General features: G+C 38.8%; 41 protein-coding genes, 3 pseudogenes and 1 CRISPR repeat array. Of the genes and pseudogenes, 9 read left to right on the top strand and 35 right to left on the bottom strand.

The annotated features are described in order from the left end of the window. Window positions 1-275: 275 nt before the first annotated feature. The 4 genes from JOD18_RS08015 to JOD18_RS08000 form a co-directional block, all read right to left on the bottom strand. Window positions 276-1,259 (bottom strand): ring-cleaving dioxygenase, encoded by a 984-nt coding sequence (locus JOD18_RS08015; RefSeq protein ID WP_204668434.1) that lies wholly within the window; start codon window positions 1,257-1,259, stop codon window positions 276-278. A gap of 259 nt (window positions 1,260-1,518) precedes the next feature. Then, window positions 1,519-2,346: an ammonia-dependent NAD(+) synthetase gene (nadE, locus tag JOD18_RS08010; RefSeq protein ID WP_204668433.1), complete on the bottom strand. Its 828-nt coding sequence runs from the start codon at window positions 2,344-2,346 to the stop codon at window positions 1,519-1,521. 18 nt (window positions 2,347-2,364) lie between these two features. Beyond that, complete coding sequence (locus tag JOD18_RS08005; RefSeq protein WP_204668432.1) at window positions 2,365-3,822, bottom strand: nicotinate phosphoribosyltransferase; 1,458 nt, start codon at window positions 3,820-3,822, stop codon at window positions 2,365-2,367. Next, on the bottom strand, window positions 3,819-4,388 hold the full coding sequence (locus JOD18_RS08000) for a cysteine hydrolase family protein (RefSeq protein ID WP_204668431.1): 570 nt from the start codon (window positions 4,386-4,388) through the stop codon (window positions 3,819-3,821). The genes JOD18_RS08005 and JOD18_RS08000 overlap by 4 nt, the downstream gene beginning before the upstream one ends. Before the next feature lie 230 nt (window positions 4,389-4,618). Between JOD18_RS08000 and JOD18_RS07995 the strand changes: the two genes are divergently transcribed. Then, entirely contained in the window at window positions 4,619-5,503 is an 885-nt protein-coding gene (locus JOD18_RS07995; protein ID WP_204668430.1) for a TIGR01777 family oxidoreductase, read from the top strand. 358 nt (window positions 5,504-5,861) lie between these two features. On the opposite strand, the gene JOD18_RS07990 is transcribed toward JOD18_RS07995, so the two are convergent. After that, window positions 5,862-7,028, bottom strand: coding sequence for a TraB/GumN family protein (locus JOD18_RS07990; RefSeq protein ID WP_204668429.1), 1,167 nt, complete (start codon window positions 7,026-7,028; stop codon window positions 5,862-5,864). A 443-nt stretch (window positions 7,029-7,471) separates the two neighbouring features. On the opposite strand from JOD18_RS07990, the gene JOD18_RS07985 reads away from it, so the two are divergent. The 4 genes from JOD18_RS07985 to JOD18_RS07970 all read left to right on the top strand — a co-directional run bounded on the left by JOD18_RS07985 (window position 7,472) and on the right by JOD18_RS07970 (window position 11,206). Then, window positions 7,472-8,191, top strand: a complete 720-nt coding sequence (locus tag JOD18_RS07985) for a CAP domain-containing protein (RefSeq protein WP_204668428.1) — start codon at window positions 7,472-7,474, stop codon at window positions 8,189-8,191. Window positions 8,192-8,532: 341 nt separating this feature from the next. Beyond that, entirely contained in the window at window positions 8,533-9,267 is a 735-nt protein-coding gene (locus JOD18_RS07980) for a helix-turn-helix domain-containing protein (RefSeq protein ID WP_204668427.1), read from the top strand. A gap of 69 nt (window positions 9,268-9,336) precedes the next feature. Continuing rightward, window positions 9,337-9,729 (top strand): VOC family protein, encoded by a 393-nt coding sequence (locus JOD18_RS07975; RefSeq protein WP_204668426.1) that lies wholly within the window; start codon window positions 9,337-9,339, stop codon window positions 9,727-9,729. Between the two features lie 1,096 nt (window positions 9,730-10,825). Continuing rightward, the gene (locus JOD18_RS07970) at window positions 10,826-11,206 is read left to right on the top strand and encodes an ACT domain-containing protein (RefSeq protein ID WP_204668425.1); all 381 of its coding nucleotides are present in this window, start codon (window positions 10,826-10,828) and stop codon (window positions 11,204-11,206) included. 48 nt (window positions 11,207-11,254) lie between these two features. On the opposite strand, the gene JOD18_RS07965 is transcribed toward JOD18_RS07970, so the two are convergent. Together JOD18_RS07965 and JOD18_RS07960 are read right to left on the bottom strand one after the other, a co-directional pair. After that, the gene (locus tag JOD18_RS07965; RefSeq protein WP_204668424.1) at window positions 11,255-12,019 is read right to left on the bottom strand and encodes a tyrosine-protein phosphatase; all 765 of its coding nucleotides are present in this window, start codon (window positions 12,017-12,019) and stop codon (window positions 11,255-11,257) included. A gap of 207 nt (window positions 12,020-12,226) precedes the next feature. After that, window positions 12,227-13,669 carry a glycoside hydrolase family 1 protein gene (locus JOD18_RS07960; protein ID WP_204668423.1) on the bottom strand — a complete coding sequence of 481 codons (1,443 nt, stop codon included), beginning with the start codon at window positions 13,667-13,669 and terminating at the stop codon, window positions 12,227-12,229. 181 nt (window positions 13,670-13,850) lie between these two features. On the opposite strand from JOD18_RS07960, the gene JOD18_RS07955 reads away from it, so the two are divergent. Further along, window positions 13,851-14,591, top strand: coding sequence for a MurR/RpiR family transcriptional regulator (locus JOD18_RS07955; RefSeq protein ID WP_204668422.1), 741 nt, complete (start codon window positions 13,851-13,853; stop codon window positions 14,589-14,591). A gap of 72 nt (window positions 14,592-14,663) precedes the next feature. On the opposite strand, the gene JOD18_RS07950 is transcribed toward JOD18_RS07955, so the two are convergent. The 3 genes and pseudogenes from JOD18_RS07950 to JOD18_RS07940 form a co-directional block, all read right to left on the bottom strand. Next, the gene (locus JOD18_RS07950) at window positions 14,664-15,143 is read right to left on the bottom strand and encodes a metal-dependent hydrolase (protein ID WP_204668421.1); all 480 of its coding nucleotides are present in this window, start codon (window positions 15,141-15,143) and stop codon (window positions 14,664-14,666) included. A gap of 104 nt (window positions 15,144-15,247) precedes the next feature. Next, entirely contained in the window at window positions 15,248-16,297 is a 1,050-nt protein-coding gene (locus JOD18_RS07945) for a saccharopine dehydrogenase NADP-binding domain-containing protein (protein ID WP_204668420.1), read from the bottom strand. A gap of 219 nt (window positions 16,298-16,516) precedes the next feature. Next, window positions 16,517-16,900: pseudogene (locus JOD18_RS07940) on the bottom strand (carbohydrate ABC transporter permease); the annotation flags it as partial. Here JOD18_RS07940 and JOD18_RS24965 point away from each other — a divergent pair. After that, a pseudogene (locus JOD18_RS24965) lies at window positions 16,879-17,091 on the top strand (alpha-amylase family glycosyl hydrolase); the annotation flags it as partial. The pseudogenes JOD18_RS07940 and JOD18_RS24965 overlap by 22 nt on opposite strands. Before the next feature lie 76 nt (window positions 17,092-17,167). Next, a pseudogene (locus JOD18_RS24205) lies at window positions 17,168-17,605 on the top strand (alpha-amylase family glycosyl hydrolase); the annotation flags it as partial. 267 nt (window positions 17,606-17,872) lie between these two features. Here JOD18_RS24205 and JOD18_RS07930 read toward each other — a convergent pair. The 8 genes from JOD18_RS07930 to hsdR all read right to left on the bottom strand — a co-directional run bounded on the left by JOD18_RS07930 (window position 17,873) and on the right by hsdR (window position 30,772). Then, complete coding sequence (locus JOD18_RS07930; protein WP_204668418.1) at window positions 17,873-18,694, bottom strand: carbohydrate ABC transporter permease; 822 nt, start codon at window positions 18,692-18,694, stop codon at window positions 17,873-17,875. Between the two features lie 14 nt (window positions 18,695-18,708). Next, entirely contained in the window at window positions 18,709-20,022 is a 1,314-nt protein-coding gene (locus JOD18_RS07925; protein WP_204668417.1) for an ABC transporter permease subunit, read from the bottom strand. A gap of 104 nt (window positions 20,023-20,126) precedes the next feature. After that, window positions 20,127-21,455 (bottom strand): ABC transporter substrate-binding protein, encoded by a 1,329-nt coding sequence (locus tag JOD18_RS07920; RefSeq protein WP_204668416.1) that lies wholly within the window; start codon window positions 21,453-21,455, stop codon window positions 20,127-20,129. Between the two features lie 547 nt (window positions 21,456-22,002). Continuing rightward, a complete protein-coding gene (locus JOD18_RS07915; RefSeq protein WP_204668415.1) occupies window positions 22,003-23,304 on the bottom strand; it encodes an ABC transporter substrate-binding protein in 1,302 nt (433 codons plus the stop codon). A gap of 135 nt (window positions 23,305-23,439) precedes the next feature. Then, the gene (locus JOD18_RS07910; RefSeq protein WP_204668414.1) at window positions 23,440-24,423 is read right to left on the bottom strand and encodes a substrate-binding domain-containing protein; all 984 of its coding nucleotides are present in this window, start codon (window positions 24,421-24,423) and stop codon (window positions 23,440-23,442) included. A gap of 244 nt (window positions 24,424-24,667) precedes the next feature. Beyond that, window positions 24,668-26,056: a restriction endonuclease subunit S gene (locus tag JOD18_RS07905; RefSeq protein WP_204668413.1), complete on the bottom strand. Its 1,389-nt coding sequence runs from the start codon at window positions 26,054-26,056 to the stop codon at window positions 24,668-24,670. Further along, entirely contained in the window at window positions 26,049-27,533 is a 1,485-nt protein-coding gene (locus JOD18_RS07900; RefSeq protein WP_204668412.1) for a class I SAM-dependent DNA methyltransferase, read from the bottom strand. The genes JOD18_RS07905 and JOD18_RS07900 overlap by 8 nt, the downstream gene beginning before the upstream one ends. 14 nt (window positions 27,534-27,547) lie before the next feature. Next, a complete protein-coding gene (gene hsdR / locus JOD18_RS07895) occupies window positions 27,548-30,772 on the bottom strand; it encodes a type I restriction-modification system endonuclease (protein WP_204668411.1) in 3,225 nt (1,074 codons plus the stop codon). 316 nt (window positions 30,773-31,088) lie between these two features. Between hsdR and JOD18_RS07890 the strand changes: the two genes are divergently transcribed. Then, window positions 31,089-31,379: a helix-turn-helix domain-containing protein gene (locus tag JOD18_RS07890; RefSeq protein ID WP_204668410.1), complete on the top strand. Its 291-nt coding sequence runs from the start codon at window positions 31,089-31,091 to the stop codon at window positions 31,377-31,379. 146 nt (window positions 31,380-31,525) lie between these two features. Continuing rightward, window positions 31,526-34,462: a CRISPR direct-repeat array (repeat unit 36 nt; unit sequence GCCATAGTTCCCCTATAAACCTTGGTATGATATGCT). Between the two features lie 152 nt (window positions 34,463-34,614). Here JOD18_RS07890 and cas2 read toward each other — a convergent pair. The 17 genes from cas2 to JOD18_RS07805 form a co-directional block, all read right to left on the bottom strand. After that, the gene (gene cas2 / locus JOD18_RS07885; RefSeq protein ID WP_204668409.1) at window positions 34,615-34,923 is read right to left on the bottom strand and encodes a CRISPR-associated endonuclease Cas2; all 309 of its coding nucleotides are present in this window, start codon (window positions 34,921-34,923) and stop codon (window positions 34,615-34,617) included. 4 nt (window positions 34,924-34,927) lie between these two features. Beyond that, entirely contained in the window at window positions 34,928-35,830 is a 903-nt protein-coding gene (cas1, locus tag JOD18_RS07880; RefSeq protein ID WP_204668408.1) for a type II CRISPR-associated endonuclease Cas1, read from the bottom strand. Then, a complete protein-coding gene (cas9, locus tag JOD18_RS07875) occupies window positions 35,820-39,038 on the bottom strand; it encodes a type II CRISPR RNA-guided endonuclease Cas9 (protein ID WP_204668407.1) in 3,219 nt (1,072 codons plus the stop codon). Before cas9 ends, cas1 begins: the two co-directional genes overlap by 11 nt. 277 nt (window positions 39,039-39,315) lie before the next feature. Further along, window positions 39,316-40,683: a type VII secretion protein EssB/YukC gene (locus tag JOD18_RS07870; protein ID WP_204668406.1), complete on the bottom strand. Its 1,368-nt coding sequence runs from the start codon at window positions 40,681-40,683 to the stop codon at window positions 39,316-39,318. 21 nt (window positions 40,684-40,704) lie between these two features. After that, window positions 40,705-41,505: a serine/threonine protein kinase gene (locus JOD18_RS07865; RefSeq protein ID WP_204668405.1), complete on the bottom strand. Its 801-nt coding sequence runs from the start codon at window positions 41,503-41,505 to the stop codon at window positions 40,705-40,707. Window positions 41,506-41,681: 176 nt separating this feature from the next. After that, window positions 41,682-42,551, bottom strand: a complete 870-nt coding sequence (locus tag JOD18_RS07860; protein ID WP_204668404.1) for a PP2C family protein-serine/threonine phosphatase — start codon at window positions 42,549-42,551, stop codon at window positions 41,682-41,684. Beyond that, window positions 42,548-43,990, bottom strand: a complete 1,443-nt coding sequence (locus JOD18_RS07855) for a DUF6382 domain-containing protein (protein ID WP_204668403.1) — start codon at window positions 43,988-43,990, stop codon at window positions 42,548-42,550. The genes JOD18_RS07860 and JOD18_RS07855 overlap by 4 nt, the downstream gene beginning before the upstream one ends. A 51-nt stretch (window positions 43,991-44,041) precedes the next feature. Next, window positions 44,042-44,560 (bottom strand): A24 family peptidase, encoded by a 519-nt coding sequence (locus JOD18_RS07850; RefSeq protein ID WP_204668402.1) that lies wholly within the window; start codon window positions 44,558-44,560, stop codon window positions 44,042-44,044. Window positions 44,561-44,577: 17 nt separating this feature from the next. Further along, the gene (locus JOD18_RS07845) at window positions 44,578-45,171 is read right to left on the bottom strand and encodes a TadE/TadG family type IV pilus assembly protein (protein ID WP_204668401.1); all 594 of its coding nucleotides are present in this window, start codon (window positions 45,169-45,171) and stop codon (window positions 44,578-44,580) included. A gap of 297 nt (window positions 45,172-45,468) precedes the next feature. Continuing rightward, window positions 45,469-46,059: a DUF4352 domain-containing protein gene (locus JOD18_RS07840; RefSeq protein WP_204668400.1), complete on the bottom strand. Its 591-nt coding sequence runs from the start codon at window positions 46,057-46,059 to the stop codon at window positions 45,469-45,471. Window positions 46,060-46,075: 16 nt separating this feature from the next. Then, window positions 46,076-48,283, bottom strand: a complete 2,208-nt coding sequence (locus JOD18_RS07835; RefSeq protein WP_204668399.1) for a hypothetical protein — start codon at window positions 48,281-48,283, stop codon at window positions 46,076-46,078. Beyond that, complete coding sequence (locus JOD18_RS07830) at window positions 48,240-48,863, bottom strand: TadE/TadG family type IV pilus assembly protein (RefSeq protein ID WP_204668398.1); 624 nt, start codon at window positions 48,861-48,863, stop codon at window positions 48,240-48,242. Before JOD18_RS07830 ends, JOD18_RS07835 begins: the two co-directional genes overlap by 44 nt. A 51-nt stretch (window positions 48,864-48,914) precedes the next feature. Further along, the gene (locus JOD18_RS07825; protein WP_204668397.1) at window positions 48,915-49,568 is read right to left on the bottom strand and encodes a DUF4352 domain-containing protein; all 654 of its coding nucleotides are present in this window, start codon (window positions 49,566-49,568) and stop codon (window positions 48,915-48,917) included. A 118-nt stretch (window positions 49,569-49,686) separates the two neighbouring features. Beyond that, window positions 49,687-49,863 (bottom strand): Flp1 family type IVb pilin, encoded by a 177-nt coding sequence (locus tag JOD18_RS07820; RefSeq protein ID WP_204668396.1) that lies wholly within the window; start codon window positions 49,861-49,863, stop codon window positions 49,687-49,689. Between the two features lie 25 nt (window positions 49,864-49,888). After that, on the bottom strand, window positions 49,889-50,755 hold the full coding sequence (locus tag JOD18_RS07815; protein WP_204668395.1) for a type II secretion system F family protein: 867 nt from the start codon (window positions 50,753-50,755) through the stop codon (window positions 49,889-49,891). 22 nt (window positions 50,756-50,777) lie between these two features. Continuing rightward, entirely contained in the window at window positions 50,778-51,707 is a 930-nt protein-coding gene (locus JOD18_RS07810) for a type II secretion system F family protein (RefSeq protein WP_204668394.1), read from the bottom strand. Between the two features lie 18 nt (window positions 51,708-51,725). Then, the gene (locus JOD18_RS07805) at window positions 51,726-52,913 is read right to left on the bottom strand and encodes a TadA family conjugal transfer-associated ATPase (protein WP_204668436.1); all 1,188 of its coding nucleotides are present in this window, start codon (window positions 52,911-52,913) and stop codon (window positions 51,726-51,728) included. Window positions 52,914-52,999: the final 86 nt, after the last annotated feature.

Genomic DNA, 52,999 nt, shown 5'->3' with positions numbered 1-52,999 from the left:
ACTTGGTTAAATGCTACTTGTAAAAAAATTTATTTATGGTAGGTGTATTAGAGTTATCCAAAAACTTAAAAAAAGTATTTGACATTGTACGCTGATCTTACAAGTAAAAGACACTTTCAGAGTGTTTTCTATGCGCCTGGCATGACTGCCACTCAGAAAAAGAAACGGCCAGCCGCAGCGAGTGCCTTACTCCATACCTTCTTCGGAGGATATTGCTGAAATAGCTGGCTTTGGATATACTTTCTTTCAAAAAAATGATCAGACATTATGCCTGATCATTCATATTCCTTCTCAAACTGCTGTGTGCTGCGAGTTGTATCAATATGGCGTACCATACCCTCTATCTGATCTCTTTTTCCTTCTAAAAATGGAGGCAGTGACAATTTTTCTCCAAGTGTTTCGTATGGTTCATCGCCCATAAACCCTGGGCCATCTGTTGCCAGTTCAAAGAGAATCTGCGGTGCCACACGGGTATATAGTGATTTAAAGAAGAAACGATCTACATACCCTGAGGTTTGGAAACCGAATTTCCGATAATGCTCATCCCATTGATGTAAGGTTTCTTTATCTTCAATCCGGAAAGCGGCATGATGGACGGTACCATAACCTTGCACTGCCATTGGTAAATCCCTATTTTCCTCGACAATAACCTGTGCTCCATTTCCGCCTTCCCCTACTTCAAATAAATGAAGTTCCGCTTCTTGATCGATTTCGTTAAAAAGCAATACCTTCTCCATTACTTGTTTAAAGTACTTGAAATCTTGAATGCGAACAAAGATGGGACCTAGACCTGTAATGGCATATTCCAATGGAATAGGGCCGTCTTGCCAAGGCACACCAGTCTCTACGCCTTGATTATGCTCATCAGAAACCAATTGATATTGTTGATCATCAAAGTCAACAAAAGAAAGCACCTTTTTACCAAACTGTTCCTGAACTCCTTCATGCTTAACCCCTAAACGGTCAAAACGTTTGACCCAATAATCAATCGCTGCATCGGAAGGGACACGAAAACCTGTCCGATAAATCTCATTTGTGCCATGCTGCCCCTTTGGAATACCTGGGAAATCGAAGAAAGTCATATCTGTTCCTGGACTACCTTTGTCATCCGCAAAAAATAAATGATAGGTTTGAATATCATCTTGATTGACCGTCTTTTTTACTAAACGCATGCCTAAAACATAGGTGAAAAATTTATAGTTCTCTTCCGCACTGCTAGTTATCGCAGTAACATGGTGAATACCTTTTAAACCGTTCATATTATCAACTCCATTGTTTAGAATCTAAATGGATCATGACATTATCACAATCCAATTCACATTTTATTTCGAATTCGAGATAAATATATCAAATATATATACGTAATGCAATCAAAACAACTCAACGAGATTTGTTTCATATTTCTGTTGCCTTTGTTGGCTTTAAGCTGATTAGAAAAACAAAGACTGCCACCCAGCTTATGGTGACAGCCTTTTGATGCTTAACTCTTATATCTGTTCTTCTTGAAAGACGGTTGTATTATTTCCACCAGTCATCAAACACCGTAACCGGTAGCTCACGTTTATGACGTGTTCTTACATACCAGCCTTCAATTGTTTCCGCATCTTGTTCTGAAACAGCTTTACCTTCTAAATAATCATCAATCGCTTCATACGTTACACCTAATGCCTCTTCATCCGGAAGCTGAGGACGGTCACTTTCTAAATCAGCGGTAGGCGTTTTCTTATATAAATGTTCCGGACAGTCCAACATCTCTAAAATAGCCCGGCCTTGACGCTTGGTAAGACCATAGATTGGCAAGATATCGGCCGCTCCATCACCGAACTTGGTGTAGAAGCCTGTCACCGCCTCGGCTGCATGATCGGTACCGACCACTACTCCCTTGCTCATTGCTGCTATATCAAACTGTAACTTCATTCTCTCTCTAGCCTTGGTGTTCCCTTTAACAAATTCACTTATTTCTCCAAAATCAGCTTTAAGAGATTGTTCACTTGCATCCACGGCTGCCTTGATATTGACTCGCACAACACGGCTTGGTTGAATAAACTCCAGTGCATCCATACAATCAGACTCATCTGCTTGGGCCCCATAAGGCAATCGAACCGCAATAAAACGATATTTATCCTGTTCTATTTCCTCATTAAGCTCATTAACAGCTGTTTGACAGATATAACCTGCTAAGGTGGAGTCCTGTCCGCCTGAAATACCTAAAACCACACTTTCTAAGAAAGGGAATTTCGTTAAATAGGCTTTAACAAAATTAACACTGCGACGAAAGGCATCCTTTGGTTTCATTGTAGAATCTACCTTTAAGTTCTTGATAATCTCTTGTTGAAGCGGGCGCATTTTAACTGCTCCTTTCCATTATTCCTTGATATTCTTTACCCTGTTTTTCACATTTCTAATTAGGTTCATTTTATTTTCCCAACAGGCTTCACTTAAGTCTACTGGGTATTCGGCCGGTTTCATGGTTCGTTTATATTCATCCCACAGCAATTCCATATTCCCCATGGCATATTGTTGTATCTCTTCTAAGGAAGGCTGCTGATAATGAATGTTCCCTTTAACTACCACATCTTGGTGTAAGTCTACCGCTGTGAAATCACTGACAAATTTGCTCATGTAGGTGTGAACAGGATGAAACATTTTTAATGATGCTTCTGCTTGCGGATCTTCATTGTCAAGCGCAATATAATCTCCTTCAGAGCGGCCGTCTTTATTATTAATAATACGATAGACTTTTTTACTGCCTGGTGTTGTCACTTTCTCCGGATTCGCGGAGATCTTAATCGTATCTTTCATTTCGCCATCTTCCTCAATAGCCACTAGCTTATACACCCCGCCCAAGGCTGCTTGATCAAATGCAGTAATCAGCTTAGTGCCGATTCCATAGGTATCAATTTCAGCACCTTGTGCTTGTAAGTTTAAGATCGTATATTCATCTAAATCATTAGAGGCAATAATCTTGGCTTCAGGAAAACCCGCATCATCTAACATTTTGCGCGCCTTCTTCGATAAATAGGCCATATCCCCGCTATCCAATCGGATACCTTCAAAGTGAATACGTCCTTCAAATTCCTGTGCCACCCGAATCGCATTTGGTACACCTGAAAGCAGTGTATCATAGGTATCCACAAGGAACACACAATTCTTATGTGTACTGGCATATTTCTTGAAGGCGGTATAATCATCGCGGTAGGCTTGCACCATTGAGTGGGCATGTGTACCTGCAATCGGAATACCAAAAATCTTCCCTGCCCGTACATTACTAGTGGCAGAGAAACCGCCAATATATGCTGCCCGCGTTCCCCACACAGCTGCGTCCATTTCATGTGCACGTCTTGTTCCAAATTCCATGACAGCATGAGAACCAACAACATACTTAATACGGGCTGCTTTGGTAGCAATTAATGTTTGATAATTCACAATATTTAAAAGCGGTGTTTCTATCAACTGTGCCTCTGCCAATGGTGCTTCGATTCGCATTAACGGCTCATTCGCAAACACAACTTCGCCTTCTCTCATCGAACGAATAGACCCACTAAAGCGGAGATTCCGCAAATAATCTAAAAAGTCATCCTTATAGCCGCCAATTTCTTTAAGATACGCAAGGTCACTTTCTGTAAAACCGAAATTTTCGATAAAATCAAGGACACGCTCTAACCCGGCAAATACGGCATAGCCATTATCAAATGGCAGCTTACGAAAATATAGTTCAAATACCGCTTTTTTATCAGCCATGCCGTCACGCCAATACGTTTCGGCCATATTTACTTGATATAAATCGGTGTGTAACATTAAGCTATCGTCTGCATATGTCATGGTTGGTCTCCTCCAAATTCTTTTACCGTCGCTCCTAATGTCTGTTCAAAATGCCCAAGTGCCCATTCATGCCCTGCTTGGCTAAAAGAGGCAACAGCATCTCGATATACAACAATCTGAAAGCCTTTATTATAAGCATCTATAGCTGTATGCAGAATACAGATATCTGTACAGACACCTACTAAATGAACTTCTTGAATATGGCGTTCCCTTAGTTTAATCTCTAAATCTGTACCAGCAAAGGCAGAATATCTCGTCTTATCCATATAATATACATTTTCTTGATCTTGATTCTTCTGATACGTTTCCATTAACCGGCCATAGAGATCTCTGCCCTTCGTTCCACGAATGTTATGTGGCGGAAACAGCTTCGTTTCTGGATGAAAGGAATCATCATGATCATGTACATCGACAGCAAAAACGGTATATGCTCCCTCTTTCACAAACTTCTCCGTAACAGCTACAATATTTGCTTCTAACGCCTGCCCCGGCTTCCCACACGTCAATGCCCCGTCATCAGCGACAAAATCGTATGTATAATCAATATTCAACAATGCTTTTGTCATACGTTATCCCTCTTTTCTTTAGGGTACTATTATTTAATTGTTTATTATAGCAAATGTCACCGCAATTGTCAGAAATATTTCACATATATTTGAATTTTGTTATGCTAGATTTAAGAAGAAAAAATGCAGCAGTTAGTAAAGGGAGATTTTCATCCGTATTGTTTTGTCTCTCAAGTGGGGTAACTATACCTAATAATTAGTATATTGATAAAAGAAAGGAAAGGATACGCATGACAAAAATCGTACTAGCAGGCGGAACAGGTTTTATTGGAAACTATTTCAGAAATCATTTTCAACAAATGGGTTATCAAGTTGAGATGATTGCCAGAAAAGCACCAGCCATTACTTGGAATGATTTTCAGGCGATGGTCGAAGCATTGGAAGGGGCGGAAATGGTGATTAACCTTGCTGGTAAATCGGTTAATTGCCGATACCATTCTCGGAACAGGAGAGAAATTTTACAGTCTCGAATCGGGACGACCAAACTGCTCGGAGATGCCATACAGGCCTGTTCACAGCCTCCTGCATTATGGATTAATGCAAGCACTGCAACCATTTATCGCCATGCAGAAGATCGCCCGATGACAGAAGTCGACGGAGAAATTGGAACTGGCTTTTCTGTGGATGTCGCTGCCAAATGGGAGCAGACCTTTTTTCAATTCCAATTACCACAAACAAGACAGATCGCGCTTAGGATCGCTATCGTATTAGGACCAAACGGCGGTGTTGCAACCCCTTATAAAAACCTTGTCACTTATGGATTGGGCGGACCCCAAGGCAATGGAAAACAGATGTTCAGCTGGATTCATGTTGATGATCTCCTTCATATTGTACTTTTTTTGCGAGACCATCCCCAGCTAAAAGGCGTGTTTAATTGCTCTTCTCCACATCCGTTAACAAACGATCGATTAATGAAGGCATTAAGAAGCAAATTACACCGACCTATTGGTCTGCCAACCCCTAAAGTCTTATTAGAGCTGGGTGCTGTCTTTTTACAAACAGAAACAGAACTTATCCTAAAAAGTCGTTGGGTCTTACCTAAACGTCTGCTGGATGCCGGCTACACCTTTCGCTATCCAACAATTGGACAGACATTACAAGATATATATCGATAAGCACTAGATCATCGTATGAAATTATTTACAACATACACATACTTCTTGTATAATAGAAATAGAATATGGAGTGAGTGTGAGGAACCTCCCCACACTCCTGTGGATTTACTTGGATCGTCGCTTGGCAGAGCGGCGATCCTTCTTTTTCTGTTTTCGATGGTTTATTATAGCCGTTGTTAGATTGATGCAGGCTACGAGTAATCCGATAATCAATACTGCATTGCTTAACACCACATCCATATTCTCACCTCACCCCCTTTCAAGAGAGGGTTGTCCATATTATAACACAAAAGCGAACTTGTGTTCTAGTATAAAATATAAAAAAGGACTTTTCTACTAAAGAAAGCCCTTTTTTCACTTATAGATTATTCAGAAAAACACGGATAATATCTGCACCACCCACAATTGTTCCTAATGAACTGCCTAGGTTAGCTAATACAATCACTAACAGAATTCTTGTTACTTTATTATCCCAAAAGCCTTTAACACTATGGACATCATCTGATAGTGTCTCAAAATCCGATACATGTGGTTTCTTAACCCATGCCTGCACAAATCCTGCAAACCAGCCGGCTGCCAAAAATGGATTCAGCGAAGTAAACGGAGCGGCTACCAAGGCCGTCAATACAGCCAAAGGATGCCCAAAGGCAATAATAACACCGATAGCAGATATCCCGCCATTCCACAACAGCCAGCTGAGAATCTGCTGCCATCCTGCAGTTGGATTCGTCAGGAACGTGTAAAGAATTAAACCAATGACAATCACCGGAATTGACCAGCCGATAATTTTAGGTGCCTTTGATTTCGGCGGCAGCTTAGTTAATTTATCTAAATCATGTTCTCGTTGAATCTCCTTCGTTATCCCTGGCACATGTGCCGCACCTAACACGGCTACAACCTTCTCACCTGGTGCCGTTTTAATCTTTTGTGCCAGATACTGATCCCGCTCATCAATCAGCGGACGTTTTAAAGAAGGAAAGGTTTCTGAAAATTCATTTAAGACACTATCGATAGCATCTTGAGATTTCATTTTTTCTAATTCTTCTTCTGTAATGGTTTCACGGGAGAAAACACCGGCAAATACTTGTGTCAGGAGCATCATTTTTCCTTTCATGCCCATACTTCCCCAAATTCGCGAAAACGTAATCTGGATATTACGATCGGCAAGCACCAGTTCAGCCCCCACCTCTTCAGCAGATTCAATTCCTTGAATCATTTCTTGACCAGGCTTAACGCCAAACTGCTTAGCCATTCGCTTTTGAAACGAGGAGATCGCCAGATTCATTAAAAGAAGGGTTGCCTTCTTTTGTTTAATCACTTGAAAGATGTCCATATCACGCCAGTTACTGCCATTCATTACAGAGTCATATCGCTGCTTATCCAACTCCACACAAACTGAGTCAGGCTGTTCCTGTTCAATTACTTCTTTCACTTGCTCGGCACTCTGTTTGGAGACATGTGCCGTACCAATTAAAATATATTCCTTATCTTCTATCATCAATCTCGTTATATTCTCTTCCGTCATCTTCATTCCTACCTTTTATTTCACATACTTTAAACTTAGATGCAATAAATACTACCTTATTTATTATACGGGATTGTTTCCAAAAAGCATATTATTATTATTTATCCCATCATTTTATATAAAGAAAATGGTTTCGAATAACCATTCATTAAAGCTGTTGAAACCCTTTTCCATGAACATCCACCAATATTTCTTTTTTCGTTACATTCGCAATCTTTCTGATACAAATCGTTACATTTCTCTTTGCTTTCAAAATTGTCAATACCTTATTTTCATATTGTTTTTGCTAACACAACCATGATATTCCATTCTATCATTTCTAGAGGCTTTGCTAGATAAGGAGTTTAAGTAATTCTATTTTTTTATGAAAAATTAACCACAAATATTACAAAAATCATGTGCTATGATATTCACGAATCAAAAACAAAGGAGTGTGTAAGAACATGAACAAGAAAGTAGTTACAGGAATTATCCTCACAGGTGCCGTAACCATTGCCGCTGGTTTCTCAGCTGACAATGTTGCCGCACAATCCTATGAGGTAAAAGACGTCCAGTCCAATGTCTCCGTAGAGCAACACTCTGAATCTAATATTCAGGATGTAATTAATAGATGTGCCATTTCATTCCCAACTGGGCAATGGCAGCAAGAACAAGCAGAACAAGGAAATGCTCCTCAGGCTGAGCAAGAAGAGGGACAAGCTTCTGCCCCAGAACAACCGCAGGCAGAAGAAACAACCTCTGAAGCACCAGAAAAATCAGCTGACGAAAATCAACAAGCTGGTGAGTTAAGTCAATTCGAAGAGCAAGTAGTTGATTTAACTAATCAAGAGCGTGAAAAACAAGGGTTAGCTCCATTAGAAGCAGATGCTGAGCTTAGTAAAGTAGCAAAAGCAAAATCAGAAGATATGGCTAAAAATGGTTATTTCGACCATAACAGCCCAACTTACGGTTCTCCATTCGATATGATGAAACAATTTGGTATCAGCTACCAAACAGCTGGTGAAAACATTGCCAAAGGACAACGTTCACCAGAAGAAGTAGTGGACGCATGGATGAATAGTGAGGGACATAGAGCCAATATTCTTAGCAGTGACTTTACACATATTGGTGTAGGTTATGTAGAGAATGGAAATGTCTGGACACAACAATTCATTGGTAAATAAATAGATGAAAAAACCGCTGGAGATCCAGCGGTTTTTTCTGTTTTATGCGAATTGCGGCCCCCTACCAAAACACCATATTTTCATGTGCCTTGACAGGATTTCATGGCTATTTTACTACTGCAGATGAACTTTGATACGGTAAAAAAAAACTTATAAACCAGGGAATATCCGATACTATGCAAGAAAGTCATGAATAGCAACTTTTTTTCAGTAAAATCAAGCCTGAATACATCACTTTATTTGATATAATGAAGTTGTTAATACAATTAAAAATGAACAATTTATTTTATCAATAATAACCTTCGGCGGTATTGAAACAAATGGCAAGGAGGAAAAGACATATGTACAATCCCAAAGGCAATGGAAAACAAAAAACTATATCACAAGTACAATTTATTGAGGTAGAACCGCCCAGCCATTTGTCTGGCTTGGTGCATCGCTTTTTGGAACTAAAGACTGATACTCCGCTGGCTGATGATTACCTTTTCCATGCCTTGCCCGACTCATGCACCTACCTCATTTTTGATCAGCTAAATCCAGAGATAACAGGTATCACAAAACTCCATGCTACTTCAGAGGAACTAAACCTTGGCAAAGAGTTCCATTATGTCAATATTCGGTTCTTGCCTGGCGTGTGGAAAGGTTCAGCGATCTATGGCATAGTAGACTCGCCTTATACAGGCCTCTTGCCACTTGATGAAACTAACCGCAGACTTGCTGGGCTAGACTTTACTGCCAAACAGTCCGTATTATCTGATCTAGTGGAGCAGCTAATCGAAGAAAAACTGGTAGCGGCAAACCCTGTAACTGAAAAAATATTTGCCCAGATTGATGATATTCACATGGTAGCTGATATGGCAGGTATTGCAGGTGTGTCGACTCGTCAGCTCCAGCGAACTCTGAGACAGACAACGGGATTTGCTCCGCATGATTTTCTTAAGGTACTACGTCTGCAACAGTCACTCGACAGTGACAGTTATTTGTCATATTATGCCGATCAATCGCACTTTATACGCTCGTTTCGCAAAGCCACAGGCTACACACCTGCGAATTATACTAAGAAGTTTGATGTCTGATTTGTACAATACATGTCATCTGCTACTTACTATACTAGACATATATTACTAGTAAAGGAGAGTAAAGATATGTCAAAACAAGCAAACAAAGTAGCATTTTTTGAACTGCCAGCCGATGATATGGCACGGGCAAGTAAGTTTTATGCTGAAGTCTTTGGCTGGGCTACGCCAGAACAAGGCGGCGGCAATTTGTGGGCATATACCACACCAGCCGACGAGCAAGGCAACCCAACAGAGGCAGGAGCTATCAATGGCGATTTTCGTCCGCGCAGCGAAGGATTTGACCGTCCACTTATCATGATTTTGGTTGAAGATGTCGAGGCACAACTGAAAGAAGTAGAGAATGCAGGTGGCAAAGTGGTACACCCCGCACAAGATGAAAGTCAGTTTGGAGGTCCAGTATGGGCTGTTTTTAGCGACACCGAGGGTAACCATGTAGGTATGTATTCGTTTGGGGCATAACGACCATCAACCTGTCCCATCCTTTTATTATGGTAACTGAGGCTGATACCGCAAATAGAATCTGAATAGTATACTGCCAGATAACGTATTTATCATCTGGCGGTATTTTTGTTGTATGGCACTCATAATAAGTACTGTATAACCATATAACTCACTTTTCTAATATGTTTTGTTTCTTTTCTGTCTTACGTTTAAAAGTAATACCTAATAGCACCAGTATGCTTACTAAACCAATCCAAAATAGAACAGAAACTTCAAAGTTCTCGAAATTAATCTGTTTCCTCTCTCCCAGCTGGAAGTTAGTTGAGTTGAACCAATCAGGCCGTTACTGGCTGTTGGATCTCCCACTTAGACATGACGGGTTCCCTTACTTCTTGAAGTGGGAGGCTTACAGCCAGTTACACTGCGATAAGTTTGCGCAAATACATTTATGGTATAATAATATTTTACAATTCTTCTAAAAGAGGGTGCGACACTTGGGCACGCTTCAATTCATGTTCGTTATCCTGAAGATCCTTATAAAGCACACATATCCGGAACTAAATTCAGTGATTTTATAGGTTCAAGCTTTATTATTTACAGCTGCATTATCATCGTTACAGTTTTATTAATATAAGCCGTTATTTTGATGCGAAGAAAGAAGAAAACTGGAGCATATTTCCCTAAAAAAGGCGAATAACTATCAAAACACTGCATTTCCATGTGTCCTGACAAGATTTCAAGGCTATTTCACTATTGTGGAATGAACTTTGCTACGGTAAAAAAATCCTATGAATCAAGGAATATCAGGTACTATGCAAAGAAGCGACATACTTAATAGATATTAACGTTAATCGAGGACGTTCAAAAATTATTATCTCCATCTGCAGTTCCTTACCAAAACTCAAAAAAATCTAGGTCACCAAAGAAGTGACAGCACATATTTATAGAAACACACAACAAAACTGCCGGCCATTTTTCATTCAACTAACTCTTATCTTGTCTTTGTTGCCAATATCGAGATATCGGACATGGCTGTCAAATACTGCCTTTGCTCACTTTCTCGATGTTTTCAGTTTCCCTTACTTTCATCAAAAAAAAAAAGAAGGAGCAAATTATGAAAATAGTGATTTTAAAAGATAACTTATCTGTCATTAAATTAGACCCTCGTGCAAACCCTCCAATAGACACAGTGGGGGAATTATTTTCGATTACTTACACCAAGGAGGAATGCTCTATTGTATGTGCTAGTCAACATCAATTTGAGGCTTATTCCCTGCTGGATAGAGAAGATGACTGGCGCTGCCTCAAAATCGACGGTATTCTAGATTTCTCACTGACAGGTATTTTAGCCAAACTGAGCACCATCCTAGCTGATCATCATATCAGTATTTTTGCCTTATCAACCTTTAATACCGATTATATGTTGGTGAAAGAAAATTCTTTAGAAGAAGCAGTCCGTGTTCTAAAGGAAGCTGGATATACTATTAATGAATAAAAAAACACAAGCCTCTACACCTATAGCGGTAGGGGCTTGTTTAGTCTTTTATTCTAAATAAAAATCTTTCAGTTTGTTTCTCTGTTCAGCTGAAATACCAAGACCTTGTTCTAAAAAGATATCAAAGGCACCGTACTTCTTATCGATCCCGTCTAAGAAAGCACCAATATACTCCACTTTTGCCCCCATCATGCCCTCTAAAAAATCGTCCATTCCCTCATCTTTCGCAGGATGCGGGTTCAAACGCATTAATTGATGTGCATTTTGATTGGTTTTCAAATAATCTTCAATCACAAGCTCCTTCGATACACCCAATGTCATCAAAATCAAGGCGCCGCCGATTCCCGTTCTATCCTTGCCTGCCGTACAATGAAAAACTAATGGCGTTTGTGCTGTATCTAATACCAGATCGATAAACTGACGTAACAAAGACTCTTGATCTACCATCATTCGATTGATTTCTATTAATAGCTGCTCCGGATTAATGTTCTCTGCTAATTCTTGTACATGTTTCTGCTGCTGACGTGGGTCAACTATTTGTTCTTCTTGGATAAGCGATAAAGCTACATGATCAACATCTGCCAACACCGGATCTGGATGGTTATGCCTCTCCATTTCCCCGCGGAAATCACAGATACGCCGAATACCTAACTCCTTTAAATGCTGTTTCCCTTGTTCCGTTACCTGTGATAGATCACCAGATCGATAGAGCAGTCCATACTTGACTCTCCGCCCGTCTGCCGTCAAATAGCCACCTAAATCACGAAAATTAATAGCTCCTTCAATTTGAATAGTTGATTGACTTTGTGACATATGTAACACCCCTTATTCCTATTTCATACTTACTCTCTATTCTACACGAAATGGGAAAGTTGAAGTATTATTTGGTATAAAGAAGGAGACTTAGCTTGATATCATCATATGAGCAAACAAACCTCCTAATTATCACTTTTTTTGATAAAACAGCTCCCATTTCATACAGAAAAAAGCCCGGATTTTACTCTGGGCTTTTCGTTCATCTTATAATTCTTTGCCATTTGTCTTAATTACTTGCTGATACCAATAGAAGGATTTCTTCCGGCTTCTGTCTAAGGTACCGTTGCCTTCATCATCTTTATCCACATAGATAAACCCATAACGTTTCGACATTTCACCAGTGGAAGCACTGACAAGGTCAATACAGCCCCATGGTGTATATCCCATTAGATCCACACCATCTTCAATAGCTTCTCCCATTGCAGCAATGTGGTCTCTTAGGTAATCAATACGATAATCATCATTAACAGAACCGTCTTCCTCTATCGTATCTTTCGCTCCTAGCCCATTCTCCACGATAAAAAGCGGTTTACGGTAACGATCATACAACTCATTTAATGAAATACGCAAGCCAGTCGGATCGATTTCCCAGCCCCAATCGCTGGCTTTTAAGAATGGATTACTTACGCCGCCCATAATATTGCCTTGGGTTTGTTCTTCTGGTAACTTCGCTTCTTTTTCCGTACGGCTCATATAGTAACTAAATGCAATGTAATCTACGGTATGCTCTTTAATGAGCTCAAGGTCGCCTGCTTTGATATCTAACTCAATATTGTGTTCTTTAAAGTAGCGGTTTATAAAAGCTGGATATTCCCCGCGTACTTGTACATCTGCACAGAAGTTATTGAATAAACGCTCTTCTTGCAAGGCATGCATCACATTCTCTGGATTAGAATCATAGGCATACACTGGCGCATAAATAATCATACAGCCGATCAGTGCTTCTGGAATAATTTCATGACAAGCTTTTACTGCTAAACTGCTTGCTACAAACTGATGGTGATAAGCTTGGAAAGTAGGCTGATACTTATCTTCCTCTTTTTGAATCGAGAAGCCTAATCCCATAATTGGCATCACTAAACCACTGTTAATTTCATTAAATGTCATCCAATATTTCACTTTATTTTTATAACGATTCAAGATCACCTGTGCATAACGCTCAAAAAAAGTAACGACTTCCCTGCTTCTCCAGCCGCCATAATTCTTGACCAGGTTGACAGGCATTTCGTAGTGAGAAATCGTCACAACTGGTTCAATATTATGTTGAAGCAACTCATCTAAGACACGATCATAGAAGGCTAGTCCATCCTCATTTGGCTCTGTCTCATCACCATTAGGGAAAATTCTTGTCCAAGCAATAGATAGACGAAATACTTTAAAACCCATTTCCGCAAATAAAGCAATATCTTCTTTATAACGATGATAGAAATCGATTGCCTCATGGTTAGGATAATCATACTTATCATGATCAACCTCGAAGTTAAATCCAGGTTCCTTAAGAATATTTAGACGTCCCTTCCCGCCTGGTAAGACATCTGCAATGTTTAACCCTTTGTTCCCTTCGTTAAAACCACCTTCAATTTGATTAGCTGCTGTTGCGCCTCCCCATAAGAATCCTTCTGGAAAGGTATAGGATTTGTCTGCCATTATATAACCTCCTATTTTTCTTGTTATTACCATTATAGAAATTCAAACAGATGAAAGTAAACACCTGCTAGGCTTTCTGTCGAATGTAACACACTTTGAGATTTGTTTCATCCTTGTTACATATTGTTACAAAAAGATGCTATAATATACTTACTCTGTGTGGAACGGGATGTGAATAAACATGTTTACGCATGAAATGATTGCTTCATTTAATGAACTAGAATTATCACTATATAATTATATTGCACAAAATAGTGAAAAAGTTGCCTATATGAGGATTAGAGAATTAGCAGACGCTACACATGTATCTACTGCTACTATTTTACGTTTTTGCCGAAAGATTAATTGTGAAGGATTTTCTGAATTTAAAGTGAAGTTAAAAATGAATTTAGACCGTCAAGAAAAGACGATTATAAAAAGCCCGCAACATTCGATCACCGAGTTTTTTGAACGGACACTTACAGGGGATTTGGAGAAGCGGATTGAGGAAGCCGCCTCCCTGATTGCGAAGGCGGATAGTGTCATGTTCTCAGGTATGGGCAGTTCAGGGATTCTGGCCGAATATGGTGCACGGTATTTCTCAAGTATTGGTAAATTTTCGGTCTATATTAAAGACCCTCATTACCCGATTCATTCTAAGTTCCGTCATAATAATATCGCGATTGTGCTTTCTGTATCTGGTGAGAACCCCTTTACTATCACCCAAATCAACCAATTAAAACAAGATGGCAGCAAAATCATCAGTATTACCAATAATAAGTTATCAACGATTGCCAAATTGTCTGATATTAATCTGGCTTACTATGTAACAGAGGAGTGGTTTCAAACTTCTAATATTACTACGCAAGTTCCCGTTGTCTATATTCTTGAATCAATCGCTCGCAAACTTTCCAGCCAGCCGTCTGATGAAATAATCCGCTAGCTTCTTACCTTGCATGGTCAGGGAACCAACGCACAGTGTATGTAATTTCAGAGCTTCAGCAAAAGTTACTTTCTAAAACAAGCCGACGATATCATTAGCAAAGTAGAGCGTAATCCCGGTCATTATCAATAAAAGAATATTCTCTGCTTTACCGCCAGTCTTGGTTGTTACGGGAAAACGGACGGTAATTTTAGACGGGTATAACAGTTTAATCCCTTGCTTGGTAGCCGCATCCAATAATAAATGTGTGGCCATACCAATCAAAATCCCCATGGTTATCGATGGATTACTTACCGCTTTCGATAAAATTAAGGCCATCAATGCTAAAAATAATAAACTATGGGTAAAAGTCCGGTGGCCAAATATCGTATTGACCAATTTAGAAACGAGTGGAAATCTCCGGCCGATTTTGCTTCCACTATGACAAATATCCGGAATTAATCCGCCAACTGCCCCTGCCGCAATCAGCCATTCTGCCTCATACTCTCCCGATATAGCTGCTACAACCGTTGTTGCTGTTATACCGGCCATTATATGTGTTTTTCCTGTCATACCTCTTTTTCTCCTTTTGTTAGACTATCTACGTATATGGCGCTCTCTTATCATAGCATGCCACAGAGAAAAAGAACATATGTTTTCATAAAAAAATGATATCTTTATAGATAATGATCCTCTAATGGAATATCTGCAATATTCATCACCTGCAAAACTTCCGGTAAACTGGTTATTTCAAATGGAGCAACCACTCCTTCTATGTTTTGGTTCATGATAATCTTAGCTAAGGCAGCTGTCATCGCCGCGGTAATATGGTAATCCGAAAAAGCCAGTAGAGAGAGTTGTCTTGTCTTTTCTTCGCCGTCGATCACTCCTTGTACCTCAATAGTGAGTACGGCATGTTCATCCTTGTCAGGGTTATGTTTCACCAATTTAGTTAAAAATCTAGGGTCGCTTTGGTGAAGTAAAGAAATTCCTCCCATTCGTTTAATCAAAGAAACAAGTCGATTAAAACCCACGGAATTCCAAGCTGTCCAATAATGCAGCGACAGTCCTGGCCAGTATTGATCCAACAGTTTTTGCTCGGCATGATCAATCTGTCTGACTTCTTTTTCTTGTGTAAACGTCTGAAAATACATGCTTCTTTTTTTGGTAAATCCTGCTTGCTGATCAACGGGAGCACTGATAATCTGCAACATATCGAGGATTCCGGATATGCCGACATTAGCATTGGTATTCTGCAGCAGGCCTACATCCACCCTTTTCGTTTGATCAAAACTTGCCTTTGCCGCTTTTACCATTAGACCAGAAAGGCCCGGAAAAAAGCCTGCCATCATCACCGCACCAGTATGGTGTGATTTAGCAAGCTGATCCAATTGTTTGGCTTGACTAACAAACTGATAAAAAGGAGTAACATCGATAGATAAGATTTGCTGCTTAATGCAGACCGCCTGAATTTCCGGCCTATCTTGTTTTAACATTACAATTACCAAGTCAACATCGCTCACAGTCTGTTCGATACTTTCCTTGTCTCGCACATCCAGATATCGGAATTGGACAGGCGGATCGAAAGAAGCTGCAAATTGTTTGCCGCGCTCGCTCTTATAGTCTGTTACTATTAATGTAGTTTGCGTTTCAAATAATCTGATGATCTCATGACAGACCAACTTACCAAGAACCCCTGTCGCACCTGCAATCATAATTTTTTTCATAGTATGCCGCTCCCTTTTTTGTGGGAATTATTTTATACCCTATTATAACCTATCTTCCCATTCATCACATACTACGGATTATTTGCGGGTAACTCTTTTCCCATCAGTGGGGATTTTCTTTATCTCACTAATGGGTAACAAGAGTTATCGGGATATTAGTTTGTTAAAACCTGCCGGGCTTAATTACGATTGAATCGAGATCAACAGGAAGTTAGCAAATTAACCTTTTACCGCACCCTCCGCAATCCCTGCCAAAATATACTTTTGAAAAAAGGCGTAGAAGATGACAATGGGGACGGTAGTCATAATTAAAGAGGCTAGAATTTTCGGCCAATCGTTATTATATTCTCCAAACAACATATTAACAGACAGGATTAATGTATAATTTCTTACATCTGTTAACATGAGTAATGGCAATAAGAAATCATTCCATAACCATAAGATATTCAAAATCGCAATTGTGACTAATATTGGCAGCAGCAGCGGGAATATGATCTTAATAAATGTCTTTATTTCCCCTGCACCATCAATTTTAGCTGATTCTTCCAGTTCTTTAGGAATCGTTTTTACAAAGCCATGACATAAGAAGATGGCGATGGAAAGAAGCGGTAGTTTATCAAATATACCCAAAAAGCTTTAAAGATAGTAATAATGATGGTATTGGTGGTTTACGAGGAATTATAGAAAAATTAGATTATCTCGAAGACCTCGGTATCGATGTGATTTGGATTAGTCCTTTCTTCCAATCGCCAATGGTAGATAATGGATATGATATCTCCAATTATTATCAAGTCGATCCAATAAATTTCTGCCATCCGATCACATTTCTGACCTAAGCACCAAAATGCTGGCAACCATTTTTTTCTATTACGGAGTACACCATTCCTTTATCAAGGACAAGAACTAGGGATGACCAATGTGAATTATGACTCTATTGATGATTATGATGATTTATCTACTCATGATCAATATCAAAGAGCTCTTGATGCAGGCATGGATGGAGAAAAAGCATTGCGTTCCATTTCACCTAGAAGCCGTGACAATGCCCGGTCGCCTATGCAATGGTCAAGTGACAAATATGCAGGTTTCTCGGAGACCACTCCTTGGTTACAGCCAAATACAAATTATCACGAAGTAAACGTAGAGCAGCAGCGCACCAACCCTGCATCCATCTTGAATTATTATAAAAAAATGATTCAGTTACGCAAACAAAAAGAATACCGCTCTGTTTTGGTCAATGGGGAATTTTCGCCATTGTACGAAACAGTTGAAAATGTGGTTGCTTATCAACGTACAGGAAATGGTTAAACAATCTATGTCATTAATAACTTTCAAGCGCAAGAATGTATCATTGAATTACCTTTGGCTTTCCATGTTTTACTGAATAACTACAGTGATTTAACTATGAAATCTAACCATCATATTCAGTTGCAGCCATTTCAGAGCCTGGTATTAGAGATTCTAAATCGTTAGTTTCAACCATGTATAAAATAGTGGAAGGGCCGCTCCCTGAATGGGGCGGCCCTTCCATTTGTTTTCTTAGCAGCTTGTCAGGTGAATCTCTGCTGTTGTGGACTATTCTTTTACCGAACCAGATGTTAAACCAGATACAATCCGTCGCTGGAAGATCAAGACTAGGACAACAATCGGGATGGTTACAATAACCGTTGCCGCTGAGATATCTCCCCATGGAACAGAATATTCACTCTGATACATGGAAATCCCTACCGGCACCGTGCGCCAAATATCATCACTATTAATCGTTAAGGCAAACAGATACTCATTCCATGCCGCAATAAATACCAGAATAGCAGTGGTAAAAATACCAGGTGTCGCCAGCGGAAAAATGATCTTGCGGAACGTTTGAAAAGGACTTGCCCCATCTAATTTCGCCGACTCTTCCAACTCGAACGGGATCTTCTGGAAGAAGGTGGATAGAATCCAAATCGATAATGGTAAACTGATCGTTAGATAAGGAATCACTAACCCAATATAACTATTACGCAAGCCTAAGTCTGTGACTAGATTAAAGATAGGTGAAATAATTGCCACTTGCGGAAACATCGATGCCGCTAAGATCACACCTAAGAAAATCCCTTTCCCTTTAATAGGAAGCCTGGTGACGGCATATGCGGCAAACGCTGCACACCCTACCGCCAAAATAGTTGTCAGACTGGATACCACAAAGCTATTTAACATATAACGCATCAGCGGTCGATTCGTTAAGGCCGCTTCATAAGAAGCTAACGTAGGATTGGCGGTAAACCATCTAAATGACGTAAAAATCTCACCAACCGGCTTAATTGACGTTAAGAATACCCAAATAAATGGGAACATCACTAAAAAGACAAAGATGACTAGGAATAGATAAAACCCTATACCTGCACGTTTATTCATATCGTTTCTCCCCCCTATTTCGTACGTCCTGCGAATAGATCTGAACCAATTAAGCGCACATAGATAAAGCTAATCAATGCAACACTCAAGAATACAATCACTGATAATACGGAACCTTCTCCAAAGTTCTGCTGAGAGAATAAGGTAATGTAAGCATAGATCGAGATCGATTCTGTCGCATTGGCTGGTCCGCCGCCAGTTAGTACGTAGATAAGGTCGAACACTCGGAAGGCATCTAGCGTTCTAAATAATAAAGCAACTAAAATAGCTGATTTTAACAATGGCAGGGTAATTTTAAAGAACTGCTGCCACTTGTTGGCGCCATCCACATCACTGGCCTCGTATAGAGACTGTGGGATCGTCTGGAGTCCGGCTAATAACAGTAAAGCCATATAAGGCGTGGTTTTCCACACATCCGCGAAGATAATCGAGAACATACCGCCGCTGGAAGTAGATAACAGCCAGGAAGTACTTGGAATGAGATTCCATTCATTAAAATAATGCGCCACTATACCTGTTTGTCCATCATATAAAAAGCCCCACATCATCGCCGCTACGGCTGTCGGGATCGCCCATGGGATTAATACCGAGGCTCGAATAATACCTCTTCCCTTAAAGGCACGGTTTATCAATAAAGCAATTGCTAAACCTAATACCAGTTCAAACGCAACGGAAACAACCGTAAACACCATCGTATTGCTTAACGCCTGCCACATCCGGCTGTCTTTGAAATATTTCACATAATTAGACAAACCGATAAAGTTAGACTCTAAAATATTGTCACTAGTAGCGGCTAATAAGGAACTGGCTTGTTCATAATTTTGTGCGGCCTCCTCATTGTCTGTATTGTCAGCCATCGTTTGCAATTCTTCGGAGATAGAAACAAGCGCTGTACGGTAGTCTTCGGCAAATTCATTGTCTACCTTCGAATATTTCAAATCTGAATCAGAAACAGGCTGGAAATTCATCAACATCTCATCAATCTGTTCCATTTTGGCTTGGATCTCACTATCTGATTCCAACTCACCGTGAAAGCCTTCGATGGTTTCCCTTGCCTGCTGAATCACCGCTAACTCTTCTCCATCGGCACTGCCTTCTAAATTGCCAAGCTGGCCGTCAATATAAAAGTAATTATCAACATAGCGTTCTAAGTCCATATTGGCACTGAGCATTCGCTGCGATCGTGTCGGGTCATTTAAGCGATAATCAAATAGACTATTATAAAAGGATTGTGCAACCGGCCATAACGTGACCAGCACTACGAGTATGATCGATGGCAAAATCATCAGATAACCAAGTTGTTTTTCATTTAACTGAAAATTCTTCACGCTTCATTCCCTCCCTTTCTGCTAAGCACACGATCACGTGTACTTAAAAGAAAGAGCAAGATGAGATCGAACACACCCATCTTGCTCATCTCCGCGGTCCACTATTATTCTGCCATCGCAGCCTCCATTTTGGATTGCATATTCTCGGCAGCTTGTTCCGCTGTTTGTTCCCCTGTCAATACTTGCGATACCTCAATCTGAATAATATCCGAGATTTCAGGATAGATTGGTGATACTGGACGTGGAACGGCTGCACTTAAACCTTCAACAAACTGTGGATTCTGGAATAAAGGTGCCGCTTCTTGGACTTCTGGATCGTCATAAAGTGATTCAATAGTAGGAGCATGGTTACCTACAATCGCTCCCGTTTTTTGACCTTCTTCACCGGCTAAGTATTTCACTAATTCCCATGACTCTTCCGGATGCTCTGTGTAACGGTTAATCATTGCCATCCAGCCGCCTAATGCAGAAGAACTGCCTTCATCACCTGCAGGAAGAGGAGCAATATCTACATTATCTACAACAGAAGAGCGCTCTTCATCACTGGACGAAGACTGCATATAAGGCCAGTTACGGGCAAATACGGAATCACCAGCAATCCAAGCATTTTCTGTTTCAATCTCTTGGAAATTCAGGATATTACCTGGTACAAAATCAGACTGTACAATTTCCGCTAATTTCTCTAAGCCTTTAATCGTTTCTGGACTATTGACAACTACTTCGTTATTTTCATCCACAACGGCACCGCCATAAGAAGCAATGATTTCAACAAAGTTAGTTACTAGCCCTTCATACTGGGAAGCTTGTGTAATATAACCAAACTGAGTATCTCCTTCACCTTGCAAGGCTTCCGCTTGCTCAATTAATTCATCCCAAGTAGCTGGTGGTGTATCTGTTATATCTGTACGGTAGTAAAGGAATGAGGCATCAATATACAATGGTAATGCCCACTGCCGGCCATTAAAATTACCTGCTTGAATTGGACCATCAAAGTGCGCCTCCAAATCAAAGCCATCTGCTTCAATAAAACGATCTAATTCAAGTGCATAGTTTGCCTGAGCGAATTCTGCCGGCCAAATGACATCGCCATTAAATACATCAATCTCAGAGCTTTGGGAACTAAACATTGTTACATACTGATCGTGTTGCTGTCCTGTATCAGACGGCATTTCGCGGTAATCCACCGTAATATTAGGATGTAATTCCATAAACTCTTCAATTTGCGCCTGTACCTTGCCTGTTGTATCAACACCAGTTGCATAAACAATGGTAACTTCTTCTCCCTCAGATTCGGAAGCGCTTTCATCACTGGCATTATCGGAACCCGTATCGTTCGTTTCCGATTCTGATCCATCATCTCCGCTACACGCAACCATGAATACTGCAAATAAAGATAACAAACCAAGCAATAATAACTTTTTAGTCTGTTGCATAACAGAACCCCCTATAATTTAGTAGCTCGATTTCTTTCTTGAAATCGATTACATTCATTATAACAAATCTAATATATTCGTCAATTATTTTTCAAAATATTAGTTGATTCTATCATTTATTTCGAAATTTGTAATAAATTCAATCAGGAAGTTCTTTTCCACCCCCTCTGCTCTTTTAAACTCCGCCATCTACCTTTCCATCAAGGTTTACATATTCTCCTGCCAACACTGAAAAAGTTGTTTTACAATATATTATAGTAATATCAAAACAAAGTAACAATCCGCTTGCTGAAACTCTTTCATCCATAGAATTTGTAGTATCAATTTCTCATAGATAAACAATGATCACAATCGCTGCAGCTTTCAACATACCCTCATCACCTTTTTTAAAGCGAATTGGAAGCGTTACCATAAATATTATACCCGATCCTAATAGCTTGTACACATTCCCAAGGAAAATAAAGTTATTTTATTAAGTTGCTTTTTTTCCGTTTGGATATAAAAAATACAGGGTGAATACTTATTGCTATCCACCCTGCTCATTGTACTAATCTGCCATAGCGTTCTCAATTTGGGATTGCATATTCTCTGCAGCTTGTTCTGCTGTTTGTTCACCTACTAACACTCGAGACACCTCAATTTGAATAATTTCAGAAATCTCTGGATAAATCGGTGATACCGGACGTGGAACAGCTGTACTTAAGCCCTCTACAAAATCTGGATTCGCAAATAATGGCCCAGCAGCTTGTACATCTGCATCATCATATAGCGCTTTAACCGTTGGTGCACGCGCCCCTTCAACTGCCAGTATCTTCTGCCCTTCTTCACTGGCTAAGAATTTGACAAGTTCCCACGCTTCTTCTGGATGTTCTGAATAACGATTGATCATCGCCATCCAGCCGCCTAAGGCAGAAGCTGTTCCCTCATCACCTGCAGGCAGTGGAGCAATTTCTACATTGCCCACCACTTCCGAACGTTCGTCGTCATCTGACGAAGACTGCATATAGGTCCAGTTACGAGCAAAGACAGCGTCACCTGCAATCCAAGCATTTTCTGTTTCAATCTCTTGGAAGTTCAAGATATTGCCTGGCACAAAATCAGAACCGACAATCTCCGCTAATTTTTCTAATCCTTTGATTGTTTCTGGGCTGTTTATTATAACATTGTTATCCTCATCAAGTACATATCCGCCATAAGAAGCAATGATTTCAATAAAATTCGTTACTAATCCCTCATACTGAGCAGCTTGCAATACATAACCAAATTCTGTTCCTTCCTCCCCTTGTAATGCACCAGCTTGTTCAATTAGGTCATCCCAAGTTGCTGGGGGAGTATCGGTGATATCTGTACGGTAATAAAAGAATGATGCATTGACGTAAGCCGGTAATGCCCACTGTTTGCCATCAAAATTACCAGCTTGAATCGGACCGTCGAAATGACGGTCTAACTCAATGCCATCTGCAGCAATAAAACGGTCTAACTCCAGTGCATAGTTAGCTTGAGCAAATTCTGCCGTCCAAATGACATCCCCATTGAACACGTCTACTTCTGAGCTTTGCGAACTAAACATCGTTACATATTGATCATGCTGTTGGCCAGTATCAGCTGGCATTTCACGATACTCTACATTAATATGAGGATGCGCCTCTTCAAAGGCCTCAATTTGTTTCAATGTAGATCCAGTTGTGTCTACACCAGTCGCATAGACGATCGTTACCTCTTCTGCATTTTCTTCACCATTACCTGTACCTTCGGTATTCTCTGTATTGTCTCCGCCACCGCACGCCATAATCAGCGAAGCAAATACAAACAAAAGGAAAAACAATGTAACTTTTTTCGCTACTTCCATCATGAACCCTCCTCACTTTTCTCTAGTATTACCCACTTTCAAGAAAACGGTTACAATGAGTGGTAAGCATTATAGCAGACTAACTGTAATAATACAAACTTCACACTTAAAAGGAAAATTTTGTGTCATCTAGCCTTAAGTCGATTCCCTTATGATCAGTTCATGTTCAAGAATGACATCCTCTACTTTATTACCTTGGATCTTCTTCACTAACATATCAACAGAAATACACCCCATTTTGTATGTCGGCTGAGCAACTGTCGTAAGAGTTGGATGTGTCATATTGGTAAAGTCGATCTTATCAAACCCTGCAACAGCCATATCATTCGGGACACAAATGCCTTGCATATTTAATTCTTTCAACGCCCCAATCGCTAGCAGATCAGAAACGGCAAAAACTGCCGTGAGCGCTTTCTTTTTGTTTAATAATGACCGCATGGCAAGTTGACCTAACTCAAAGGATACATCGTCAGCATAGTAACACCAATCTTCCTCAAATTCGACACCAAACTCCTTTAATGCACGAAGATAACCTTTTTCTCGATCCCTAGCATAAAGAAACTGCTTGCCCACATTGATTAATCCAATCCGCCGATGCCCCTGTTTCAACAGAAACTTCGTCACATGATAAGCCGCCAACTCACTGTCTATCGTTACATAAGACAAGTTCTGATCCCTATCATATTCACTGCATTGCACAATTGGAAACTGCCTCGCCATATCAGACAAGATCTCTTGGCTGATCGTGGGGTCCATAGTAATCGCTCCTGCTGCAAGTTGATTCTTCAGCAAGTTAAAATAGATTTTTTCTCTCTCTAACTTTGTATGGGTTTGACAAAGCAAGATGTTGTACCCATAGTCAAGTGCCGTTTCTTCAATTCCTTCTACAATTCTTAAGTAGAATGGGTTAGATACTTTAGGCAGTAACACCAATAACATCCGACTCTCTGAATTCCGTAAATTCCTGCCTAATAGACTTGGTGAATAGTCCAACTCTTGCATCGCCTGCTCTACCTTTTCTCGAGTAAACTCTGCCACTGCAGAAGGCGTATTCAATACCCTTGATACAGTAGCCACCGAAACCCCTGCATGTTTCGCTACATCTTGAATAGTTGCCACTATAATGGAACCTCCTTTCTAATTAGATATATGATTTCCTCATGACATCGATTAATCAAAACGGCTTAGTAATCATGATGTAATCCATTACATTATGTTTTTATTATAATATATAATTGGGTAAAAGCAATGGGGGGTGTTGTATAACAGAAGTGACTTCAATAAGACCAATTTTAAATGTTGCATGCAAAAACCGTATAGAATTATTCACTATCCTTATTCCATACGGTTAAACAAGAATACCCTATTTTATTTTTTGTTGGAGTGTCTCTTCTAGTAAATGCAGTGCACTTTCCTCTGATGGAGCGTTTGTGCCAAGCTCACCACGAAAAGCTTTATTTAGTATTGATTTTTTTAAAGCAGGTAATAGTTTGAGAATGGCTTCGACATTTTTTTCCTCACTATCAATCTTGAATAATAACCTCTTTGTTTTATCTACTATGCGAATCTGTTCTTCATAAGGCGGAAGTGGAAAAGGTGCCTGCAATACATCATCACGAGAAATACCTGGAATAACTCCTTTAGACCTGCTTTTTAATATTTGTACATAAGTTTGCATAAAAAAACTCAAGTATTCATTGTGTACACCATTTTTTATAGCTCTTAGCGCCATTATTTGTCGGCTTAGATGGGCCTCTTCTAATTCTTGTATTACTATTTTCCCCACTGTTCCTTTGACTGATAATAAAATATCATCTTTTTTGCCGATTACTGAAGGCTGTTTAATCCAACGTTCAATTATAATATCATTCCCTCTAATATTACTTGCTCCCATTATGTATGGAACTCCCTGACCTTCATTATTACACTCTGTTGTCGGTATATCTCTACCTGATATTAATTCCATGACCTCGCCTAATCGAACCCACTCCCAATTTTCAGGAATATCATAAGGCATTTCATCCAACTCGATTGGGGCTAAAGGTTTTTGCCGTTTTATTTTCTTTTTGCCTATGACTTTCTTTAATAATTCTATAGCCGATTCCTCTTGAAAGTTCTGATTAATTAAAGTACCCTTAACAGCTTTATCTAAAATAGCCATACGCCGTTTTTCATAAATTTCATGGATTTCTTCAGTTATTTTAATTATTTTATCCAACTTAGCAAACAATCGATCGATTTTATCGGCAATTCGCTTTTGTTCAAGTTCATTCATTAATGGTATAGGGATAATTTTTAATTTTTTTTGTGTTAATTTTAGCCGTGTAGAACCACTAACAAAACTATAGTAATTGAATTGATTTAAATAGTGCAATAACAATTTATTTCCAACACTACCATAATAAGATTTTAAAATATGTGCATGATTATTAACCCAGGCTTTGCCTCTAATAATATATGCTTTATCTTTAATAGGATTTAAAAAAGGGGCTCCATCTTCACCTACTAACACAAGTTCTTCATTTGTTAAATAATCGTCAATCCAGCCAATCTGCCCTGTCGCACCATAATAAGGAATATTTCCTATTCTTTTTTCACGTTCTCTTGTACTTATGGGCTTACGTAAATTATCCAATATATATGAATAACCTGTACCTAACCATACCCATATCCAATTCCCAGGAACTTTATAGGGTTGGTCTTTCAGAGGAACTAATGCTCTCTCTATAATACTCTTCTTTGTCTTACTCATTGTCTGGCACCCTCTTATATTTTAGAAAAGTTGGTTTCTTCCCTTTTTCTTGTGAATTCACTTCCTCCGCTTCTCTCAATTCCCCAATCACATCATGCAGCAATCCCAAAGCTTCCTCCAGCTTCTCTACTGCTTCTTCCGCTGACTCAATCGGATCTGGTAGGTTTTCATAAATAGCCAGAGATTCATCTGCAATCAAGCCGATATCTAGACTGTCATCTTTCTTGGCAATTTCTTCACGAGTGAATTTATTCCAGCGTTCATCTGGCACATTGCTACGATCTTTTGCCTGATATGCTTGAACAAATCCTTCAAAATGAGATTTGATTAGTGGCGTTCGTTTACCAAATGAAGGCATATTCGTACGCATATCATACACCCATACCTCTTCTGTGTTTTTCACGTCCTTGGAACCACGGGTAAAAAAGAGCACATTCGTCTTCACACCTTGTGCATAAAAAATTCCTGTCGGCAAACGAAGAATAGTATGCAACTGGCACTTATCCATTAAGTCACGACGAATATCTGTACCAACTCCGGATTCAAATAGTACATTATCTGGTAACACCACAGCCGCCCGTGCTTGATCATTGGCCTTTAATGACCGATAAATATGTTGGAGAAAATTTAATTGTTTATTGGATGTAGTAAAAGTGAAATCTGTTCTTGTTACACGTTCCCCGCCTTTTTTTGTTCCAAATGGTGGATTGGTTAATACAACATCATAATTTTCAAATGATTCCCCAAGGGTAGATAAGGTATCACCCAATATAATCTCACCTTGTATTCCATGCAATAGGGCATTCATTACGGCCAAGCGATGAGTATCCTTTACTAACTCTACTCCACCAAATGCTTTATTTTTTTGAAATTCGATTTGTGCTTCTGCTAAATCAAAGTAATCATCCGTCTGCTTACGCACATGGCGATCTGCCGCAATCATAAAACCGAAAGTACCTGCTGCCGGGTCAAAACAGCGTTCCCCTGGTTGAGGGTCTACTAATTCAGTAATAATATCAATCAATACACGCGGAGTAAAATATTGTCCTGCCCCTGATTTTAGTTCACTGGCATTTTTCTCCAGCAAACCTTCATATAAATCTCCTAGTCCTTCTTGCTTAGCACTATACCAATCCAACTGATCAATGGAGGTGAAGATTTTCTCCAGATTCTTTGGCTCATCTATAAAAGTTTTGGCATCTGCATAAATTTCACGGATAAGTCTATTATCACTTTTACCTAATTCCACCAATAAAACTCGATAATGATCCTTTAAAGCAATGCCATCTAAAGTCATCAGGTAATCCCATCGAAATTGTGAATCCTTAATGGCTTCTTTATCTTGACTTGTTTCATGCATCATTTTCAAAAAAAGGATATATGTAAGCTCTGTAACATATTGGTGATATGTGATACCATCATCTCGTAAAATATTACACAGCTTCCACAGTTTTTGCACAATTTCTTGATTATTCATCTTGGATAGCTCCTCTATTCTATTTTGTACAGGTTAGCATTAATTTCTTCTACAATTGCTGGTAACTGTCCCTTAAATATTTTGTTTAAACGCTCATACCCTCCATATTCAATAAATGGTTCAGCGTCAAAGGCATGCTTAGGCTCTGGATGAAGTAATGACTCTTTGATTAATTGTTTCTCCATTCGTTCAAGCCATTTTTTCTGCTGAACCGGCCAGGCTTTTTGTTCGTAAATCTTTTTCATTGTTTGCCTAATCCGTTCTTCATGGGATATCAAAGGATCACCTAAGGCTAATTGCCGAATAAAAGCAATGATGTCAGCTGCAATATCTTGATTTCTCGATTCACGCCATGCCGTTTGCAAATTTTTCTCTGTGTAACCCTCTTTCTCCAAAACTAATCTAAGCTGTTTTAGCTCTTCTCTAGTTAAATCAGTGGGACGTTGACAAACTACAGATAACGCTGGAATTTCATTCATATGATCCTTAATGTATTGCTCAAAAGACTGCAGGTAATCATCTGGTTTCTCAGCTTTGCCATATCCTCTTGTCACATTTAACAACTCATCCTGATGATGAGAAATAAATTGTTTATGGTTTCGATGTAAATTTTCATCCAAATACTGAAATGCAGGTAAAATTCTATTAATTTTGTCTATTGCTTCTTGAGGCGTACTGTCTTGAAGCTCCTCTATAAGAGTACCTATCTCTTTGTCGTCCGCTAATTTTTGAAAATGTGCTGCTCCTTGATCAGACATTCCTTGTTTCTTTCGTTGTAGCTTTCCTATAATTTGTTCGACTTGATTTTCAATATCTTCCTCTTTGCTCATTCGATTTAATTCTTCTGTCAGTTGTAAAAGAGAAGTTTGTGGACTCACCACAACTGGTTTCATATCTGAATATGGTGCAAGCGCCTCATAGAGACCCACGGCATCAAACACGATAAAGTGATCTTTAGCAATATGCTCACATCGTCTTGTCGCTCTGCCCAACATCTGTTCATATAAAATACGTGAACGCACGCGTCGCAGAAATACTAGATTAGTGATTTCTGGTACATCTATCCCAGTTGTTAAGAGGTCAACGGTCACAACCATGTTAGGGTAACGTTCATTCTTAAATCGTCTAATTGCCATAGAAGGGTTATCAATAGATCCTGTAATTTTCATGATCGCTTGATCCTCTACTTCTCCATACAAATCATCAAAGGCTGACTTCAACAAACGCACTACCAAATCCGCATGATCATCAGTTGCAGCAAAAATAAGGGTCTTTCCATCATCATCTGGAGAGATGTATTGCACTAGTTCATTGATAATCACTTGATTGAAGTTCTCCGTTACAACTTTTGTATTAAATTGTGTTACTTCAATACTCACTTCATCCTCTAATAATTCTTGTTTGATAGAGCGTGTTTTAGTATCAAAAACATCTACATTAGCACCTTTCTCCCATGTAATACCATTCTTTTTTAGCGCTGTTTCAAATTGTATTGGTGGTTCATGATCTATTAAGTATCCCTCCACAACTGCTTCACGATAGGTATAATTAAAAACAGGATCACCAAAGATCTCACGTGTATGTAAAGCTGGAGTTGCCGTTAAGCCTATTTTTACTGCATCAAAATAATCCAGTACTTGGCGGTATTTACTGACATAATCATGTTGATCACGAAATTCCATCTCAAAATCACTCATATCACGATCTAACGTGTAACCTCTATGTGCCTCATCCACCACAATACAATCATATTGATCAACCGTTGCTTGACTTTCCCCCTGGGTAAAGACTTTTCGCAACATTCCTTGTACTGTCGCAATTTGCACTTTGGTTTCTCTTTCAGGAGACTTGTCTGTCAAGGACTGTAAATTATATATTTCATAAAAGGTGCTGGCATTTTCTAACTTACTGGCTTTAAAAGTGGCTTCTGCTTGTTCTCCTAACGCCGTCCGATCTACTAAAAAAAGCACACGCCGAAATCTCCCAGATTTAATCAGTCGGTAAATCAATCCAATTGCCATTCTTGTTTTTCCTGTACCAGTTGCCATTCCAATAAGGATTTCACGTTTTTGATGCTGAATAGCATGTTCAACCGCCTTAATCGCCTTTACTTGATAATCTCGCAACTGTAGATAATCAAATGTCTCCTCTGCTAATTGCCGTTCTGCACGATCTGTATCTTGCTGCAAAAGTTTCTCCAGTCCCTCTGGTGTGTACCAGCCTTGCAAAGGCTTTGAGTGATTTGTTGTTTTCCTCCCATCTAAAAACCATACACCTGATTTCTGCTCCCATTGTTTATGGTAAGGGCGGCCATTGGTCGCAAATAAGAAGGGGACATACAGATCATTCCACGGCTCAAAGATTTTTTCCTCAGCTACCTGTTGAACCCTCCGTGCATTGTCCTTTACCTGTTCAATATCTGACATCACATCTTTACTTTCCTTCTTCGCTTCCACCAAACCAACAAGCTTTGTACCAATAAATAGCGCATAATCAGCATAGCGATTTTGCAACGGCCACTCCGCAATAGCTTTATTTTTACCATGCTCAGGCCGTACTCCCTTGCTAAAACGAATGGTCTCCGAATCTGCTTCCCAGCCATGGTTTTCTAATTGTTGATCAATCAATTTCCGTGTTTGTTTTTCCGTTAATTGAATATGTTCTGCAAAATACTGACTATTTTTTCTTCGCTGTTTTTTTACCTTGTCGTGTATATCCACTTGTTGAGTACGAATATGTTGCAATTCACTTTCAATCGAGGCAATTTTCGCTTCATAGTCTTCGGTTAATTGTTCCAGTTCACTTTGATCTACTACTTGATTTTCTACAGGGGCTTGATAAGGAGGCGCCTGAAAATCCCAATCACCATAAACCTCCATATACCAAACTGCAAGCTGAAAAGAGGTGTGGTGGATCAGCTTAGCTTCCTCAATCGTTCCATATAATGGTTCATGCGCAGCCTTATTTCCCGTTTTTCTCAACAAATGAAACAAATCACAGATAGATTGTGGCAAGATTTGTTCTTGATATAACAATCTTAATCGATCAACTTGAGTCATCCCATAAGGTTCGTCTACTTCTTCAAATGCTGTAATATACTTGGCCATTGTCTCTGCAAATAAACGAAACTTACTAATACACGTATTTGGATCTTGATATGTATTGCGTTCGGCAGTAGCCGCAACTTGCGCAAGCGGCGGCCATCTATCGGCTAGGAAATAAAAGTTTTCTGATGACATGTCCACACCTCTTTTAAACAATTTATAGTTGTTACTATATTTTAATACAATTTTAAGTTGTTTAAAAGGAGAATATATTTCTTTTTTACTTTCCAAACAAAATATATGTTATTATAGAGGAATAAAGGATCAAAATAATGAATGCATTGTAAGTATTCTTCTATATTTATTTATAGATATTCCCCTGATGATCCTTATTTTATTGCTTTAAATGATAATAGAGGAATAAATCCATAGTTCCCTATAAACCTTGGTAAAAATATTTGAAGCACTTACATTTCATTACGTTGAAAATAGTTAAATTGAGGTGATTTAAATGACTGAACTCAAACGAAAAACTTTTACAGTTAAATTCAAAAAACAGATGGTGCAATTATACCTAAATGGTGTACCATTCAATGATATTATCACAGAAAATAAACTAAACGCATCTACTTTTGATCGATGGATAAATCGGTACGGAAGCTCAGTGTACTATGAACAAGAAAAAAATATTCTTCCTAAGATACAGCAACATGACGATTTATATGAGAGAATACAACTTTTAGAAGAAGAGAAGAACATTTTAAAACAAGCTTTATTAATCATTGGACAAAAGCAAAGGTAGCTATGATTTATAAAATACTCAGAATAACAAGCATGCCCATCATCCATAGTTATCTAAATTTCATATTATACAAAATAATACTAGAAAGCTTAAAATTTGCTTGATCCAGTAATGATTGTACTGCTACAGGTACGTTGCAGGGCGACGCCATAGTTCCCCTATAAACCTTGGTATGATATGCTACCAATTATCTTGGCCATGATTGGATTTGGGCCATAGTTCCCCTATAAACCTTGGTATGATATGCTCTAATGCTTCCACTTAAGGCGGAGCAAGAGGCCATAGTTCCCCTATAAACCTTGGTATGATATGCTTGCAAGCCGTTCATTAAGCGTGTTGGCGAAGCCATAGTTCCCCTATAAACCTTGGTATGATATGCTTTGTATCGCTCTATTTCTCCGTCTGAGTTAGCCATAGTTCCCCTATAAACCTTGGTATGATATGCTCGCGATTATCTAGTAAATTATCAATCATGGGCCATAGTTCCCCTATAAACCTTGGTATGATATGCTGATAGTAGACAGGGATTGCACACTATTTACGCCATAGTTCCCCTATAAACCTTGGTATGATATGCTATAAAGGGTATAACCAACAAACGAAAAAATGCCATAGTTCCCCTATAAACCTTGGTATGATATGCTGATTTATGGGCGAGGTATTGACAGGCTCGTGCCATAGTTCCCCTATAAACCTTGGTATGATATGCTCGAATAAGTACCCTACCGCCGCTGCTAAGGCCATAGTTCCCCTATAAACCTTGGTATGATATGCTACGCGATCCGAATAACCCGAACCTAGTTGTGCCATAGTTCCCCTATAAACCTTGGTATGATATGCTGAATTACGTCGATATGAACGTGTTTGGTCGGCCATAGTTCCCCTATAAACCTTGGTATGATATGCTTCAAAAGCGCTTTTTGACACGCCGTCAAAGGCCATAGTTCCCCTATAAACCTTGGTATGATATGCTCTCGACTGTGGCTGTCTCTGTTCGTTTTTTGCCATAGTTCCCCTATAAACCTTGGTATGATATGCTCTAGCTGGTGAAAAAGGGGTTATCACTGATGCCATAGTTCCCCTATAAACCTTGGTATGATATGCTAAATAAAGGGGATTAACTTTTGACTTGTTCGCCATAGTTCCCCTATAAACCTTGGTATGATATGCTTTAACCTTGGTTCCTAACTCCATAGGTTTAGCCATAGTTCCCCTATAAACCTTGGTATGATATGCTCTGCTGATGGCATTAGACATCATTACCGGTGCCATAGTTCCCCTATAAACCTTGGTATGATATGCTGAATTCTGGTTTTTCGGTACTCTGTCTTATGCCATAGTTCCCCTATAAACCTTGGTATGATATGCTTCCAGATGTTAAACATTTAATAGCCCATGTGCCATAGTTCCCCTATAAACCTTGGTATGATATGCTGGAAGAACCTCGACCACTTGCTCGATGGGAGCCATAGTTCCCCTATAAACCTTGGTATGATATGCTCTTACCTACCGAACTTCTAGGGCGACTTACGCCATAGTTCCCCTATAAACCTTGGTATGATATGCTTGCCATGTTTGTATGACATCTAATTGAAAAGCCATAGTTCCCCTATAAAACTTGGTATGATATGCTAACACCATTGTCATTACGCCTGCCACTATCGCCATAGTTCCCCTATAAACCTTGGTATGATATGCTTTTATCCAACAGATGAACGCCTACTACTCAGCCATAGTTCCCCTATAAACCTTGGTATGATATGCTGCCAATGCGGAAGATGAGGCGATCGAACTGGCCATAGTTCCCCTATAAACCTTGGTATGATATGCTCCCTTTATACCAGGCGTGAATACAAACAATGCCATAGTTCCCCTATAAACCTTGGTATGATATGCTTTGGTTGGAGTATGGAGCGTGCGGCAACGGCCATAGTTCCCCTATAAACCTTGGTATGATATGCTTTCGACTGTGGCTGTCTCTGTTCGTTTTTCGCCATAGTTCCCCTATAAACCTTGGTATGATATGCTTACGGTCTAGACCTTCTTTGCTGCTACAAGGCCATAGTTCCCCTATAAACCTTGGTATGATATGCTTCATCACCATTCATGCGTATTGGTGTTGTAGCCATAGTTCCCCTATAAACCTTGGTATGATATGCTGTAAGAGTATTAATTGGCAGAGAGCCGGAAGCCATAGTTCCCCTATAAACCTTGGTATGATATGCTTTTGGTAAAGAAATTAGTTTAGGATATTACGCCATAGTTCCCCTATAAACCTTGGTATGATATGCTAATTTATTACCCACACATGCCATGTGGAACGCCATAGTTCCCCTATAAACCTTGGTATGATATGCTTTATGCCAATCAGGAGCTTTAGCTCTAGCTGCCATAGTTCCCCTATAAACCTTGGTATGATATGCTTCTTTTTCTTTATTAAGATTAATTGATTCAGCCATAGTTCCCCTATAAACCTTGGTATGATATGCTCTAATTTGTTTAAAGGTTGCATATTCTCCAGCCATAGTTCCCCTATAAACCTTGGTATGATATGCTTCACGCAGGCAAATCGAGGAACTAAAGCGGCCATAGTTCCCCTATAAACCTTGGTATGATATGCTCGCAATGTACTTTATTCATTAGTCACTCACGCCATAGTTCCCCTATAAACCTTGGTATGATATGCTTATACTGAGGAAACTGATTCCTCTAGGGCGGCCATAGTTCCCCTATAAACCTTGGTATGATATGCTTCTCTTAAATGGATTGCCTGCCAATACCATGCCATAGTTCCCCTATAAACCTTGGTATGATATGCTAGATTTGACTTAAACTCATCCATATCTCCAGCCATAGTTCCCCTATAAACCTTGGTATGATATGCTAAACGCTTTTAACATGAATAAACTATTTATGCCATAGTTCCCCTATAAACCTTGGTATGATATGCTTTCGACTGTGGCTGTCTCTGTTCGTTTTTTGCCATAGTTCCCCTATAAACCTTGGTATGATATGCTCCCATGGATTTGTGCAACTTAATTATATTTGCCATAGTTCCCCTATAAACCTTGGTATGATATGCTATTTCCCTAGCAATCCCTTGTTAATCAAGGGGTCGCAGCATATTTTTTTCCCAAAAAGCAATTCAAAAATCCTTTATTCTAAGGAAAATTGATTTAATTTTTATAACTGAACATTGATCCAATAAAAAAAGCCGCCTTTTGGCAAGCTTTCTTTAAAAAAAATCTGTTATTTTTGAATCGATATCTTCATTTGGTCTGGCATCCCCTAATAATATCTCCATCTTCTCAAATTGCTTTTCCGTGACCTTCAATGTTCTAATTGCTCCATTCACCGGAGGAATATTCTGTCTTAATCGTTTCATATGTTTCTGAACTGCTTCCTCTCCATTACAAATCCTATAATAAACAGAATACTGAAGCATCACATAACCATCATTAAGTAAAAATCGGCGAAATTGTGAATAGGCTTTTCTCTCACGTTTGGCAACAACGGGTAAGTCAAAAAATACTAAAATTCTCATAAATCTACTCATATACGTGTAGTTCCAAAGATTTTAGTTCAGGTAACACAATAAATTTAGGATCACCATTACGACATGCTGCTACATAACTTTTTACCATCCAATCCACTCCATTTGTAATACTCTGTTTTTCACCTTTCCAATAGGCAGAATAACTTAAAATACGAAATAATTTTTCCTTTATCTCACTATCCCACACCGTATCCCCTTTAACATAAGTTGCAACTGTATAATCAACAAAAGGTCTTAATGGTTCCATAAAATCATCTGCCAAATTAAAGGCATTTGTCTGACTATCATGGAAAATACCAAGTGAAGGCATAAAGCCATAGCGAACTAAAGCCCTTGCCACTAATGACCGTATTAAACTATAACCATAATTTAATGCAATATTCTGTGGGTCATCACGTCTTCTTGTAAATTGGTCTCCAAATAATTTATTAAAATAATACTTTGCTGCATAGGCTTCTTTATTGGTTCGATCACCTGATTCTACTTGCTTAGACAGTGTGTATAAGACATCTGCTTCCTCCGATTGATAGGTTAACTCTAAACATCTAGCTTGATTCTCAATTTTCGCTTGCACCACTTTTTGCCAAATGCGTTTTTTAAATGGCTTGGATAAACCTATTTGCATATCCAAAACAGCTTTTTGTCTTGAATGCTGATGAAAAGGTTGTAAGGTTGCACTAGGGATTCGCTTTTGATCACAAACAATTAGTTCTACATTATGGGCAGCACATTGGCTTAATAAAACACCAGTTAAAGTAATAGCCGGATCTTCTATTGTAAGCGTACAAATATCTTCCAATGGTATTTGTACGCTATTTTCTTGCTTAATAATTAATTGGTTATTTCTCACTGATAACTTGGCTGGGTTACGAATAATAATATGCCTATAAGCCATAGGCAACCTCTTTCTGTACTTTTTGCAAGTCACCTATCGGAGTTATGTTGTATTTATCGAACTGTTTAAGTGATTTGACTCCTGTTCTTTCCTCAAAACTATGATCAAACTTCACTATTGATATAGCTCCTGTTGCACTATCAAGACCTTTATAATAGAAATACCCTTTATCCCATTCCATATTAGTGTTCTTCTTAGTTTTTGTCTTTTTACTTTTATTTAATTGAATGTAAATTAAATCATGTGGAAATAGACTAAACTTGTATTGATGTTTCTTTTCTTTTTTGACCCACTGACTGTATGGTTTGAGTGCTGTTATAAACCTATCCGGCACATTCCCTTGCTTTATATCCGCTACATAAACAGGCAACAGATAGTATTTCTTTGTATTTACATCCTGGTATACATCGGTTCTAGCAATATTCGAGTTATAAGCAATCGTTTTATCTCCTTTGACGGATACAAATAGACTCTTCTTTTCTTCAATCTTCACAGAGCGAATCAGTGGTGCATTTTTCATGTTTTTGGATGGTTTATATAACGGTTCCGCAAATGCCTTCTGTTTATTCCCATCAAAGTCTAAATATCTATTCCGTATAGCCTCGTATGTTTTTCGATCACTATCTTTGCCATACATCGGAAAATGGCCTTCTTTGTCAAATGGAATATTCTCAAGCTTTGTTTTAGTTACAATTAATTGATAGCCATCATCGGTCTCTCCGCGATTTCGTCTGAATTTTTCCTTGTGAAGCTGGCCTTTGACAGAACGTTTCGGCATCCAGGAAGGGAAAATAGGTTTCAACTGCTCACGAAACGCTGGGTCGTCTTCATAGAAATTATTATTGATGACCATTGTCATTAACTGTTCTGGATCTTGAATCAGCCGGGTCCTTAATTCCCTTACAAAACCTGACCATGGCTGTGGGAATCTAATATTCATTCGCTTTAATGCCTGTTTTTGTCCTTCTTCATGTTGCTTGAAATACTCACTTACCTTCTGACGAAAAGGCCCACTTGTAGCGACAATGGCAGCATCTAATGCATGATGTAAGCTATTTTCCTCACGATCTTTGTTAAAACCCCATCTCTTCCGCAATACAGCAGTGTAGGCGCCATTTACTGGATAGACATTTTGTTTAGAATTACTATCAAAACGCAAATAATCACTGATAAAAGTCTTCAAAAAGCGAGTAATATATCGAGTATCGTTTAGATGTCGATCACGAAATTCCTTTTCGTTCCGAGTAAAGGATTTATTCTTTAAATTCTGCTTTTTCTTCTTATTCATATTTAAACTATCGACAAAATTAGCAAAGTCATTCCAGCGTCTCTCATCAAAGCCAAACCATTCAAATGGCGTTTTATTTTTTTTTCCTTGATTTTGATCAGATAATACTAATACCTTGTTATGGTTGCTATCATTGAAGCTACGACTGTAGGGAATAATATGATCTACTTGAACATAGCCTGGTTCCAACAATTTCTCAAATGGAATTGATTTTCTGGAGTAGATGCAACACCCTTGCTGTTCTTCCCATAATTTCACTTTTAGAATATCATGTCCCTTTATCTCTGATTTTTCAGGAAAAAGTTCGCTAATCTTTTGTTTAGCCTTCTCATTGATTGTTCTATTTTTATTAAATTCTTTCTCTATATTTTTTCGTTCTTGGTGATTCCTCCCCATCTCCCTAGCCAGCTCAATATAGATATGGTGAGGAGAGCCATATTTCTTAATAATACTGTTCACTACTTTTCTTGCTTGGCTTAACGCCCGTAAAACAATCGGATTCGGAATTTCTCCTTCTGGTATTACAGGTAAGAGTTTCTGTTTTGGTAAATTTTTTTGCTCATCCAATTTATAACCGGCTTTCTCGACTGCCTCAGAATAATAGTCTCCCAGTTCCATAAAAGGAAGAATTTTGTCCAATGCCTTTAATGATAGATGGCTGAACTTTGAGAAAGATAGTTTTAATAATACATCAATCATATCATCCTCATAACGACGGTTAGCTAAGTTTTTTGTTGCTTTCTTCTTACTGTTAATAAACTCATTATGTAAATAATCCCGAATATCTTCATCATTTTTAAAGACTGTTAACGCATAGCCAAAGGTATCAAAATCAATTGGGAGTAGCTCTTCTAATCGCTTCTTCCCTAGTTCTTTCTTAATCATCTGGCGGATTTTATACTGCTCCTCCATCGATATAAACGTTCTTTTTTCACTTTGGGCTACATTCTCATCTTCTGCATAATAAAGTTCACTAAAGCGTTCATCATCTGCTAATTTTAATGCTTTACGGATATCTTGATATTTGGCCTCTTTCTTATCAAAAAACTTGCTGATTACCAATTCTCGTTCTTCTCTGGTTAATTTTCTTTTCTCTCCATTGACATCTATAATTTGTAACCGATTCAGCTTATCCAAGGCCCGAAACTTGCTAAACGTATAAGTAGCCTTTGGAGCTCTCTTAGCATTTTTTTCTATGGAACAAGTACCAATCTTTGCAAAAATATCATCCTTAGAGGCAAAGGGACGCTGTGATCCCCATAATTCTATATACCGTTCCTTATTTATCTCATTGGCGAAAGAATGACCAAGTTCTTGCTGCACATCAAATATTTCACTAATTTCTTTTCTAATATCAGAACGTAATAAAACACCAGAGTAATCGCCATCTTTATTGCGAAGTGGACGGTTTTCAGCCACTAGCATATGAGAGATCGTACGATAGCCTTTCTCTATCATTAATGCATGGTTTTCTTTAATAGCAGATAGTACCTTACCTGATTCATCATCTTGCTCTTCACTCTTCCGATTTGACTGATATCCACGGTGTTTAGCACAATGGATCAAGATACGCGCAAATTCACGAGTAGACAATTTGCGTTCTGTTCCTAGTTTCCGTAACACCCAAATGTCTTCATCCTTCTCAGTTAACGGATACAACGTTAATAACTCTTCTTCTGTTAATAACTTGCTTTGAATAATAAAATGTCTAATTCTCTCTATCCGGTGTTTTCTGCGTCTTAATCTTCTTCTTGTCGATCTTGCCTCACGTCTTGGAGCTGCTAAAGCAGAGCCATCCTTAGGGTTTTCTGCGACTTCAAATAACCTTACTCCCCAGTCTTCAAGCCTTTCCTTATCACGATTGATCACTGCCCATCCAACCGAAGTAATACCTATATCTAAGCCAATATCATATTTCAATATAATCACTCCCTACTAAGGATAATTTTTACATGTATATATGAAAAAAATGACTAAATTGCTTTAGTCATTTTAACGGGGAGAAGCCGAGAAACTCGGCAGGCGATCCCCAACGCCTCGGCTTATAAAGCCTTACCATAGTAACTTACTATAAACCTTGGTATGATATGCTGTGAGTTCCCCAACTCACACTTACATTATACAACATTATCTTGGTAAACACAACCATATTTTTCCCAATTAATCACAAAAAAACGATGCCTCTCGACACCGTCTCTCAACTATCTTTAATCTTCTTAATCTGCTTATCTATCTTCTTGATTTCATCTTCTTTTTTATCTTTTTTCATCTTCTTCGATTGAACTTCTTTCTTTTGGAGTTCCAAACTGTCTACTTGAAGATTCTTGTTGTTTAGCTCTTTACCAAGTTTCATTGCTTCTTTATGATTATTTTTTTCTAGATAACTTCTGGCAGCAAGGTATTTGGCACGATCGTTATCAGAAATAGTACCATAAATATCGATAATACGGTCAAAGTCTTTGTTAATCCAGGCCTGTTCGATCTCTACTTCTGGAGCATCAGACTCGATATCGAGGATGGCCTGCTGTGCTTCCTCTCCCTCGATAGACCTTAATTCATTAACTACCCTTATATGAGAAGAAGGATCCATTTGGCTTGCCTTTGTCAGACTATCGACTGTGCCTAGTTTGATATATTGGTCTATTAAAGTTTGTTGTGCTTCTTCATCTAACTGTTCCATGCTTTCAAAACTGGCAATGGCTTCCTCTACTTCTCCTGTTGCTGCGAAGTGATAACCTTCTATTATTTTACCATTATTGGCAATTTCCGCCTCTAAGGCTTCTTTTTCTTTTATTAGTTCTTCTTGTTGCTGCTGTTGTTGATTGGCTGCTGTAGTAGTGGCCTCTGACATTGGCACTACCTTAATTGCATAAAGCAACAACATACCTGCCACCATGCCAAGCACTAGTCCTGTAGGTACTAGAATCTTTGGTTTAAAAAACTTTTGCAGTTTCTCTTTTGATGAGTTGTCACTTTTGGAAGGGTTGTCTGCTGTTTGAGGCTGGCTGATAATCGTTCTTAATTGTTTGATCGTAGCAGCCTGTTGTATTGCTTTCATAAACGGTTGGTCTTGTGCCCATTTATCAATATTGCTATGTACCTCTTCGTAACGCCTTCCATTGAAAAGTCCAATAATAACTGGTTTGACTTCTTCCACCACTTGTTGTTTCGTTAACTCATCAGTTGTTAGGACAAAACGAATTCCACGTTGTGCAAAACGCACATCCCCTTGTTCATTGACATAAATATTATCTGGATGAATCCGTGTCGTATATTGGGTGCCGACAATTTTTTCTACCTCTAGAATCTGCATTGCTATTTTACATTTCATTTCATGATTATTAGTTGTAAAATGAGATAATGCCTTATATCCTTGCGGCTTCTGATAATAAATGCGTACAATATCTTCTTCTACTGCATATCTTTGACAATTAAAGAAAAGGTCATCTTTCCTGTTCAGTTCATCTAATTGTTCTACATCCATTATATTAGTTTGCGATTTCGGGATCTCATAAACGATTTGATCGCCCGTTTCCTTAATAAAACCACCTTGATCTCCATTCATGCTGCTCACCTCCATGACATATTATCGAATTAGATCTTTTATTCGCTCTCTATATGGCTTTTTGACTCTAGTCAGCGCAGAGATCACTTTCTCGATATCGGAAAAACGTTTGGCTGGGTCGGTCGATGTAAGCTTCATGACTATATTGGCAAATGGCTTTGGAAGCTGTTCACAGAGAATGATTTCATGGTCACTTGTATAAATATTCTCACCATTGCTTGCTAAATAAAATAATACTGCCCCTAATGAAAACAAGTCAGAACGAAGGTCTACCACACCATTTTCAAACTGTTCCGGAGCAGCATAACCTATAGTGCCTAATGCACTAATCTGTCCTGCTTGTTCGATTGTGGCAGATGTGCCAAAGTCCACTAGATATACCTGTTGCTCTTCCGTAAGCAATATGTTAGACGGTTTAATATCTCGAATAACGATTGCTGGTGTATGCTGGTGAAAAGCCCGGATAATCAAAGCTAATTGCTTCGCTAAATCTAGTATTTCCTCCCAAGTAAATATTCTGCCTGTTGTAATGATATCAGAGAGGTTATCGGCTGTTAATTTCTCGATGATGATCGCTTGATAGTATTGATTCACCGTCAGTTTATCGTACAGCTTCGGAATGCGCTCATGATTAACTGCAGCTAAGATAGCCGCCTCATTCTCTATTTGATTGTTCAATAGAGTGTCAGGACTCTTTACCACTTTTAACAAGGCTTGCCCGCCATGGGGCAGTCTGACATCATATAACAAAGATGTGCCGCCTTCTGCTGCATAATCGACAATCTCATATTTTTGCTGAATCACCTCATGCTTCTTCCACATCATTATTCCCCAGTTCTATGATAAAGTGTGACTTCCATCTGAGGTGATCTTTCCCACAGACGGTTAGTGAAACTTACCAAGGGATTAGCGACTATTATCTACCCTCAACCACTACTATTCCAATGAAAAAGAGCTACAGACGCTTAGCCCGTGATCTAGTGTGACTCCTGTCAGTTTTATTCCTTGTCTGGATCCATATTGCGCGGGAAGTGAACCGTTAGAATGGTCGCATCATCGCTATGTTTCTTTGCTTTCGTTAAGTCATAAAAATGAGCCGTCACATTCTCCATTGATTGTTGTTGTTCTAGCTGAGCCGTCCATTCCCGGCTCAATTCTTTATCAGTAAATAAAGTATGAAAACCATCTGTACACAGTAAAAAGTAATCAACCGCAGTAAACATGCCGGAAGCAGTATACGGTTCTACCTCACCTTTTATACCCATGCATTGCGTTAAATAATGAGCTTTGTCATGTGCATGTGCCTCTTCCGTTGTCATCAAACCGTTCTCAACCTGCATAGAAGCATAAGAATGATCAACGGTTAACTGAAGAAAGGTCTTCTCTTTATTTAAATCAATCGTATCACCATTTGGTTCTTCCAGCTCAGTAATGTTGGCACGATATCGATATATTCGGCTGTCACCTATGTGACAGATAAAGTATTGATCTTCCACAAATAAGATTACACTTAAGGTAGTACCAATTTCTTTCTTTTCTAATTTACCAATTTCAATTAAGCGATCATTAATCTCATGAAAAAGATTAATCAGTTTCTCTTTGCATACTGATAAAAATTGTGTTGGATCATCATTCATCCATATCGTACTGTGCCACCATTTCAGGACATAATCAACAGCGAAATAACTGGCAGCATTGCCCAAAGAATGACCACCCATCCCATCGGCAATCACCACCAAATGCACTTTTTGTCCAGACGTTAAGCGATCACTAGAGCAGCCAAACGCGTCTTGATTTTGTCTCTCAGCGCCAGGCGTTAAGCTGAATTTTCCTATCTTCATGACATCTTTTACCTCTGTGCTATTCATTCGGACACCTTGTATGTGTAAGCCATTTTACCAATTTGAATGGTATCATCATTCGATAACTCATAAATCTTATAAGGAATAATCTTCTCATTATTAATATAGGTTCCATTTTTGGCTCCCAGATCTTTAATGCCATAGGTATCAGATAATTTGACAAACTCCACATGCAAACGGGAAATCCCTACCCCTTTTTCCATAAAGTCGGTCCCCTTCTCCGCGCGTCCGATCACAAAATTATCCTTATCCAATTGAATTTCTTCCATGACCCCGTCACGATCAATGGTCAGATAATTTCTGATTTTCTTCTTAGCTTTCTGCGGAATCATTTCTTTTTCGTCCAACAAGGTGGTTTGATCATTATTTTCCGTCAAGTTTTCTTCTGGAGAGGATGTTTGATCAAACTGAGTAAACTTCTGTTCTGGTACTGGCTGACTATCTGCCATTGCCAGAGCTGGTATTGCTTCAGCGGTTTGCGACTCTGTTGCTGGTCCTGTTTTTGCTGCTGGTTTGTCTTTACGTAAAGACAATTGCTTGGCAGGCTTGCTTTTCACTTTTACCTCCTTTTCTGTAATAATCGGCTCAACACCTGGTCTCCAAACAAACCAGAATACATATACCCCAGCAATAATAGCAAGGGATAACACAATAGAAACGATCAACATAGCGGTACTGCCAGAATCCAAATACAACTTCCATACAGAGGCTAATAATAATACACCAATCAAAATAGAATAGGTCTTCATCTTACTAGCCAGAGGAGGCAATTTGCGCACCTTTTTGATCTTGGTAATTTCTTTTGGCTGCTGAGAAGACTCTCCCCGCTCGTCTGTCTCTTCTTCTTGATTTTGGTTTCCCTGCCTTTGCAGTTGACTCAATAATTGTTTAATACCATGCAGACTGAAACCAGGATCTTTAACATAATTTAGAATCGTCTTGAACTGTGTACCATTCAAACCTTTCACTTCGCCTGCTATATTTAACAGTAATTTCTTTAGACTTTCGTAAATAGGCTGCTGGTTATTAATTTCTTTTAGCGGAACATACATCAGGTAAACCTGATGATAACCCTCACCAATATAGATATATTCTTCATCCAGCACAAAACGATCTTCACTTAACATATTATTATTCGAATCTTGTAAGGCTTGAATAATATTAATAAATAAAGCATAGTAATTTTGCATAGAAAGCGGACGTTCTTTGGCAAAAGGACGTAACTTGCGCAACCCTTCTGTCTTATAAAATACCGTAATTTCATCATTTATTTCTTCCAGACTCATAGGCAGCAGTCTGGGAATATCATTCGATTGAATCATCTTTAACTGCAACTCTTGAAAATCAGTTGCCGCAAATCCTTTTTCACTTGTTTGTTTCAGCTTCATATAGCCACCATTAGATTCCAAGTGGTCTACATGATATAGCTCCAGTAGGTTAGACACGAGCTATCCCTCCTTTATTCGATACTTTGTTCTCTGATTCTATTAAGCTTCTTACGCAATATACATATAATAAAATGCAGTGATCACACCTGGAACAACCGCATAAATAAACGGAAATCGATTGGATACCTTATTTTTAAATTCATCTAATGGAGTTAATGACCGCTTTTGCATACTTTCCTTAATATGTACTACAGCCAACAGCATATTAATAAAAATTGTTTTAGTGAATAATAAAATAATAATTCCAATAATACCGGCAAAAATAATCGAATACATAATCGCATATAAGGTGTATAGCACTCCGGTGATTGCTCCAATAGCAGCAAATAATTTCACATCACCAGCACCTATTGCCTTAAATATATATAACACAAGCATGATTCCACCGCCAACCAATAACCCAAACACGGACTGCAATAAACCGTCTATTTGATAAACAAATAGATGATAAAGGATACCTGCCAGTGTTCCCACTACATTCAGCCAATTAGGAATCCGGTGTTTACGGATATCATAATAAGCTACTACTAGTAGAAAGATAATTAATATAATAAAATGTCCCTGCAATGCTTAGCCCACCTTCCTTAACCAGTTCCAACCCAGCCGCGTTCCACTGCCACTTTCTTAATTTTGATCTCTTTCTCAAAGAAAGGAAGCACCATTTGCATCGTATTCTCTGCTTCAATCTTTACATTTGCAGCCTCTCCACTGGTACCATGCGGAAAAGAAGAATTGGTGACACGAACATTGTCCGGGCTAAAAAAACCAGAAGAAAACACACTATTTCTATACTTTTCTTGTACGATTTTTTGGTACATACTGTCAGAGAAATGGTTAAGCGCGTCCCCAGATGTTGGAATAACATCCTTTCCAATACTACCTAATTTTTGTAATACATAGTCAGCAACTTCATTATTCCCCAGCTTATTTGAAGCCTGATCTGTCAGTGAATCTACAAATCCATCTGTTTGTTTTTTGATTTGACCTTGTGCTAACATTGCCAAATAAGAATAGTGTGATACAGACTGAGCTGTCTCATTGACCGCTTCTTGCAAAGCCATCTCTGCCACCGATATTTTGACCAAAGAGGTAAGAAACAGAATAAAAGTTAATAAAATGGGGATGATTAAAGCTGCCTCCAATGTAATACTTCCATTATCCCTTTTTATAAATTCCATCAGTATGCCCCCTCTCTTTTGTTGTGTTATAACCCTTAATCTAGTTTAGTGCAACGATTTGAATCTCATAGTTTGTATGGAGAAAAAATCATAGGTATACATGTCATCAATCGTTTTTTCTATTTTATACATATCTGTAAAACCGGCTCTTCATTGTTAATATGGTAAGATTCACAAATGTCAATATTTACATTATCAGATGGATCATAATCTGTGCAGACAACTTCTTATGCTTTGGTGATTGCTAAGATACCAGCGGAGGAGGAAATTACTTCTCCTCCCCTGGTTTTGCTGTAATTATTGTTCTGGATTCGGTAGTTCGAAATGTGTTTCTGTATCGGATGTAAACTCATATTTCAATAAAAAGGCATCCGCATAATCGGTTGTCGTCATGTAAACCAAATGTCCTTCCACTTCTTCGCCTGGAGCTAACTCTTCATCTCCTTCTGGAAAGAATTCATCATAAGATGTGTGTCCACCGTCTTCATCAATACCTGAGAAATTAGCAGAAAACATTTGATTTGGAACATAGCTCTCGTCACTAATATTTTTGATTGTAATGTCTACTACCGCAAATACATCTTCTTCAAGAGCCCCGGAAAGATAATCATCAATCGTGCTGCCATCCACTTCTTTTGTTAATTGAAAATCATTAACGGTTACTTCATAGTCAAACTCATATAGATCACTAGTAATCACCGCTGTTTCTCCAATTTGATATACTTTTTTCTGATCTGCATCATCCGAAGTATCTGTGTCTGTCTCCGTATCTTCATTTTCAGTAGTTGTATCCGTATTTTCTTCTCCGGTGTTTTCTGTCGTGTCTCCATCATCACTACAGGCCACTAACAGCAAACCTGCAAATAACAAAACAAGTAATTTTTTCATTTGTTCATCCTCCTGACTAGTAGGTATATACTTTTCGTTTATCAAACACATAATAGCTGCCTTCTACATTGCCTGGCAACACCTCCGCCAACTGTGGAATAAACCATAGCTTCAATCTGCCCTGTACATTTCCTTCAATGTATGACGGGCTGCTGTTGAGGTTGACACCAGTTTCTTTCGTTACCACTGCCTGCAACCTTCTCATCTTCTCATTATTATAGGTTTCTCCAGTAGACTTCATGGCCATCATGATGCGCAAGAACATTGGCATATTCGTTGGAACACCTTTACCTCCAAATGCCTTAAATGGATTCCATTGCAATCTATCTTTTGTAGTAAGAGTATGCAAATCCGTAGCAGTGGTTGCCAGTGCCCCTGCTAAAGCCTTTAAGAAACCTAACGGGCCTGCAAATCCACCTTGCAAAGCTTGACCTATTAAGTTCCCTACGAATAAAATTAACGCAATATCCTTTAAAAACATAAAATAATTGATACCAGCAGTATTATAACCATAAGTAATATACTGTGCTTTTTTAGTAGAAAAAGCATAAGATTCTGCTTTAGTTAATTCATAAGGTCCCTTTGATCCATAATTTGCCATAATGTATTCATTCACATATAACTCATTACGAACCGATGTTGGAAAACCTTGGATAAAGGCAACAAATTCTTTAAATCGTTCAAAAGCATCGGTAATGAATTGTAAACGGCTGGGTTCTTCCGTATCTCCACCTTGACCTGTGGCTCCATCATATTCCGCGATAATCTGATCTAATTCTGCGTAAAGCTGATTATCACCCGATATTTGGTTCTTGATATCATTAATCTTATTCAGATCAGCCCACAATTCACCAAAACTGCTATCTGCTTTTTCCTCTTCTGCTTCTATATCTGTATTCTCTAAGGCTTTTTTGACCTTATCATATTTACTCATCTGAGTCTCGATTTTTTTGATTTGGTTCTTTTCCAATTTGGACAATTTACTGTTTAATTCTGTAATTACTCCATCAGCAAGTAGTTTATTACCTGCTTCAATTGCCACATGAAACGCTAAAAACAATTCGTAGACAGTTAAATTCCCCAGACTTTCAGTTGTAGGAGTTCCCTGTAATTGCTTATCAAAGCGAACACTTTCATAAATGTAGTCTTCATTCTCCAATATTTCTGTGAAAAAGTCATCATTTAAGGTAAACTCATCCAATTCGGAGGCCAATCCCTCGATTTCACCTATCAAATCCTTAATTTGATCATTATAATCTTTCGCTGAACCGCTGCTTGGGCTTTTTGGCGAACCATTCCTCCCAACCAGTGGTGGCGGAATATCTGCATGGTATATTGCCACATCAGCTATACCCTTAAAATGTTCTGGGTTCATTGCTGTTTCATAACTGTTAATCTCAGCTTGTTCATCTGAAGTTAGATCGTCTTCTTCCTCATCCTCTTGTTTTTCTTTCAATTCTTCATATCTATCCAAATAAAAGTACATCTGCTGGAAAGTGCTTATACTTTCTGGTATTTTTTCATCATCCGTGCTAACTGGCTTACCGATGATTTTATCTTCTATATCTTTTTTCACTATTCTGATATAAGGTTCTAACTGTTTAATAGCTTTATCAATTTCTGTATTCCGCTTCTTCATTAAATTTAGAATTTCTTCATAATTTTCTACTAATTTCTGTGCCTCTTCTACCTGTTCTTCATTTACATTCTGATTAGTTAGAAGTTCAAAGAGGTCATTCCCAATTTGTACAGGAGCTTGATATTTCATGCTTTCTACCACTTGATGACGAAATACATCATAATCAACTAGATTACGAGAGTTGTCAAAACTGGCTGTAGCACTTGTAATTGTAGGTCGGGAAAGATTTTGTGTTCCTGACAAATCAGCCCCCTCATAAAATTGATCATTCAAATATGTAGTAAAGTCTGCCCCCGCATCACTACCACCATAGGCGAATAAACCAACACCTGCCAGCTCTGAGCTAAATTGTGACATAGTAGAACGCAATGCAGTATCTATTGCACTATCAATTTGGCGTTCTGCACTAAGGATACGCAGTGTATCAATTAATAGTGCATTCAGCAAAAAGATTGGCAGGATAATCATAATAGCATAAATAGAGACAGAACCATTATCCTTAAAAAAAAGCCGTTTTATTTTTTTCCTCAAATCATTCACCTTATTCACCACCAAAGAACTTCTTAATGGAGTTAATTGCGTCACCTAAAGGACCATCTTTGCCAAACTCACTCCATAAGTACTTAGCGAAATTAGCAGTTCTAACTAATTCTGGGGTTTCGGTAACCACATGGCTGGATGATGCTTCTACCTTGCTGCCAATCATATTTTTCAAAAACGAAGGGATGAACAAGTTTGATGTAGCAGTCACTTCTACTTCACTATAGATGAGAATGTTATTGTAATCCACATCTATTGCAATAGAGCCATTGTATATCATCGCTCTATCCATCTTCCTCTCTATCAAGCTGTCTCCAGTAAACCCACTTAAATTAAAAAAACCTAAAATATCATTATCCGCTACACGCCAATATAAACCATCTCCACCATCCAAACCGGTGTAATTGGCTTTATCTATCTCACTCGTTTTGATATCTTTATGTGAACTGTTCCACGTATACGCCAGTTCATTTGATACCTTCTGTGCCATATAACTAGATGTGCCCAATTGAAAAATAATAATACAAAAAAACACACCTACCAGAGTAAATATCAGAAGAGCAGGAAAGACAAGGGTAGCTTCAATAGTAAAGCTCCCTCGTTCGTCTTTCAGAAAGGACTTCATTATGATTACTCCCTTCATTGCTGCAATTAATCAGTCACTAGTATTTCTGAATTAGTCGACTTCATCTGCACTAAATTGCCACTCTGCACGAGTGATAATCTGATCCGCCTCATGCCCATAAGTAAAACTATAGTTATCTGCTTCTTCCATTCGGAAAACATAGTCTCCTGTAACAGAATCACCAGGAGCTAATTCTCCATCCAGCAATTCTATATCAGAGACACCTTGCAATATATCTGCTTCCACAGGTGGCTTATACTCTTGAGAATCAAGTACTCCTATACCAGGTTCAAACATATCAGCCACTTCAAATGCTCTTTCATCAACATTTTCTACTGTTACGTTAACTATCATAAACTTATTACCGTAGGAAGGGACATTATCAAGTTCATCTTGAAAACTTACTTCATTTAAGGTCACTTCATACTTTAATTGGTCGGTGGAACTGACAACAGTTCCTGTATCACCTATACTTAACTCAAGCTGATGCTCTATATGCTCATCACTTGAGGCACCTTCATCTTCCTCTGTCTCGGCTTCCTCACCTGATTCAGGTGCCGTGGTCTCTTCCGACGTATCAGTCTCACTTTGTTCCGTCTCTGTTGGCTCAGGATCTTCCACTGGCTCCTCCTCATTAGAACAAGCTGCCAATAATAGACCCATGATAAACAATAATAGTAAGGTTATGTGTTTATATTTATTCATAAATATTTGTCCTCCCTAGAAAACAAATGGTTGGCAATGGTGATGGAAACGGATATACAGCCTCCATAAAACCATTGACCAACATATAGAGTTTAGAAGCACTTTCCCTCTGGTTTATTTAGTTCATAATTTCAGAATCGATATCATCAAATAATTGATTAGCCCATCCCATAATTCTGTCTTTGAACATAATAGCAATAACGATAAGCACAGATAAAATCAATAAGATTTCAATTGTCTCTAATCCTTCCTCGTCATTCCAGAAATTTTTGAAAAATGTTTGTAATTGATTCATTATCAATCTCTCCTTTTATTATTAATTAAAACACTGCTATTGCAGGATATATAACAATCAGAAGAACTGCGGCAAATATAAAGATGATCGGAAATACCAATTTAGATGAGGCTTCTTCACCTTTTATTCTTGTAACAGTTTTTCGTTTGTCCCATAATGATACAGATAATTCATTTAATGATTGCACTAGTAATGCCCCGCCTTTGCGGTAATTCATCATCACTGTTGTTGTAAAAATGGATACTTCTTGGATACCGCAGCGGTAATTGAGATCCTTCATCACCTCTTGAAAAGAGGTATTAGCGGACATCTTGTTCACTGCCTCGTTCAGTTCGAAATACAGCGGGGAATCAAAGATATGGTTCTTCTTTTGATCGACACTCTTTTTGATCGCTCCCTGAACGGTCTCGCCGGCATTTACCAGTAAAATAACTTTGTTGACGAATTCCGGCAGTTCGATAATAATGGAATCTTTCCGCTGTTTCACCTTCTTATCCAAATCTTTGACTAAGAAGACACTTACCACCACCATCAGGACAAAACCATAGATAAGATTGCTGTTGCCCCCATCGCTCGTCTCTACCAAAACAAAGGTAAAGAAAAGCATCAGATTGATTAAAGTAATCATTTTTGCTAAGTAAATCTTGGTGTAATCCCCTGACAGTTTACTGCCTCGCAGGATAATCATCTTCTGGTGGATCGAGTTAATCAATTTCGGCATCCGCTTATACAGATTCAATCTATCAATAATTCCAAAAGCAAACGGCGCCATGATTGGTAAGGTAATATCCTCTTTATATTGTTCAATAAAAGAGGCGTAGACCTTTCTATTGCTTAATACACCAAACAGTGTAATGACGATAATAACTAGAATAATAATTTTCAATGTCATAGTCGCTGCTCCTTTCCAGCCGCTAAACCTGGATATCCATGATTTTCTGACTGATTAATAAACTGCAGCCTACACAAATCAAGACGACGGTCATAATAACTGGACCAGGTGTGCCAAACTCATATAAAGGTGCCACAAAGTCTGGTGATGACATTTTTAGAAATAAGGTAATCCCTAATGGGGCGATCGCCATAATCTTAGACTCAAATTTCTTCTGAGAGACAAGGACCTTGATATCTTGCTGTATCTCAATTTTATCAGTAATAATATCAGCTGTTCGCTTGATAATCTCTACCAAATCCCCGCCTGTACGTTTACAAGTAATAAATACATCTGAGAAATTCTGAATATCATCAATATCAGACCTGTTCGCAAAATCGGCAATCGCTCGTTCGACGATTTCTCCATTCTCGATTCTCCGGTTAATCAGCTGAAATTCCTTAATAATATAGGTATCATCATCTGGATACAGCAGCTTCAAGTCCCTTAATACGTCTCGAAAGGCATTCTCAATCGATTGTCCTGCCGCTAAGGAAGAGGCAAGTGAGGAAATAGCTTCCTTAAATTGCAAACTCAGCTCATCCTTCCGCTTATTGCGCAAATCCTTTTTCTTAAATCTTGGATAGAAAACACCAAAACAGGCGGCTACCAGCGAAAGAATCATATTGTCATAAAACAAATAAGAAATTCCAAAGATCACTGCACCAGCAATAAGGGAATATTTCACTTTCTCTTTAAAGGTCATTTCGTAAACGGCGTAATCAATCAGTGTTTCGCCACCAATATTCCGCTTCCGAATCGCTTCAATGCTCTTCTCTCTTATTTCCCCTTCTCGCTTTTCTAGCTCACGCTCTAATTGTTTGTTCTTCCTGCTTTTGATCACACGCCGTCCCACTAGGACACCTAGTAGAATAACAACGACAATAGAGCCAATTATTTGTTCAATATTCATGATTGGACCTACTTTCTGTTACACTTTGGCAAACTGTTCTACCACATCATGCTTGCCTGCTAATTTCAATTTGTTAACAGCCTGTAGTGAATGATCTGTTTTCTTCAGTTTACCGATAATTTTGCCGCGGTAGTCTTCGCCTTCCTCTTCGAATTCATACAGAGGAGCGGTGACAATCTCTCCATTCTCCATTCCTAGAACTTCCGAGATTTGTACTACCCTTCTGGAGTGATCTCGAAATCTTGTCAAGTGGACCATAATGTCAATTGCGGAACTAATCTGTTTACGAATTACATCAAGCGGTAATTCGGCACCGCTTAACACCATTGTTTCCAAACGACTTAACATATCATTGATCGAGTTGGCGTGCCCTGTAGATAAAGAGCCATCATGACCAGTATTCATGGCTTGAAGCATATCTAATGCCTCAGCCCCGCGAACCTCACCGACAATAATTCTTGATGGTCTCATCCTTAATGACGCCTTGATTAAGTCACGGATCGTTACTTCTCCTTTGCCCTCGGTGTTTTTATTTCTTGTCTCTAAGCTAACCAAGTTCGGGATATTAACAATTTGCAATTCGGCAGAGTCTTCAATTGAAATCAATCGTTCATCTGTCGGAATAAAATTGGATAGGACATTCAAGAACGTCGTTTTCCCTGAACCTGTCCCCCCACCGATGAAAATATTGTATTTGGCCTCTACCAGCTGTTGCAGAAAATAGGCAACTTCTTTATCAAGGGCACCGAATTGAATGAGATCCTCAATCATTAGTGGTCGTTCTGGGAATTTACGGATGGTCATGGCAGGTCCCTTCAAGGCAATCGGCGGTAAGACGACATTCACACGCGAGCCGTCCTCCAACCTGGCATCGACAATCGGACTGGATTCATTTACGACCCGGTTTACCTTAGACACAATCGTCTGAATGGTATCCTCTAACTTCTGTCTATTTTCGAATTTCGCCTTGGCCTGTGAGACTTTACCATCTCGTTCAATAAAAATCTCCTCATGATTATTGATCATGATCTCTGTAATCGTGGGATCATCCAGGATAGGCTGTAATACTCCCAATCCGCGAAAGGCATGATACATTCTATCAACAATCCGCTTCATCATCTGTGATGTTAGCTGGTGTTCCTTTGCATACTCAATGACAGTATCTTCTACCATTTCCAGCAATTCTTCATTTGTAGTGGAATGCATAAAGTCTAACACTTCACGCAGTTTTTCAATTAATAACGCAGTGATCTCATCCTCTGTCTGTACTTGTGTTTCTTCGACTGACTGAT

The organism is Gracilibacillus alcaliphilus (genome assembly GCF_016909015.1).
GTDB classification, from domain to species: domain Bacteria; phylum Bacillota; class Bacilli; order Bacillales; family Amphibacillaceae; genus Gracilibacillus; species Gracilibacillus alcaliphilus.
This window is presented reverse-complemented; position numbering and strand designations above follow the sequence as displayed.

What these genes read in the sequence shown, in the direction of transcription:
- JOD18_RS07840 (WP_204668400.1), bottom strand. Translation starts at nt 46,059, where the DNA reads ATGAAAAAATTACTTGTTTTGTTATTTGCAGGTTTGCTGTTAGTGGCC.
- JOD18_RS07920 (WP_204668416.1), bottom strand. Translation starts at nt 21,455, where the DNA reads ATGCAACAGACTAAAAAGTTATTATTGCTTGGTTTGTTATCTTTATTT.
- JOD18_RS08005 (WP_204668432.1), bottom strand. Translation starts at nt 3,822, where the DNA reads ATGACATATGCAGACGATAGCTTAATGTTACACACCGATTTATATCAA.
- JOD18_RS07995 (WP_204668430.1), top strand. Translation starts at nt 4,619, where the DNA reads ATGACAAAAATCGTACTAGCAGGCGGAACAGGTTTTATTGGAAACTAT.
- JOD18_RS07965 (WP_204668424.1), bottom strand. Translation starts at nt 12,019, where the DNA reads ATGTCACAAAGTCAATCAACTATTCAAATTGAAGGAGCTATTAATTTT.
- JOD18_RS07985 (WP_204668428.1), top strand. Translation starts at nt 7,472, where the DNA reads ATGAACAAGAAAGTAGTTACAGGAATTATCCTCACAGGTGCCGTAACC.
- JOD18_RS07825 (WP_204668397.1), bottom strand. Translation starts at nt 49,568, where the DNA reads ATGAATAAATATAAACACATAACCTTACTATTATTGTTTATCATGGGT.
- JOD18_RS07865 (WP_204668405.1), bottom strand. Translation starts at nt 41,505, where the DNA reads ATGTGGAAGAAGCATGAGGTGATTCAGCAAAAATATGAGATTGTCGAT.
- JOD18_RS07955 (WP_204668422.1), top strand. Translation starts at nt 13,851, where the DNA reads ATGTTTACGCATGAAATGATTGCTTCATTTAATGAACTAGAATTATCA.
- JOD18_RS07815 (WP_204668395.1), bottom strand. Translation starts at nt 50,755, where the DNA reads ATGACATTGAAAATTATTATTCTAGTTATTATCGTCATTACACTGTTT.
- JOD18_RS07810 (WP_204668394.1), bottom strand. Translation starts at nt 51,707, where the DNA reads ATGAATATTGAACAAATAATTGGCTCTATTGTCGTTGTTATTCTACTA.
- hsdR (WP_204668411.1), bottom strand. Translation starts at nt 30,772, where the DNA reads ATGTCATCAGAAAACTTTTATTTCCTAGCCGATAGATGGCCGCCGCTT.
- JOD18_RS07845 (WP_204668401.1), bottom strand. Translation starts at nt 45,171, where the DNA reads ATGGAATTTATAAAAAGGGATAATGGAAGTATTACATTGGAGGCAGCT.
- cas1 (WP_204668408.1), bottom strand. Translation starts at nt 35,830, where the DNA reads ATGGCTTATAGGCATATTATTATTCGTAACCCAGCCAAGTTATCAGTG.
- JOD18_RS07975 (WP_204668426.1), top strand. Translation starts at nt 9,337, where the DNA reads ATGTCAAAACAAGCAAACAAAGTAGCATTTTTTGAACTGCCAGCCGAT.
- JOD18_RS07820 (WP_204668396.1), bottom strand. Translation starts at nt 49,863, where the DNA reads ATGAATCAATTACAAACATTTTTCAAAAATTTCTGGAATGACGAGGAA.
- nadE (WP_204668433.1), bottom strand. Translation starts at nt 2,346, where the DNA reads ATGCGCCCGCTTCAACAAGAGATTATCAAGAACTTAAAGGTAGATTCT.
- JOD18_RS08000 (WP_204668431.1), bottom strand. Translation starts at nt 4,388, where the DNA reads ATGACAAAAGCATTGTTGAATATTGATTATACATACGATTTTGTCGCT.
- JOD18_RS07890 (WP_204668410.1), top strand. Translation starts at nt 31,089, where the DNA reads ATGACTGAACTCAAACGAAAAACTTTTACAGTTAAATTCAAAAAACAG.
- JOD18_RS07915 (WP_204668415.1), bottom strand. Translation starts at nt 23,304, where the DNA reads ATGGAAGTAGCGAAAAAAGTTACATTGTTTTTCCTTTTGTTTGTATTT.
- JOD18_RS07980 (WP_204668427.1), top strand. Translation starts at nt 8,533, where the DNA reads ATGTACAATCCCAAAGGCAATGGAAAACAAAAAACTATATCACAAGTA.
- JOD18_RS07860 (WP_204668404.1), bottom strand. Translation starts at nt 42,551, where the DNA reads ATGAATAGCACAGAGGTAAAAGATGTCATGAAGATAGGAAAATTCAGC.
- JOD18_RS07990 (WP_204668429.1), bottom strand. Translation starts at nt 7,028, where the DNA reads ATGACGGAAGAGAATATAACGAGATTGATGATAGAAGATAAGGAATAT.
- JOD18_RS07960 (WP_204668423.1), bottom strand. Translation starts at nt 13,669, where the DNA reads ATGGCAGACAAATCCTATACCTTTCCAGAAGGATTCTTATGGGGAGGC.
- JOD18_RS07870 (WP_204668406.1), bottom strand. Translation starts at nt 40,683, where the DNA reads ATGAATGGAGATCAAGGTGGTTTTATTAAGGAAACGGGCGATCAAATC.
- JOD18_RS07900 (WP_204668412.1), bottom strand. Translation starts at nt 27,533, where the DNA reads ATGAATAATCAAGAAATTGTGCAAAAACTGTGGAAGCTGTGTAATATT.
- JOD18_RS07805 (WP_204668436.1), bottom strand. Translation starts at nt 52,913, where the DNA reads ATGCATTCCACTACAAATGAAGAATTGCTGGAAATGGTAGAAGATACT.
- JOD18_RS07830 (WP_204668398.1), bottom strand. Translation starts at nt 48,863, where the DNA reads ATGAAGTCCTTTCTGAAAGACGAACGAGGGAGCTTTACTATTGAAGCT.
- JOD18_RS07905 (WP_204668413.1), bottom strand. Translation starts at nt 26,056, where the DNA reads ATGAGTAAGACAAAGAAGAGTATTATAGAGAGAGCATTAGTTCCTCTG.
- JOD18_RS07930 (WP_204668418.1), bottom strand. Translation starts at nt 18,694, where the DNA reads ATGAATAAACGTGCAGGTATAGGGTTTTATCTATTCCTAGTCATCTTT.
- JOD18_RS07970 (WP_204668425.1), top strand. Translation starts at nt 10,826, where the DNA reads ATGAAAATAGTGATTTTAAAAGATAACTTATCTGTCATTAAATTAGAC.
- JOD18_RS08015 (WP_204668434.1), bottom strand. Translation starts at nt 1,259, where the DNA reads ATGAACGGTTTAAAAGGTATTCACCATGTTACTGCGATAACTAGCAGT.
- JOD18_RS07945 (WP_204668420.1), bottom strand. Translation starts at nt 16,297, where the DNA reads ATGAAAAAAATTATGATTGCAGGTGCGACAGGGGTTCTTGGTAAGTTG.
- JOD18_RS07950 (WP_204668421.1), bottom strand. Translation starts at nt 15,143, where the DNA reads ATGACAGGAAAAACACATATAATGGCCGGTATAACAGCAACAACGGTT.
- cas2 (WP_204668409.1), bottom strand. Translation starts at nt 34,923, where the DNA reads ATGAGAATTTTAGTATTTTTTGACTTACCCGTTGTTGCCAAACGTGAG.